The sequence below is a fragment of the Streptomyces sp. NPDC056835 genome, from assembly GCF_042789485.1.
Classification (GTDB): Bacteria; Actinomycetota; Actinomycetes; order Streptomycetales; family Streptomycetaceae; genus Streptomyces.
In genome coordinates this window covers 1-55,918 of sequence record NZ_JBHUBB010000016.1, presented here as the reverse complement: position 1 = coordinate 55,918, position 55,918 = coordinate 1, and the positions used below count along the sequence as shown (strand labels likewise).

At 66.0% G+C, this 55,918-nt stretch carries 56 protein-coding genes and 1 pseudogene (1 of these 57 cut by a window edge); 24 read left to right on the top strand and 33 right to left on the bottom strand.

Annotated features, from left to right (window positions below; all coding sequences use genetic code 11):
* On the top strand, positions 1–1,341 hold the 3' portion of the coding sequence (locus ACFRMN_RS19890) for a glycosyltransferase (RefSeq protein ID WP_383021189.1). 654 nt of this gene lie to the left of the window's left edge; 1,341 of the gene's 1,995 nt are visible here — the last part of the coding sequence; its start codon lies off the left edge, out of view; the stop codon is at positions 1,339–1,341.
* The gene (locus ACFRMN_RS19885) at positions 1,338–3,290 is read left to right on the top strand and encodes a galactose oxidase-like domain-containing protein (protein WP_383021187.1); all 1,953 of its coding nucleotides are present in this window, start codon (positions 1,338–1,340) and stop codon (positions 3,288–3,290) included. Before ACFRMN_RS19890 ends, ACFRMN_RS19885 begins: the two co-directional genes overlap by 4 nt.
* An 81-nt stretch (positions 3,291–3,371) precedes the next feature.
* On the opposite strand, the gene ACFRMN_RS19880 is transcribed toward ACFRMN_RS19885, so the two are convergent.
* Entirely contained in the window at positions 3,372–3,710 is a 339-nt protein-coding gene (locus tag ACFRMN_RS19880; protein ID WP_383021184.1) for a DUF4291 family protein, read from the bottom strand.
* 202 nt (positions 3,711–3,912) lie between these two features.
* Here ACFRMN_RS19880 and ACFRMN_RS19875 point away from each other — a divergent pair, with 202 nt between their 5' ends.
* Positions 3,913–4,833 (top strand): phosphotransferase enzyme family protein, encoded by a 921-nt coding sequence (locus ACFRMN_RS19875; protein WP_383021182.1) that lies wholly within the window; start codon positions 3,913–3,915, stop codon positions 4,831–4,833.
* 6 nt (positions 4,834–4,839) lie between these two features.
* On the opposite strand, the gene ACFRMN_RS19870 is transcribed toward ACFRMN_RS19875, so the two are convergent.
* Positions 4,840–6,213: a sporulation protein gene (locus ACFRMN_RS19870; protein WP_383021180.1), complete on the bottom strand. Its 1,374-nt coding sequence runs from the start codon at positions 6,211–6,213 to the stop codon at positions 4,840–4,842.
* A 335-nt stretch (positions 6,214–6,548) separates the two neighbouring features.
* On the opposite strand from ACFRMN_RS19870, the gene ACFRMN_RS19865 reads away from it, so the two are divergent.
* From ACFRMN_RS19865 to ACFRMN_RS19855, 3 genes are read left to right on the top strand one after another with little or no spacing between them, the layout of a single operon-like run.
* Entirely contained in the window at positions 6,549–6,737 is a 189-nt protein-coding gene (locus ACFRMN_RS19865; protein WP_383021177.1) for a hypothetical protein, read from the top strand.
* Positions 6,734–7,093, top strand: coding sequence for a hypothetical protein (locus ACFRMN_RS19860; RefSeq protein WP_383021174.1), 360 nt, complete (start codon positions 6,734–6,736; stop codon positions 7,091–7,093). The genes ACFRMN_RS19865 and ACFRMN_RS19860 overlap by 4 nt, the downstream gene beginning before the upstream one ends.
* Positions 7,090–7,362, top strand: a complete 273-nt coding sequence (locus ACFRMN_RS19855; RefSeq protein ID WP_383021171.1) for a hypothetical protein — start codon at positions 7,090–7,092, stop codon at positions 7,360–7,362. Before ACFRMN_RS19860 ends, ACFRMN_RS19855 begins: the two co-directional genes overlap by 4 nt.
* Positions 7,363–8,352: 990 nt before the next feature.
* Here ACFRMN_RS19855 and ACFRMN_RS19850 read toward each other — a convergent pair.
* The 13 genes from ACFRMN_RS19850 to ACFRMN_RS19790 all read right to left on the bottom strand — a co-directional run bounded on the left by ACFRMN_RS19850 (position 8,353) and on the right by ACFRMN_RS19790 (position 21,357).
* Positions 8,353–9,417 (bottom strand): glycoside hydrolase family 6 protein, encoded by a 1,065-nt coding sequence (locus tag ACFRMN_RS19850; protein ID WP_383021168.1) that lies wholly within the window; start codon positions 9,415–9,417, stop codon positions 8,353–8,355.
* Positions 9,418–9,535: 118 nt separating this feature from the next.
* A complete protein-coding gene (locus ACFRMN_RS19845; RefSeq protein ID WP_383021166.1) occupies positions 9,536–10,213 on the bottom strand; it encodes a class F sortase in 678 nt (225 codons plus the stop codon).
* 1 nt (position 10,214) lies between these two features.
* Positions 10,215–10,907, bottom strand: coding sequence for a hypothetical protein (locus ACFRMN_RS19840; RefSeq protein WP_383021163.1), 693 nt, complete (start codon positions 10,905–10,907; stop codon positions 10,215–10,217).
* 161 nt (positions 10,908–11,068) lie between these two features.
* Entirely contained in the window at positions 11,069–11,848 is a 780-nt protein-coding gene (locus ACFRMN_RS19835) for an HAD-IIA family hydrolase (RefSeq protein ID WP_365972511.1), read from the bottom strand.
* A gap of 147 nt (positions 11,849–11,995) precedes the next feature.
* Positions 11,996–13,111 (bottom strand): 2-aminoethylphosphonate ABC transporter substrate-binding protein, encoded by a 1,116-nt coding sequence (locus ACFRMN_RS19830; protein ID WP_383021161.1) that lies wholly within the window; start codon positions 13,109–13,111, stop codon positions 11,996–11,998.
* A 14-nt stretch (positions 13,112–13,125) separates the two neighbouring features.
* Complete coding sequence (locus ACFRMN_RS19825; protein WP_383021158.1) at positions 13,126–13,923, bottom strand: ABC transporter permease; 798 nt, start codon at positions 13,921–13,923, stop codon at positions 13,126–13,128.
* Positions 13,910–14,827: a 2-aminoethylphosphonate ABC transporter permease subunit gene (locus ACFRMN_RS19820; RefSeq protein WP_383021156.1), complete on the bottom strand. Its 918-nt coding sequence runs from the start codon at positions 14,825–14,827 to the stop codon at positions 13,910–13,912. The genes ACFRMN_RS19825 and ACFRMN_RS19820 overlap by 14 nt, the downstream gene beginning before the upstream one ends.
* Positions 14,820–16,049 (bottom strand): ABC transporter ATP-binding protein, encoded by a 1,230-nt coding sequence (locus tag ACFRMN_RS19815; RefSeq protein WP_383021153.1) that lies wholly within the window; start codon positions 16,047–16,049, stop codon positions 14,820–14,822. Before ACFRMN_RS19815 ends, ACFRMN_RS19820 begins: the two co-directional genes overlap by 8 nt.
* Entirely contained in the window at positions 16,049–16,780 is a 732-nt protein-coding gene (locus ACFRMN_RS19810; RefSeq protein WP_383021424.1) for a phosphonatase-like hydrolase, read from the bottom strand. The genes ACFRMN_RS19815 and ACFRMN_RS19810 overlap by 1 nt, the downstream gene beginning before the upstream one ends.
* Positions 16,781–16,809: 29 nt before the next feature.
* Positions 16,810–17,931 carry a TIGR03364 family FAD-dependent oxidoreductase gene (locus ACFRMN_RS19805; RefSeq protein WP_383021150.1) on the bottom strand — a complete coding sequence of 374 codons (1,122 nt, stop codon included), beginning with the start codon at positions 17,929–17,931 and terminating at the stop codon, positions 16,810–16,812.
* 270 nt (positions 17,932–18,201) lie between these two features.
* Positions 18,202–18,969 carry a GntR family transcriptional regulator gene (locus ACFRMN_RS19800; protein WP_383021148.1) on the bottom strand — a complete coding sequence of 256 codons (768 nt, stop codon included), beginning with the start codon at positions 18,967–18,969 and terminating at the stop codon, positions 18,202–18,204.
* A gap of 37 nt (positions 18,970–19,006) precedes the next feature.
* Entirely contained in the window at positions 19,007–19,954 is a 948-nt protein-coding gene (locus tag ACFRMN_RS19795) for a hypothetical protein (RefSeq protein ID WP_383021145.1), read from the bottom strand.
* 206 nt (positions 19,955–20,160) lie between these two features.
* Positions 20,161–21,357 (bottom strand): ROK family protein, encoded by a 1,197-nt coding sequence (locus ACFRMN_RS19790; RefSeq protein WP_383021422.1) that lies wholly within the window; start codon positions 21,355–21,357, stop codon positions 20,161–20,163.
* Between the two features lie 200 nt (positions 21,358–21,557).
* Between ACFRMN_RS19790 and ACFRMN_RS19785 the strand changes: the two genes are divergently transcribed.
* Positions 21,558–22,649 (top strand): Gfo/Idh/MocA family oxidoreductase, encoded by a 1,092-nt coding sequence (locus tag ACFRMN_RS19785; RefSeq protein ID WP_383021143.1) that lies wholly within the window; start codon positions 21,558–21,560, stop codon positions 22,647–22,649.
* Positions 22,646–23,122, top strand: coding sequence for a heme-degrading domain-containing protein (locus tag ACFRMN_RS19780; protein ID WP_383021140.1), 477 nt, complete (start codon positions 22,646–22,648; stop codon positions 23,120–23,122). The genes ACFRMN_RS19785 and ACFRMN_RS19780 overlap by 4 nt, the downstream gene beginning before the upstream one ends.
* Before the next feature lie 141 nt (positions 23,123–23,263).
* On the opposite strand, the gene ACFRMN_RS19775 is transcribed toward ACFRMN_RS19780, so the two are convergent.
* From ACFRMN_RS19775 to ACFRMN_RS19755, 5 genes are all read right to left on the bottom strand, one after another.
* Positions 23,264–24,124, bottom strand: coding sequence for a fumarylacetoacetate hydrolase family protein (locus tag ACFRMN_RS19775; RefSeq protein ID WP_383021137.1), 861 nt, complete (start codon positions 24,122–24,124; stop codon positions 23,264–23,266).
* A 128-nt stretch (positions 24,125–24,252) separates the two neighbouring features.
* Positions 24,253–25,011: a YidC/Oxa1 family membrane protein insertase gene (locus ACFRMN_RS19770; protein ID WP_383021135.1), complete on the bottom strand. Its 759-nt coding sequence runs from the start codon at positions 25,009–25,011 to the stop codon at positions 24,253–24,255.
* A gap of 132 nt (positions 25,012–25,143) precedes the next feature.
* Positions 25,144–25,461, bottom strand: a complete 318-nt coding sequence (locus tag ACFRMN_RS19765) for a DUF6412 domain-containing protein (RefSeq protein ID WP_383021132.1) — start codon at positions 25,459–25,461, stop codon at positions 25,144–25,146.
* A gap of 179 nt (positions 25,462–25,640) precedes the next feature.
* A complete protein-coding gene (locus ACFRMN_RS19760) occupies positions 25,641–27,233 on the bottom strand; it encodes a sodium:solute symporter (protein ID WP_383021129.1) in 1,593 nt (530 codons plus the stop codon).
* Positions 27,230–27,442 carry a DUF3311 domain-containing protein gene (locus ACFRMN_RS19755; protein WP_383021126.1) on the bottom strand — a complete coding sequence of 71 codons (213 nt, stop codon included), beginning with the start codon at positions 27,440–27,442 and terminating at the stop codon, positions 27,230–27,232. The genes ACFRMN_RS19760 and ACFRMN_RS19755 overlap by 4 nt, the downstream gene beginning before the upstream one ends.
* A 73-nt stretch (positions 27,443–27,515) precedes the next feature.
* Between ACFRMN_RS19755 and ACFRMN_RS19750 the strand changes: the two genes are divergently transcribed.
* Both ACFRMN_RS19750 and ACFRMN_RS19745 read left to right on the top strand, forming a co-directional pair.
* Positions 27,516–28,520 (top strand): SEC-C metal-binding domain-containing protein, encoded by a 1,005-nt coding sequence (locus ACFRMN_RS19750; RefSeq protein ID WP_383021124.1) that lies wholly within the window; start codon positions 27,516–27,518, stop codon positions 28,518–28,520.
* A gap of 174 nt (positions 28,521–28,694) precedes the next feature.
* Positions 28,695–29,621 (top strand): YDG/SRA domain-containing protein, encoded by a 927-nt coding sequence (locus ACFRMN_RS19745; RefSeq protein ID WP_383021121.1) that lies wholly within the window; start codon positions 28,695–28,697, stop codon positions 29,619–29,621.
* Positions 29,622–29,688: 67 nt separating this feature from the next.
* On the opposite strand, the gene ACFRMN_RS19740 is transcribed toward ACFRMN_RS19745, so the two are convergent.
* Complete coding sequence (locus ACFRMN_RS19740) at positions 29,689–30,396, bottom strand: ATP-binding protein (protein ID WP_383021118.1); 708 nt, start codon at positions 30,394–30,396, stop codon at positions 29,689–29,691.
* Between the two features lie 154 nt (positions 30,397–30,550).
* Between ACFRMN_RS19740 and ACFRMN_RS19735 the strand changes: the two genes are divergently transcribed.
* Both ACFRMN_RS19735 and ACFRMN_RS19730 read left to right on the top strand, forming a co-directional pair.
* Positions 30,551–31,396: a helix-turn-helix domain-containing protein gene (locus ACFRMN_RS19735; RefSeq protein WP_383021116.1), complete on the top strand. Its 846-nt coding sequence runs from the start codon at positions 30,551–30,553 to the stop codon at positions 31,394–31,396.
* On the top strand, positions 31,396–31,593 hold the full coding sequence (locus ACFRMN_RS19730; protein WP_383021113.1) for a DUF397 domain-containing protein: 198 nt from the start codon (positions 31,396–31,398) through the stop codon (positions 31,591–31,593). The genes ACFRMN_RS19735 and ACFRMN_RS19730 overlap by 1 nt, the downstream gene beginning before the upstream one ends.
* Here the strand turns inward: ACFRMN_RS19730 and ACFRMN_RS19725 are convergent.
* The 3 genes from ACFRMN_RS19725 to ACFRMN_RS19715 form a co-directional block, all read right to left on the bottom strand.
* Positions 31,590–32,039: a hypothetical protein gene (locus tag ACFRMN_RS19725; protein WP_383021111.1), complete on the bottom strand. Its 450-nt coding sequence runs from the start codon at positions 32,037–32,039 to the stop codon at positions 31,590–31,592. The genes ACFRMN_RS19730 and ACFRMN_RS19725 overlap by 4 nt on opposite strands.
* 87 nt (positions 32,040–32,126) lie before the next feature.
* On the bottom strand, positions 32,127–32,990 hold the full coding sequence (locus tag ACFRMN_RS19720; protein ID WP_383021109.1) for an alpha/beta fold hydrolase: 864 nt from the start codon (positions 32,988–32,990) through the stop codon (positions 32,127–32,129).
* A 157-nt stretch (positions 32,991–33,147) separates the two neighbouring features.
* Positions 33,148–34,638: a DUF445 domain-containing protein gene (locus tag ACFRMN_RS19715; protein ID WP_383021106.1), complete on the bottom strand. Its 1,491-nt coding sequence runs from the start codon at positions 34,636–34,638 to the stop codon at positions 33,148–33,150.
* A 222-nt stretch (positions 34,639–34,860) separates the two neighbouring features.
* Here ACFRMN_RS19715 and ACFRMN_RS19710 point away from each other — a divergent pair, with 222 nt between their 5' ends.
* Complete coding sequence (locus tag ACFRMN_RS19710; protein WP_383021104.1) at positions 34,861–36,192, top strand: SGNH/GDSL hydrolase family protein; 1,332 nt, start codon at positions 34,861–34,863, stop codon at positions 36,190–36,192.
* Positions 36,193–36,307: 115 nt separating this feature from the next.
* Here the strand turns inward: ACFRMN_RS19710 and ACFRMN_RS19705 are convergent, their stop codons facing one another.
* Complete coding sequence (locus tag ACFRMN_RS19705) at positions 36,308–37,078, bottom strand: DUF1707 domain-containing protein (RefSeq protein ID WP_383021101.1); 771 nt, start codon at positions 37,076–37,078, stop codon at positions 36,308–36,310.
* Positions 37,079–37,109: 31 nt separating this feature from the next.
* Positions 37,110–37,787: pseudogene (locus tag ACFRMN_RS19700) on the bottom strand (ATP-binding cassette domain-containing protein); the annotation flags it as partial.
* Positions 37,788–37,841: 54 nt separating this feature from the next.
* Between ACFRMN_RS19700 and ACFRMN_RS19695 the strand changes: the two are divergent.
* The 9 genes from ACFRMN_RS19695 to ACFRMN_RS19655 all read left to right on the top strand — a co-directional run bounded on the left by ACFRMN_RS19695 (position 37,842) and on the right by ACFRMN_RS19655 (position 47,827).
* Entirely contained in the window at positions 37,842–39,386 is a 1,545-nt protein-coding gene (locus ACFRMN_RS19695; protein WP_383021099.1) for a recombinase family protein, read from the top strand.
* Between the two features lie 305 nt (positions 39,387–39,691).
* Positions 39,692–40,024: a hypothetical protein gene (locus ACFRMN_RS19690; protein WP_383021096.1), complete on the top strand. Its 333-nt coding sequence runs from the start codon at positions 39,692–39,694 to the stop codon at positions 40,022–40,024.
* A 184-nt stretch (positions 40,025–40,208) separates the two neighbouring features.
* On the top strand, positions 40,209–40,697 hold the full coding sequence (locus ACFRMN_RS19685) for a hypothetical protein (protein WP_383021093.1): 489 nt from the start codon (positions 40,209–40,211) through the stop codon (positions 40,695–40,697).
* A gap of 707 nt (positions 40,698–41,404) precedes the next feature.
* The gene (locus ACFRMN_RS19680; RefSeq protein WP_383021090.1) at positions 41,405–41,674 is read left to right on the top strand and encodes a hypothetical protein; all 270 of its coding nucleotides are present in this window, start codon (positions 41,405–41,407) and stop codon (positions 41,672–41,674) included.
* A 658-nt stretch (positions 41,675–42,332) separates the two neighbouring features.
* Positions 42,333–44,555 carry a type IV secretory system conjugative DNA transfer family protein gene (locus tag ACFRMN_RS19675; protein WP_383021088.1) on the top strand — a complete coding sequence of 741 codons (2,223 nt, stop codon included), beginning with the start codon at positions 42,333–42,335 and terminating at the stop codon, positions 44,553–44,555.
* 118 nt (positions 44,556–44,673) lie between these two features.
* Positions 44,674–45,504 (top strand): replication-relaxation family protein, encoded by an 831-nt coding sequence (locus ACFRMN_RS19670; protein WP_383021085.1) that lies wholly within the window; start codon positions 44,674–44,676, stop codon positions 45,502–45,504.
* 84 nt (positions 45,505–45,588) lie between these two features.
* On the top strand, positions 45,589–45,816 hold the full coding sequence (locus ACFRMN_RS19665; protein ID WP_383021083.1) for a helix-turn-helix domain-containing protein: 228 nt from the start codon (positions 45,589–45,591) through the stop codon (positions 45,814–45,816).
* Entirely contained in the window at positions 45,816–47,258 is a 1,443-nt protein-coding gene (locus ACFRMN_RS19660; protein ID WP_383021081.1) for a tyrosine-type recombinase/integrase, read from the top strand. The genes ACFRMN_RS19665 and ACFRMN_RS19660 overlap by 1 nt, the downstream gene beginning before the upstream one ends.
* A 53-nt stretch (positions 47,259–47,311) precedes the next feature.
* Positions 47,312–47,827: a DUF1697 domain-containing protein gene (locus ACFRMN_RS19655; protein ID WP_383021078.1), complete on the top strand. Its 516-nt coding sequence runs from the start codon at positions 47,312–47,314 to the stop codon at positions 47,825–47,827.
* Between the two features lie 57 nt (positions 47,828–47,884).
* Here ACFRMN_RS19655 and ACFRMN_RS19650 read toward each other — a convergent pair whose 3' ends face one another.
* The 6 genes from ACFRMN_RS19650 to ACFRMN_RS19625 form a co-directional block, all read right to left on the bottom strand.
* Complete coding sequence (locus ACFRMN_RS19650; protein ID WP_383021076.1) at positions 47,885–48,211, bottom strand: hypothetical protein; 327 nt, start codon at positions 48,209–48,211, stop codon at positions 47,885–47,887.
* A 406-nt stretch (positions 48,212–48,617) separates the two neighbouring features.
* The gene (locus tag ACFRMN_RS19645) at positions 48,618–49,295 is read right to left on the bottom strand and encodes a replication-relaxation family protein (protein ID WP_383021074.1); all 678 of its coding nucleotides are present in this window, start codon (positions 49,293–49,295) and stop codon (positions 48,618–48,620) included.
* A gap of 118 nt (positions 49,296–49,413) precedes the next feature.
* Positions 49,414–51,609: a type IV secretory system conjugative DNA transfer family protein gene (locus ACFRMN_RS19640; protein ID WP_383021072.1), complete on the bottom strand. Its 2,196-nt coding sequence runs from the start codon at positions 51,607–51,609 to the stop codon at positions 49,414–49,416.
* Between the two features lie 15 nt (positions 51,610–51,624).
* Positions 51,625–51,783 carry a hypothetical protein gene (locus ACFRMN_RS19635; RefSeq protein ID WP_158960709.1) on the bottom strand — a complete coding sequence of 53 codons (159 nt, stop codon included), beginning with the start codon at positions 51,781–51,783 and terminating at the stop codon, positions 51,625–51,627.
* Positions 51,784–51,934: 151 nt separating this feature from the next.
* Positions 51,935–52,114 carry a hypothetical protein gene (locus ACFRMN_RS19630; RefSeq protein WP_383021070.1) on the bottom strand — a complete coding sequence of 60 codons (180 nt, stop codon included), beginning with the start codon at positions 52,112–52,114 and terminating at the stop codon, positions 51,935–51,937.
* A gap of 250 nt (positions 52,115–52,364) precedes the next feature.
* Positions 52,365–52,694 (bottom strand): hypothetical protein, encoded by a 330-nt coding sequence (locus ACFRMN_RS19625; RefSeq protein ID WP_383021067.1) that lies wholly within the window; start codon positions 52,692–52,694, stop codon positions 52,365–52,367.
* A 192-nt stretch (positions 52,695–52,886) separates the two neighbouring features.
* Between ACFRMN_RS19625 and ACFRMN_RS19620 the strand changes: the two genes are divergently transcribed.
* Both ACFRMN_RS19620 and ACFRMN_RS19615 read left to right on the top strand, forming a co-directional pair.
* Complete coding sequence (locus tag ACFRMN_RS19620; RefSeq protein WP_383021065.1) at positions 52,887–54,200, top strand: hypothetical protein; 1,314 nt, start codon at positions 52,887–52,889, stop codon at positions 54,198–54,200.
* Positions 54,201–54,387: 187 nt separating this feature from the next.
* The gene (locus ACFRMN_RS19615) at positions 54,388–55,101 is read left to right on the top strand and encodes a hypothetical protein (RefSeq protein WP_383021063.1); all 714 of its coding nucleotides are present in this window, start codon (positions 54,388–54,390) and stop codon (positions 55,099–55,101) included.
* A 140-nt stretch (positions 55,102–55,241) separates the two neighbouring features.
* Here the strand turns inward: ACFRMN_RS19615 and ACFRMN_RS19610 are convergent, their stop codons facing one another.
* Positions 55,242–55,715, bottom strand: coding sequence for a DUF1772 domain-containing protein (locus ACFRMN_RS19610; RefSeq protein ID WP_383021061.1), 474 nt, complete (start codon positions 55,713–55,715; stop codon positions 55,242–55,244).
* Positions 55,716–55,918 lie beyond the last annotated feature (203 nt).

The window sequence follows — 55,918 nt, the reverse complement described above, 5'->3', positions numbered from 1 at the left end:
CACTTCTCCCGCAAGGGCGTGGCGAAGTGGAACCAGGCCAAGGGCGCGCACCGCGCGAAGACCAAGCACGGCAACTACAACGCCTGGCTGGACGCGCACGGCGACGACTACGAGTTCTTCGCCTCCGTCGACACCGACCACGTACCGATGCCCAACTACCTGGAGCGGATGCTCGGTTACTTCCGCGACCCGGACGTCGGCTTCGTCATCGGCCCGCAGGTCTACGGCAACTACGACACCTTCGTCACCAAGGCCGCCGAGTCGCAGCAGTTCCTCTTCCACGCGCTCATCCAGCGCGCGGGCAACCGCTACGGCGCCCCCATGTTCGTCGGGACGAGCAACGCCGTCCGGATCAGGGCACTCAAGCAGATCGGCGGTCTGTACGACTCGATCACCGAGGACATGGCGACGGGCTTCGAGATGCACCGCGCCAGAAACCCGCGGACCGGCAAGAAGTGGCGCTCGGTCTACACCCCGGACGTGCTGGCCGTGGGCGAGGGCCCGACCGCCTGGACCGACTTCTTCACCCAGCAGCTGCGCTGGTCCCGGGGTACGTACGAGACGATCCTCAAGCAGTACTGGCGCGGGTACGGCACGCTGCCGCCCGGCAAGCTCTTCAACTACACGATGATGATCATCTTCTACCCGATGTCGGCGCTCAACTGGATCCTGGCGGCGCTGAGTTGCGCGCTGTTCCTGGGGATGGGCGCCTCGGGTGTACAGATCGACCCGGCGATCTGGATGATGCTGTACGGCAACGCCTCGGCCCTCCAGATCGGCCTCTACATCTGGAACCGCCGGCACAATGTCTCGCCGCACGAGCCCGAGGGCTCCGGCGGTCTGGCCGGTATGGCGATGTCCGCGATGTCCGCGCCGCTGTACGCCCGGTCCCTGATGGACGCGGTCCTGCGGCGCAAGAGCAGCTTCGTGGTGACGCCCAAGGGCGACTCGTCCAGCCCGGACACGCTCTTCGGCACGTTCCGGATCCATCTCTTCTTCATCCTGATCTTCGGCGGATCGCTGGTCACGTCCTTCTTCCTCGGACACGACCATCCGGCGATGATCACGTGGGCGACTCTGGCCATGCTGATCACGGCGGCGCCGATCATCGCCTGGCGCCTGGGGATGCGCGAGGAGAAGAAGAAGCGACGGGGCAAGCGGGGACAGCGGGGTACGCACCGGGGTGGCAGCGGGGGCGGTCACGCGCGGCCGGCGGGCGAGGCGCCACCGACCGTGCCGCAGCCGGCCGTTACGGACCACGCCGTTCCCGGCTCGGCGCTCCCGCAGGCCGCGGCCACCGATCAGACCGTACGGATTTCCCTTGGGGGACGTAAGAAATGAGCGCGATTCCCGTCCGGCACAACCACCGCAAGAACCGCGCCCGTCGCATAGCGATAGGCGCGGCGGTGGTCGTCGCGGTGGCCGGCTTCAATGGACCCGCGCTCTATCGGTTCGGCTCGGAGCAGTATCACGAGTACAAGATCAACCGCCCTGAGTACAAGGCGGAGAACGGCTACTGGGACTTCCTCGACATACCGGCCGACTTCAAGATCAACTCGATCCACGCCTCCCTGCTGCACACCGGCAAAGTGCTGCTGATAGCCGGCTCCGGGAACAACCAGAAGAACTTCGACGCGGGCAAGTTCGAGTCGGTGCTCTGGGACCCGGAGACCAACAAGTACAAGATGATCCCGACGCCCAAGGACATGTTCTGCTCCGGGCACACCCAATTGCCCGACGGGAACCTGCTGGTGGCGGGCGGCACGAAGCGGTACGAGAAGCTCAAGGGTGATGTCACCAAGGCCGGCGGCCTGATGATCGTCCACAACGAGGACCCGGACAAGCCGATCACTCTGCCCGCGGGCACGGTCTTCACCGGCAAGGGGAACGGCAAGACATTCGTCTCCAAGGACCCCGTCCTCGTCGAGAAGGCGACGAAGGTCTTCGACAAGGAGACGGGCGCGTTCCTGCGGACCGAGCCGGGTCTGGGCCGTATCTATGTCGAGGCGCGCGAGTCCGGGAAGAAGTACGAGACCGGCACCGAGGACAACTACCGGGTGCACGGCATGAAGGGCTCCGACGCCCGCAATGTCTACGGCATCGCGCAGAAGCTCGCGCTCGACAAGAAGGACTTCCAGGGCATCAGGGAGGCGTTCGAGTTCGATCCGGTCGCGGAGAAGTACATCAAGGTCGACCCGATGAACGAGGCCCGCTGGTACCCGACGCTGACCACGCTGAAGGACGGCAAGGTCCTGGCGATGTCCGGGCTGGACGAGATCGGCCAGATCGTCCCGGGCAAGGACGAGATCTACGACCCGAAGACCAGGAGCTGGGAGTACACCGGGATCATCCGGAAGTTCCCCACCTACCCGGCGGTCTTCCTGATGGACAACGGCAAGCTGTTCTACAGCGGGTCCAACGCGGGTTACGGGCCGGCCGACGTCGGCCGCGACCCGGGGATCTGGGATCTGGAGACGAACAAGTTCGACAAGATCCCGGGGCTGAGCGACCCGGACCGGATGGAGACCTCGGCGACGGTCATGCTGCCGCCCGCGCAGGACCAGAAGTTCATGGTCATCGGCGGTGGCGGGGTCGGTGAGTCCGACAAGTCCAGCGACAAGTCCCGGCTGGTCGATCTGAAGGACCCCGACCCCCGCTTCACGGACGGCCCGACGCTGGAGAAGGGCACCCGCTACCCGAGCGCCTCGCTGCTGCCCGACGACACCGTGCTGGTCACCGGCGGCTCGGAGGACTACCGGGGGCGCGGCGGCTCGGACGTCCTCCAGGCCCGGATGTACGACCCGAAGTCGTCCACGTACAAGCGGGTGGCCGACCCGGCGGTGGGCCGCAACTACCACTCGGGCTCGGTACTGCTGCCCGACGGCCGCGTCATGATCTTCGGCTCGGACGCGCTCTACGCCGACAAGGCCAACACCAAGCCGGGCGTGTTCGAGCAGCGGATCGAGATCTACACCCCGCCGTACCTCTTCCGCGACTCACGCCCCACGCTGTCGGGCGGCCCCAAGACCGTCGAGCGTGGCGGCACGGCGGCCTTCAGGACGAAGGACCCGGCGTCGGTCAAGACGGCGAAACTGATGCGACCGAGCGCGGTCACGCATGTCACCGACGTCGAACAGCGGTCGGTGGCACTGGACATGAAGAAGACGGCGGACGGCATCGAGGTCACGATCCCGAAGAACAGCGCGCTGGTACCACCGGGCTGGTACATGGTGTTCGTCACGGACGAGGAGGGAACGCCGTCGGAGGGCGTGTGGGTGGAGATCCCGTAGCGGCCATGCCTCTGGAGGGACGACTCGATCACGGACATGAGCCTGGAAGATCGGCAGAGGACATCCCGGCTGGTGCTCGGTTCACTCTCGCAGGTGAGCCGGGAGTCCGTCGTCCACGGGGTAGAGGCGTTCGCGGGAAAGCAAGTGCCGGGCGGCTTCCAACTCCCCCTCCCGCACTTGGGCGTGGATCGTGTGGGCGAGCGGGGTCCCCTGCACGCGCGCAGGAGAGCGCTTCAACTCGCGCTTCCAGAGCGCCGGTGCGAGGCGCGGTGGTAGTGCGACAAACAGGCATACGCCAGAGCCGACTCCTTCCCGTCCTGGGCGATCGACACGGCCAGCACGGACGTCTGATCCTCTTGGGTGCCTGCCCCAGCCGCAGTGGTGCATCATCCACAGGAAAGACGGCTTGATCCATGTCAAGCGTTATTCGTAGTCCTCTTCCACTCTGTCGCATACCAGCAGGCCAGAGGCCATGCCTCAGGGTCGAGTGATCCATGTCTCCGAGGATGGCCGATCGTCACGCCCCGGAATCGTCTGTCCTCGCTGCCCGTGGGTAGCGTCGCATAGACGTCTGTTGCCGGCCGCCGGTCGCCGCGGCGGTATCTAAGGGGTGGGTACGGGCATGCCGTCTGGTGCAGCGGAGAGTACGGGAAAGGGGTTCACGTCGACGAGCGCCACACGGGTGATGGCGGCGGCGTGCCGACGCGCGGGTCTCGACGGTGACGGCGCGCGTCTGGTCCGGCTGGGAGAGAACGCTCTGTTCCGCCTCGCCGCGCACCCCGTGGTGGTACGGATCGCACGATCGATGGAGTATCTGGACTCGGCGCGGGGTGAGGTTCAGGTGTCGCGCTGGCTGGCGGGTGAGGGGTTCCCGGTCACGCGGGTGGTCGATGATCTGGAACAGCCGGTGATCGTTGAGGGTCATCCCGTGACGTTCTGGCACCTGATCGAGGAGAGTGACCGGAAGCCGACGTACAGGGAGCTGGGCGCGGTTCTGCGTGACCTGCACTCGCTCAGCCTGCCGGACACGTTGACGCTGCCCCCGTACCCGGTCCTGGACCGGACGGACCGGCGGATCAACGCGGCGGTGGACATACCGGAGGACGATCGCGCGTTCCTGCGCAAGCGTGCGCGTGAGCTGCGGGATCGAGTGGGAGACCTTCGGTTCGAGTCCGAGAAGGGTCCCGTGCACGGGGATGCCCATGTGCAGAACCTCATGGTGGACAAGAACTGTCAGGTGATCCTGATTGATCTGGAGAGGTTCAGCTTCGACTTTCCCGAGTGGGATCTCATGGTCACGGCCACCGAGCATCACAGCCTGGGGTGGCAGACCCCGGAGGAGTACGGCGCCTTCGTCGGCGCGTACAGGCGGGATCTCCGTACCTGGTCCGGGTTCTCCACCCTGCGGGCAGTGCAGGAATTCAACATGACGACGTGGCTGATGCAGAACGTCTCCGAGAGTTCCGAGACAGCGGCGGAGTACGCCCGTCGGATCTCCTCGCTGCGGAACGACGACGCGCCGCGCGACTGGAACCCGGGCTGAGTCCGGCTACGCGTCGTCCAAGCGCTCCATCGCGTCCCGTACCTGCCCGTTGAACTGCTGGACGATCGGAAGCGTCCCGTGAACCGAAACCTCGCGTTGGAAGTCGCCCACGTACCGCTGGAACCGGGCGGACTGGAGGGCGTCTCCCGCTTCGACAGCGAGACCGGCCGTTGTCACGGCGGCGTCGAGATCCCCGTTGAGTAGCTGACTCTGTGCGAGAACCATGCGGCAGAACCCGAGCGTGCGCGCGTACTTGGGGTCGGTGAGTGCTACGGCGCGCTCGGCGAACCGGACGGCTTCGGGGCCTTGCCCCAAGTCCCGGAAGCAGTGGCAGAACTCGCCGATCAGTTCGGCCTCGTCCATGTAGGCGAGCCATTCGGGATCGTCAGCGCCGTCGGCTCGCTCGAAGAACTTCTCCGCGTCATTCATCGCGCGGGCGGCGCCCTTGTGGTCCTGAGATGTGGACAGCGCGCGGGCCTCGTGGGCGGAGAAGAGCGCCATAGCTCGTGGTGTCGAACTGCCCTTCCCTCCCTCCACCGATGCGCGGGCGAGCATGACGGCCCTGGGCACTCGGCCCAAGTAGTTCGCCTGATGGCTCATGTTGGTGAGGATGCGCGCACCCATCATGCGGTCCCCGGACACCTGGGTCAGACGCAGCGTCGACATCATGTAGCGGTCCGCAAGGGTGTGGTTTCCGCTGTCGTACGCGCTCCAGGCAAGGAGCTGCGACATCTCCGACGCTGCCGCGAAAAGTGCTTCTCCCACCTTGGCGCTGTAGCCGGCGCCGAGGAGAGGCAGGGCGTCTTCGCGGAAGTAGTGCCGGAACGCCTTGTGCGCGTGTCCGCCGCCGAACTGGAAGTCGAGCTGCATGAAGAAGCCGGCGGCGGTCCGGATGGCTGCGACGTCGCGCATGCCGACTCGACGCGTGGCGGAGGCGTCCGTAGGAACACCGTCCGGGCGGGACACCAGCCAGGCAAGGGCGGCGGAGTGGACATCGCTGTCAGGAAGGGGAGGGTCATCCTCCGGCCCGTCCTCCGGGCGCTGGTGCGTGAGGCTGTCCAGGGTGTTCAGCGTCTCGGCCAGGGAACCGGCGTACGGCATAACGACCGTGGAGGCGGGGGCCGGCGCTGCCCCGGGGAAACCGAGGTCTTTCGGGGTGATCCGCCGTCGTAACTTGTCGCTCAGTGCCTCGGCGACGAACGCGGCGGTCTGCCGCTGGATTCCGGCACCGTCCCTCCATCGTTGAACAGCGACGTGCGTGGTCCCCAAGCGCTCACCGTGCCGCTCCGCGACCTCACGAACCCGCTTGGCCAATCCCTTGTTCGAGGATCCTGCCTCCGCCATGACGGCGGCCAACTGATGATTCGGCTCTCTGCTCACGTTCTGCTGGCACCCCCGGCGTCACGCCAAGTGCTCATCCTGTCACAGCAGTTTCGAGTGAGGGGGTTCACCGTGAACCCCCGTACCCGAAATTCGTGAACCCTCGTGTGTACGTGAACCCCCATGTGAACGCTGCCGCATGGCCAAAGACGGTCGTTGACTGTCGAGACAAGACACCCCGGCGGTGCGTAGCGGCACCCCGGGGCATGGCCCACCTGAGAAAGCAGGTAGACATGCGGAACCCTATCGGCAGGATTTTCGAGTCGCTGCTGAGACTGCTATTTCCCGCCCCGGGCCATCATCGCGCGGCCAAAGCCAGCCCTGTCATTCGCTGTGTGGACACACCGACGATGAGCCTGCCACGCGTTCCCGACCCGTACATCTGGCGCGCGATCCGTGGCGAAGACGTCCGCCTCGTCCGCCCGTACGTCATCGCGCACGAGCGTCGCACTCGCCCCGGTCCGGCTTGCGGCTACCGCATGGGCCTGGTCTGCACCGCCCACTGGACGGGGGTGGCACAGTGAGCAAGAACCCCCGTCTCCTGCCGTGGCTCGGCCCGGCCGGACAACGCTCGTACCTCGTGACGGACGACGGTCGGAGCCATCTGTCCCGGCTCGCCGACCAGATGGAAGAGGTGCAGCTCCAAGCTGGTGACGTCCTCCTCGGCCACGCGGCCGGCATGCTCAAGGACGAGAACGTCAAAGCCTGGGAACTCCGCTACCTGAGCGCCCGGCTGTACGAAGCACTGAGCGACGCCCTGCGGGTGGCCGAGAGCCGCGGCGACCGACTCCCTGAACCCGACGACGACATCGAACCGATCGATGACGGCAACAACGGCCCGAACGACATCACGTCACCCTCCGAGGAGACGCCCGCATGAACCGGCCTACCCGCAAGACGCCTGAATGGCAGATTGGACCGGTAGCGGGCCAGTCACTCAGTCGCGACCAGAATGGCCAACTGACACTGCCGCTCCAGGTCGTCCACCTCGGTAAGCACGTCGCCACTTCATCGCTGCTGCTGACCGTGGCAGAGGCCGAGCAACTACACGCCTCGCTCTGCTATGCACTCGACGGCGAACCCATGCCCGACAATGCGCCGGACTGCCGCAAGCCCATCCAATATCCCGGCGGCCGACAACGATTCTGATCTCTCCCCGGCCTACGAGCTCCACCCACAAAACCGCTGACATAACACCGGACCACCCCTCAAACCCTGGCAGGCGCGGGGTGGTCCAGTTGGGGACCGGCACAAACGATCACGAACCCCGGTGCCGAAGGTACCGGGGCCTTCGTCGTGTCCTCCTACGGCGCGGCCCGGCAAGGTCAGTGTTCAGCCAGCCTGCGGGGAAAGGGACTTGAGAGAATTGACGGCATACGATACCTCTTACTCAAAGGGGAGGATGGCGCATGACGCTTCGCGAGTTCCTATACGTCGACACTGACAAGGTAAGGGCAATGCTGGCCCAACTGGACGGAGGGATTGCAGAAGAATCTAGGGAGACGGAACGTAAAGAAAAAAGGACAACTGTAGGCCCACGCGTCGCTGGGCAATATTTTATATCTGGACAGCGAGGCGGATATTCTGTTCGCTCGATACGGAACGGAGCGGCAGGAATGGACAATCGTTGGCAGTATCGGCAGTTACGGCACAGAGGAAACCGCTTTGCCTGACATGGATTTCTACAATCCGGACGGAAGTGTGAATAGGGCGGAGTTTGCAGAGAGCATGAACGCTCAGATGCGAAATCTGGGGCGCTTGGGCTTCATCGACCTTCCGCAGCATCCTGGCTTCTCGCTTATCCCGTTTGCCGTGTACCGATCCATCCCCCGGAGCGGTGCCGTGGCGCTTACCGAGTGACTCGACCGGACGAGGTGTTGAGCTTCCCGGTGTCAACTAGGGCGGCGTACCGAGGATGTGGCAAAGGCCGTGCAGCCCCCCAGCCACGGCATAGCCCCTTCTCTGGCATCCGACGGCTGATTGTTATGTGCGCGGTACGGGCACTGGCCGGACTGGAGCGGGGCGTCATCGGCGCAGCCGACGCGACGCAGGAGCGCCCTTGACGCCCGGCCCGGAACCGCGAAACTGAAGCCTGAGGGGCGGCCCCCACCCGCCATGACCGACTCCGGGTCACCCCGACTACCCCCCGCCGTTGCGCGCCAAGTCCAAGGCGTAGGCCGGGTACCAGTCCCCCGCCTTGGGGCCGCCCTTGCAGTCGCCGTCCGACTCTCCCGGGCGCTTGATCCAGAGGTATGCCTTGACCAGTGGGTCGCCGGTCTTCGTGGTCGGTTGTTCGCCGAGCGCCCGGCCGGGCGGGTTGCACCAGTTCTCGGCCGGATCGCCCTTCGTGTAGGGGCCGTTGCCGTTGCGGCTGGTGTCGATCACGAAGGGCTTGCCACCGACCTTCGCGGAGAGCCGTTTGCCGAAGTCCTTGCTCGCCGTGGTCGGGTAGAAGTTCGACACATTGACCGAGAAGCCGTCCGCGTCGGCGATGCCCGCCCGCTGGAGCGGTTCGAAGAGCGCGTCGGGTGTCTGCCAGCCGGCGTTGCCCGCGTCCAGGTAAACGGAGGTCGCGGGCTGCTGCTTGAGCCGCTGGATGGCACCCTTGAGCAGGTCGTACCGCTCCTCGTGGAACTCGCCGGGGGTGCAGCCGTCCACCAGGTGCAGTACGGCGTCGGGCTCCAGGATCACGGTCGTGCGGCGGTCGCCGATGCCCTTCGCGACCTGGTCGACCCACGCGCGGTACGCGTTGCCGTCCGAGGCGCCGCCCTTGGAGAACTGGCCGCAGTCGCGGTGCGGGATGTTGTAGAGGACGAGCAGCGCGTCGCGGTCGGCCTTCTTCGCCGCTTCCGTGAAGCCCTTGGTCTGTGCCTCGGGGTTGTCGGGCCCGATCCACTCGGCGACCGGCTGTTCGGCGATCTTCCGGATCAGCGCGGCGTTCTCGGTGGCGCCCGCGCTGTCGTACGCGGCGACCTGACGGGCCGCCCTGCCGTCGGGGTTGACCCAGTACGGTGCGTCCGCCTTGGGCCGCTGGCCGATCGGCGCCGCCTTCGTACCGCCGTCGCCGTCGCCGCCGCCGTCACCGTCGGACGAACAACCCGCGAGCAGCAGCACCGCCCCCGCCGCCGCCACACCGGCCCGTACGCGTCCGGCCCCGGCGCCACGGCCGCGACGGCGACCGCGACCGGAATAACTGCCGTACATTCACTCCCCCTTGGTGCACCGTCACTGTGTCCGGGGTCCGGGGCCGCCCTCCCCCGGCCGAGCCGGCCCGGTCGTCGCCAATCCTGGCATACGGGCCCCGGGCCGGGCCGCGTCCCCGTCAGCTGTCGCGCGGCTCGCTCACTCCCGTCAGATACGCCGAGACCACCACGTTCGCCGAGTAGGAGCGCGTCGCGCGGTCGAAGGTTCCGCCGCAGGTGATCAGCCGCAGCTCGGCACGGGACTTCTTGTGCGGCCCATAGACCTTGTTCGCGTCGAAGCGGTCCCTGCCGAAGACCCGCACATCGTCGATGGTGAACTCGGCGATCCTCCCGTCGGCCCTGGTCACCCGGATCTTCGCGCCGGGCCTGGCCGCGCTCAGCCCGTGGAACACGGCCGGTTTCGTCTCGGTGTCGGCATGGCCGACGAAGAGCGCGGCGCCCTCGGCGCCCGGCCGGGCCCCGCCGCCGTACCAGCCGACCGCGCGCGGTGTCGCGTACGGCGGCGGATCGATCGCCCCGGTGGCATCGAGCCCGCGGGCCACGACCGGCGCGTCGATCCCCATCGCCGGCACTTCCACCCGCCGCGGCTCCGCCGGCTCCAGCGCGGTACGGGCCGGTGGCAGCGCCACCCTCTGCGGGCGGCCGACCGCCGCCACATCGCCGGTGGTGAGCGCGGACCAGCCGCCGGGTCCTTCGCCGATGTCGCGGCCCCAGAGCCAGAGCCCCAGCAGCAGGACGGCCCAGGTCACCCCGGCCAGCAGTCTGCCGATGCCCGGGGCGGCGCTCCGGCCCGGCATATCAGTCCGAGTCCCGCTCGGAGTGGCGCGAGCGGCGTGCGCTCCTGAGGGCCACGGCGACCGCGGCGACGCCCGCCAGGACCAGGCCGATCACCGCGTGGGGCATACCGGGCCCGGTAGCCTCCGCGGCGGTCCGCGTGTCCGTATCCACGTCACGTACGTCCTGCACTTCATGTGCGTCACGTACGTCCCGCACGTCACGTGCGTCATGTGCGTCACGTGCATGTGCGTCAGGTGCGTCCGCGGCCAGGGGCGCCGCACCTCCGCCGCCCGCCCGGACCGGTGCGACGGGACTGGCGTGGTGAGCGGGCGAGTCCTGGCGCTCGTGCGATCCGGCGCCGGCGACGACATCGAAGCCGCCCGCGCCCGCGTGACCATGGCCGTCACAGCGCACGTCGACCTCGTATCTGCCCTCCTTGACGGAGGGGCCGATGACGGTGGATCCGGTCAACGCGCCGCCGGCGCCGCCTTTCAGTTCCGCCTCGGCGACGAAGACCCGCGCCCCGGCGGCACCCGAACCGCTCCCGCAGCCCTCGGCCCTGATCTCGATCTCACCGCCCGGGGCGACCGCGGACGGCGTGACCGTGACCCGTACGGAGTCATGGGCCCGCGCGGTGACGGCGCCGAGTGCGGGCGTGGCCACCAGTACGGCGACCGCCCCCGCGGCACGGAGAGCGAGCAACCCTGAACGCATCGTGAACCTCCTGGTACACGACAGACTCACGCGCGCCGCGGGATTTCGCATCCGCAGCGCGCGGTCACTCGCTCATACGCCGCACGGACACACTCCGACGCGGTCGATCAGACGCGGTCGATCAGACGCGCCGGTCAGAGGCGTCGCTCAGAGGCGGGCGATCAGACGCGGTCGACCAGATCGGCGATCGAGTCGACGATCTTCGACGGACGGAACGGATAGCGGTCCACATCCCCGGGGGTCGTCACGCCGGTCAGCACCAGGAAGGTCTCCATCCCGGCCTCCAGTCCCGCCAGCACATCGGTGTCCATCCGGTCACCGATCATCGCGCTGGTCTCGGAGTGCGCGCCGATGGCGTTGAGCCCGGTCCGCATCATCAGGGGGTTGGGCTTGCCCGCGAAGTACGGGGCCTTGCCCGTGGCCTTGGTGATCAGCGCGGCGACGGCGCCGGTCGCGGGCAGCGGGCCCTCGGTCGAAGGGCCGGTCTCGTCGGGGTTGGTGCAGATGAACCGCGCTCCGCCGTTGATCAGCCGGATCGCCCGGGTCAGCGCCTCGAAGCTGTACGTACGGGTCTCGCCGAGCACCACGTAGTCCGGCTCGTGGTCGGTGAGGATGTAGCCGATGTCGTGCAGGGCCGTGGTCATCCCGGCCTCGCCGATGACATAGGCCGTACCGCCGGGCCGCTGGTCCTCCAGGAACTTGGCTGTGGCGAGCGCCGAGGTCCAGATGTTGTCCACGGGCACATCGAGCCCCATCCGGGCCAGCCGGGCCTGGAGATCGCGCGGTGTGTAGATGGAGTTGTTGGTGAGGACGAGGAACGGCTTGCCCGACTCCCGCAGTCGCTTGATGAACTCGGCGGCGCCGGGGATCGGGACCCCCTCATGAATGAGGACGCCGTCCATGTCGGTGAGCCAGGACTCGATCGGCTTGCGCTCTGCCACTGGACTGTTCTCCGCTCTGCGGTGGCCAATAATGCACGGTCCGACACGCTCAGCCTAACCAGCGCGTGCGGTGGACGGCACGGGGTCCCGCCCACCGCGCGAGCGATCAAGGTGGAGGCCGGGAGGGAGGCCCGGCCGGGAGGTCCGTCAGCTGCCGGTGGCCGACTTCCAGGCGTCCACGTACGCGTCGAGGTTCTTCTCGATGTCGTTCCAGTCCGGCTCGAAGATCTCCACGCCGTCGATCAGCTTCGTGAGCGCGACGGCGTTCGCGTCGGTGGGCTTGATGTCCGTACGGGCCGGGAAGCCGCCGCCGATCTCGCTGACCTGCCGCTGTGCCCGCTCGGCCAGCATGAAGTCGAGGAGCTTCTTGCCGTTGGCGCTGTGCGGGGCCTTGCTGACCAGTCCGGCCGCGTACGGCAGGGCGAAGGTGGTGGGCTTGCCGCCGTCCTTCGCGGGGAACCAGATGCCCAGGTTCGGCATGGACCTGGCCTGCGCGAAGTTCATCTGGACGTCTCCGTTGGCCACCAGGATCTCGCCCTTGTCGACCTTGGGGGCGAGCTTGGAGGTGGAGGACGACGGACCGACGTTGTTGGCCTGGAGCTTCTTGAGATAGGCCATCGCCGGCTCCTTTCCGCCGAAGTCGTGCATGGCCTTGATGACCACGGCCGTGCCGTCGCCCGCGACGCCGGGCGTCGAGTACTGGAGCTTGTTCTCGTACGCCGGGTCGAGCAGGTCCTCCCAGGTCGTGGGCGCCTGCTTCAGCTCCTTGGTGTTCCGGATGAAGCCGAAGTAGTTGTTGACGACCGCGGTCCAGGTGGAGTCTGCGGACTTGCCGGCCGGGTCGAGATTCCCGGCGCCGCGCGGATCGTACGGCTGGAGCAGCCCCTTGGCGTCGGCCTGCTGGATGAACGGCGGGAGGGTGACGAGGACATCGGCCTGGGTGTTGGACTTCTCGCGGACGGCGCGCTGCACGACCTCGCCGGATCCGCCCTCGACGTAGTTGACCTTGATGCCGGTCTCCTTCTCGAAGTCCTTGAAGACCTGGTCGTACCAGCCGTCGCCGTTCTCGCCCTTGAGTCCGTCGGCGCTGTAGACGGTGACGGATTTCTCGTCCGAGGCGGTGGAGGAGCCGCCGCAGGCGGTGAGGGAGAGCGCGAGTACGAGACCGCCCGCGATCAAGGGCAGGGCGGGCTTCCGAGAGGCGAGGATCCGAGAGGCGGATATCTGCGGGGCGGGGATCGGCCGGCGAATGAAGGCGCGCATAACGTGGTCTTCTCCTAGCGGAAAGTGGCTTTGGTGCGGATACGGGAGAGGGCGAGCAGCACCAGCAGCGTCGTGCCCATCAGGACGACGGCGACGGCCGAGCCGGTGAAGAGGGAGCCGCGGTCGGTGGCGGTGAAGATCCGTACCGGCAGCGGCATCCAGTCGGGCGGATAGAGCATCATCGTGGCGCTCAACTCGCCCATGGACAGGGCGAAGCAGAGGCCGGCGGCCGCGTTGAGCGACGGCAGCAGGAGCGGGATCCGCACCCGCCACAGCACATACGAGGGGCGGGCACCGAGCGACGCCGCCGCCTGTTCGTACATCGGGTCGAGCCGCCGGACGGCCGCCGACACCGACTGATGGGCGAACGCCGTGACCAGCACGGTGTGCGCCAGGATGACGATCCAGCGCGTGCCGTTGAGCAGCAGCGGCGGTTGGCTGAACGCGACCAGTACGGCGAGCCCCACGACCACTGACGGCACGGCGACGGGCAGCATGAACAGCGCTTCGAGGGCGCGACGTCCGCGCCTTTCGAGCGCGGCTCCGGCCAGCGCGGCCCAGGTCCCTATGGTCAGCGCAAGCAGACTGGCGGTGACGGCCGTGATCAGGCTGGTCAGCAGGGCCTGGAGGGATTCCCCGCGTACGGCGGCGCTGTAGTGCCCGGCGGTCGGCCCGGAGGGCAGCGCGCCCGACCAGTTGGTGGAGAACGACGCGGCGACCACGACGAGCAGCGGCAGCGCGAAGAGCGGAAGGAAGAGGACGAGGAAGCCGCCCCAGGCGGCCCATCGTCCCGTACGGCTATGCACCAGCACGGCGAGCCACCATTCGGTAGACGGCGTACAGCCCGACGGAGAGCGCGACATTGACGACGGCGACCACGCAGGCGGCCGGATAGTCGGATTCGAGGATCGCCTTGCTGTAGATGAGCGTCGGCAGGGTCGTGACGCCCTTGGCGCCGGTGAAGAGCACGATGCCGAACTCGTTGAGGCAGAGGACGAGGACGAGACTGCCGCCGGCGGCCAGCGCGGGCAGCGCCTCGGGCAGGATCACCCGCCGCACGATCCTGGCCGGCCGGGCGCCCAGCGAGGACGCCACTTCGATCTGCGCGGTGTCGAGTTGGGAGAAGGCGGCGAGCAGCGGGCGCATCACGAAGGGCGTGAAGTACGTGATCTCCGCGAGGAGCACGCCCCAGGGAGTGGTCAGAAACCGCACCGGCCCGGACGCGGCGCCGGTGACGTCCGTCCAGGCGCCGTTGACCATGCCGACCGTGCCGTAGATGAACAGCAGCGCGAGCGTGATCAGGAAGGACGGGAAGGAGAGGAAGACATCGATGAAGCGGGCGACCGCCCGGCTGCCGGGGAACGGTACGAAGGCGATGACGAGGGCGAGTGCGAAGCCGAGGACCAGACATCCGGCGGTCGAACCGACCGCCAGCCAGACCGTGGTGGTGAGCGCTTCGCGGAAGGCCGCGGAGGCGAAGACCTCGGTGTACGGCTCGATCGAGGTGCCGCCCGTGTCGGGTGAGAAGGACTGCCGCACGACCAGGGCGAGCGGATAGAGGAAGAAGACAGCGAGGGCGGCGACGGGAGGCAGGGCCCAGAGAAGCCTCCGGTCGCGCCGGGCCCCACGGGTCTCCCGCGTTTCGGGGTCCTTCCCCGTCCCGGGTGGCCGTACGGACCGCCGCTCCGCCACCTCACCGGACACGGCACTAGACATCGGGGCCACCGATCCCCGCGCCCGCGGGCAGCAGCACCGCGTCCTCGGGCGCGAAGTGCACGGTCACCTCGTCGCCGAGGGCCGGGGGCTCGCGCAGTTCCCGTACGTCCGCCTTGAGCCGGTGGCCCGCCACCTCCACGTACAACCTGTGGGTGGAGCCGCGCCACTGCACCTCGGCGACCGTGCCGCGCAGGGCGTTGGGCCCGGCGCCGAGACCGACGAGATGCGGGCGTACGCAGAGGGTCGCCGTGGCACCCCGCGCCGCGTCGCCGGTCGCGACCTCGATCTCCGTACCCGCGAAGCCGACCCCGGCCGCACCGACCGTGACGGGCAGCAGATTCGCGTTGCCGACGAACGACGCCGTGAACTCGGAACGGGGGCTGCGGTACAGCTCGCGCGGGGTGCCGCAGTCCGTCAGCCGGGCCCGGTCCATGACGGCGATCCGGTCCGCCAGAGTAAGCGCCTCGACCTGGTCATGGGTGACGTACAGGACGGAGACATCCGGCAACTCGCGGTGCAGCCGGGCCAGTTCGGTGAGCATTCCGGAACGCAGCCGCGCGTCGAGCGCGGAAAGCGGCTCGTCGAGGAGCAGCACCCGGGGGCGGATGGCGAGCGCGCGGGCGATGGCGACGCGCTGCTGCTGACCGCCGGAGAGTTCACGCGGGTAGCGCCGGGCGTACGCGGCCATACCGGTCAGCCCGAGCGCCTCGGCGACCCGGCCGGGGATCTCGCTCCTGGGGACCTTCGGGTCCCGCCGCGCCTTGAGTCCGAAGGCGACGTTCTCCTCGACCCGCAGATGCGGGAAGAGCGCGTACTGCTGGACGACCATCCCGATGCCGCGTCGGTACGGCGGCAGGTCGGTGACGTCCCGGCCGCCGATGAACACCCGCCCGGCGGCCGGCCGGACGAATCCGGCGACGGCGCGCAGCGCGGTCGTCTTGCCGGAGCCGGAGGGGCCGAGGAGCGCCATGAACTCCCCCGGCTCGACGGTCAGATCGAGGGAGTCGAGGACGGTCGTCCCGCCGTACGCGACCGACACGCCGTCGAAGCGGATGCCACTGCGTTGGGGCGAGTGCGAGGTGCCGGGGTGGAGGGTGTCGGGGTGCGAGCTCCCAGGGTGCGAGGCGTCGGGGTGGGAGGTGTCGGGGTGCGAGCTCCCAGGATGCGAGGTGCCAGGGGTGTCGGCGCCGGGAGTGGCGTCCCTGACCACGCGGCCGGTCATCACTCCGCCTCCGCCGCGGCGAGGGCGGCCGGCAGACCGGCGACCGACGTCAGGACATGCGTCGCGCCGTTCGCCTCCAGCGCGTCCCGGTCATGGGCGCCGGTGAGCACCCCCGCGACGACCCGCGCGCCGGACCGTACCCCGCTGAGCATGTCGTACGACGTGTCCCCCACGACCGCGATCTCCCGGACCCCGTCGGCAGCGCGGGTACGCAGGAAGGCCGCGAGCACCATGTCCGGGTACGGACGCCCGCGCCCGCCCGCGTCGGCCGGGCAGAGGGTGAGCTCCACCAGGTCCCGCCAGCCCAGGGCGTCGAGGATCGCGTCCTGGGTGACGCGGGCGAAGCCCGTGGTCAGCACTACCGTCCGGCCCTGGGCGCGCAGCTCCTCGATGGCGTCGCGCGCACCGGGTACGGGCGCGATGTGCCCGGCGGCGACCAGCTCCCCGTACGCCGCCTCGAAGGCGGTGTTCGCCTGCTGGGCCTTCGTCTCGTCCCCGAAGAGATGCCGGAAGACGGAGATCTTGGACTCGCCCATGGTGGCGCGCACATGAGCGAGCATGGACTCCGGCTCGGCGCCCATCCGGCGCACCGCGACCGCGAAGGCGCGCTCGACGAGTCCGCCGTCGGCGACCGTGGTGCCCGCCATGTCCAGCACGACCAGCTTGATCGCGTCGATCGCGCCCTTGGTGCCGTCGGCCGGCTTTCCCGTCCCGTTCGGCTTGTTCGGCATGTTCACCTTGCTCGCCTCATTCACCTTGCTCACCAGTCCAGTTCGTTCGCGGTCGTCTCGGCGATGGCGGGCGAGCAGGTCATCCCGCGCCCGCCCGGCCCCGTCACCAGCCACACCCCGTCCCGCACCCGCTCCCGGTGCACGACCCGCCTGGTGTCGACGCACTGCGCGTACACCCCGGCCCAGCGGCGCCTGATCCTCGGCAGCGGCCGGCCGAGGAACGACTCGACGAGGGCCGAGAGATGCGCGTACGGGTCGTCCAGCAGGTCGAAGGCGAAGGGGTGCGCGTACTCATGGGTGTCGCCGATGGTCAGCCCACCGTCCACGCGCTGCACCATGAGCAGTTGCATCCGGTGCTCGGCGGCGACGGGGTCCTGTGCCTGGCCCGCGTTGAGCGCGTCGAGCGCCGCGCTCGCGTAGGCCGGGTAGTAGCGGAAGCTGTCGGCGTCCGCGACGGAGGTGGTGAGATCCTCGCCGAGGGGATCGGTCTGCATCATCTGCAGGCGCACACGGCGCACGGGCAGATCGGGCACCAGCTCGCGGACGAGCCCGCTCAGCGCGGCGCCCGTACAGAGGATGACGGCGTCGCCGGTGTGCGTCTCGCCGTGGTCGTCGCGGACTGCGTGCTCACCGACGACCTCGCGGACCTCGCGCCCGCCGAGGTAGGTGTACCGCCCGGAGGCCAGCAGCTCCCGCTTGAGGGCGAGTTGGGCCGTACGCGGCTCGACGGCCGCGTCCCGCTCGCACCACAGAGCGGCCGTGAAGTCGCCCCGGAGCGCCGGGTTGACCGTCCGCGCCTCGGCGGGGGTGAGCAGGCGGTAGCCGCGGGCGGCGGCGTCGGGGCGGGAGGCCGCCGCCTCGGCGACAGCGAGCTCCAGCTCGGTACGTACCGGTGTCAGCGAACCGTTGGCCCGGAAGCCGAGGTCAGGGACGCGGCGGCCGATGTCCTCCCACAGCTCGCGGGCCCGCAGCGCCGTCTCCAGCTCCTCGCCGCCCGCGCGGCCACTGACCCAAATCTGCCCGAAATTACGGAGAGAGGCCCCTCGCGCCTCGGTCTCGCGCTCGATCTGTACGACCTCGTGGCCGCGGTTCACTGCGTGCCAGGCGTGCATGGTTCCCACCACGCCGGCTCCTACGACGATGACTCTCACGGCGGTAACGCTCCTCGCGGCTGGTGGACCGGAGCCGTCCAGTCGGCGACCGAACGGTGAACGGGCCCTCAAGTTTGGACCAGACCCGTTATCTTCCCGTGATCGAACGAGATAGTCCTGACCGCCCTGGCGTCTGGTCGCCAGTCGTGATCCCGGCTGTCGCGAACCGTCAGTCGCGAGTCCGACGTCGCGGACCCGACGTCGCGGACCCGACGTCGCGAGTCCGTCAGTCGCGAGTCCGTCAGTCGCGAGTCCGTCAGTCGCGAAGCGTCAGTCGCGAACCGTGCCCAGGTGAGTGGTGAAGCTGAAGCGGTCCCCTCGGAAGAGGGTGCGTACGCGCTCCAGCGGGGTGCCCTCCGTATCGCGCGAGACGCGGTGGATCAGCAGCATGGGCAGGGCCGGCGGAGTGCCGATCAGCAGCGCCTCGCGCGGAGTGGCGAGCACCGTCTCGATGCGTTCGTCCGCGTCTCCGAAGGAGATGCCGAGCCCGTCACGGAGGTAGGCGTAGAAGGACGAGTCGGGGTCGAACTCCGTGTCCAGGGAAGGCGCTCGGGCGACGGAGACATAGGTGCTCTCCAGCCCGACCCGCTCGTCGTCGGCCAGCAGCACCCGCTCCATGTGCCAGACCGGCTCGCCGCGCGCCACCCCCGTCTCGGCGGCCAGCGCGGGCGGGCAGGGGAAGCGGTCGAGGGAGATGAGGCTGCGGCCCGGCCGGCGGCCCTGCCTGCGTACGCCCTCGGTATAGCTGGCGAGCGAGAGCGGCTGCTCCAGCTTGGGGCCCGCGACGACCGTTCCCCGGCCCTGTCTGCGCAGCCGGCCCTCCAGCAGGAGTTCGCGCAGGGCTTGGCGCACGGTCTCGCGGGAGACCTCGTACCGTACGGCGAGATCGCGCTCGGTGGGCAGCAGCCCCCCTTCGCCCAGCTCCTCGATCAGGGCGGCGACCCGCGCCTTCACCGCGTAGTACTTGGGGATGCGGCCGTGCTCCGGGATGCCGGAGCGGACGGGGGCGCCTGGTGCCTGGTCGTTCGGGTAGTCCACTGGGGGATGTTCGCACGGTGCGCGCGGACCCGGCCGGTCAGGGGCGCCCGGTCCGCAGCCGCCGTACGCCGACGACCAGCACGATTCCGGCCGTGAGCAGGGTCAGGGAGGCGGCGATACGGGCGATGGGGTCGTTGCCGGCTCCGGCGCGGGCGAGTTCGGGCGGCGCCTCTGCCTTCTTCTCCTTGTGGCCCTTCTCCTTCTGGCCCTTCTCCTTGTCGTCGCCGATCACCTTTTCGCCGTTCACCTTGTCGCCGTTCACCCCGCCCGCGCCGACGGCGAAGCCGTACACGTTGGACTCCCCCACCCAGTCACTGTCACCACCACGGCGCTGCACGGTCGCGGCGCTCATCACGACCCTGTTCGGGCGCGTGCCCGCGGCGAAGGCGAGCCGCGCGCTGACGGTCACGGTCCGGCCCCCCGGGACGACGAAGCCCGGAAAGCCATCGGCGAGGACACCGACGATCTCGTCCTCGTCGGTCTTCTCCAGCGACAGCGTGCGCCACCGCCCTCCGTCGCCGGACGTCGCCGGCCTGAACTGGAGCGTGACCTGGGAGACGGCCAGTGTCCGGTCCCGGTCGGCGAGGACGACCACGGGATGGATGTACCGGCAGTCCGCGTCCGTGGTGTTGGTCAGATCGAGGAACCAGGCCCCCGGGCCGCCACCGGGCCGGAAACCGGCGGGCCCGCCATGGATACGGGCCTCGATCGGGAAGTCACGATCGGAGACATCGCCGCAGCTGGGCTCACGCATCGGCCCGCGCGACGTCTCACGCGGGGACTCACGCGTCGACCGCGGGGACTCACGCGCACCGGCGAAGGCCGTCCGGGCAGCCGTCGCCTGCTCGGCCCGTGCTTCCTGGGTGAACGCGGGCAGCACGGGCGCCGCGATCGGCGCGATCGCGGTGGCCGCGGTGACCCCGAGGGCGAGGGTGCGCCGGAGCCTCGCGGGAGGCTTGCGGAGAGGGGACGGCTTGGGTCGCATAAACGGCTTGGGTCGCATGAGTCGCACGGCCTTTGCTGATCGCGTGACGGTCGGGGCAACTGCCCGGCCGGTCGGCCCGGTCGGCCCGGTCGGCGGCCCCTGGACGAACGAGTCCGGGCCCCGCATCCCTGACGCTGCCATGCGCCGGAGGTCCGGCCCGAACGCTGTACCCCCAAATGGCTGACGCATCGAACAAATGAACTAGATCAACCCAGTTCCGCACTCCGGCGGTGCCGGAACACCGGCGCCAGGACCAGCTGCGCGGCGCCCTCCGCGACCGGGTGCGCTCCTCCTTGGGCCGCCGCTACGGGGATGCCCGCGCACCGGGAGCGTTCGGCGACGGCGGCGGCCACTCCCCGTACGAAGCGCTCCTCGTGCGCGGCGATCGTCCGGCCGCCGAGCAGTACGCGGTCGATGTCGAGCAGCCCGACGAGGTTCGCCGCTCCGGCGCCGAGCACCCGCGCGGCCTCCGCCAGATCGCCGCGGGCCACCGCCGCCAGACAGAGCGCCTCGATACAGCCGCGGTTTCCGCACTCGCACAAGGGCCCGTCGAGCTGGATGACCTGGTGGCCGAACTCGCCCGCGCCGGTGCGTACGCCGCGGTGGAGCGTGCCGCCGAGGACGAGCCCGGCCCCCAGCCCCGTACCGAGATGGAGATACGCGAACGAGTCGCCGGGCCCGCGCAGCGCGAGTCCGAGGGCGGCGGCGTTGGTGTCCTTGTCGAGGACGACGGGGAGTTGGAGGCGGGCGGCGAGGGCGTCGCGCAGCGGGAAACCGTCCCACTGCGGAAAGCCGGTGACGCGCCGGGGTACGCCGGTGGCGTGATCGAGCGGCCCGGGCATCGCGACGCCGACACCGAGCAGATCCCCGACACCGAGCGGATCCGCGACACGGAGCGGATCCGTGACGCCGAGCGGTTCCCCGACGCCGAGTCCTGCGCCGGGCCCCGCGCCGCCCCCGGCGCGCCCGGCCCCGACGCGCTCGCCCCCGACTCGTCCGGCCCCGACGCGCCCGGCCTCCGCCCGTACCGCGTCCACCTGTACCGCCGCCGCCTCGATCACCCGCTCCGCCCCCGCCCCGAGGTCGAGCGGGGCCCTGCGTACCGCCACCGGTGTGCCGGCCAGGTCGACCAGGACCGCCGTCAGTTCGTCGCGGTCCAGATGCAGGCCCACGGCGTACGCGGCCGAGGGGACGAGCCGCAGTACGGTCCGCGGCTTGCCGCCCGTGGAGGCGCGGCGCCCGGCCTCCGCCGCCATGCCCTCCGCACGCAGCCGCGCCGTGATCTTGCTGACCGCCTGCGGGGTGAGGCCGGTGCGCTCGGCCAGTTCCAGCCGGCTGATCCCGCCCTCGCCCGCCGTACGCAGCAGGTCGAGCACCAGCGCCGCGTTGTGGCCGCGCAGCATCGGCAGATTGGCGCCCGCGCTCTCTCTGCCGCTCCCGCTCCCGCTCCCGTTCACGGTCCCGGCCCCGGCCCCGTTCCCGCTCCCGTTCCCGTTCCCTCCACCGTGACCGTTCCCTCTGCCGTGCCCTCTGTTCACATCCGTCACATCTGCCATTGTCACTCCTGCTTGCACTTTGGAAACACCGTTGCTTAAGTGGACGCATGACTGGTACCGGCACCCCTCTGCGCGTCGGACTCGTGGGCTACGGCCTCGCGGGCTCCGTCTTCCACGCCCCGCTGATCGCCGCCACCGACGGGCTCGTACTCGACACGGTCGTCACCTCCAGCCAGGAGCGCCGCGAGCAGGCGCGCGCCGAATTCCCCGGCGTACGGTTCGCGGCCTCGCCGGACGAGCTGTGGCAGCGGGCGGACAGCCTCGACCTCATCGTCATCGCCTCCCCCAACAAGACCCATGTCCCGATCGCGACAGCCGCGCTCAAGGCCGGTCTGCCGGTCGTCGTGGACAAGCCGATAGCGGGCAGCGCGGCCGAGGCACGTGAGCTGGCCGCGCTCGCCGAGGAGCGCGGACTGCTGCTCTCCGTCTTCCAGAACCGCCGCTGGGACAATGACTTCCTCACCCTCAGCCGTCTCGTCGCGGCCGGCGAGCTGGGCGCCGTACAGCGCTTCGAGTCCCGCTTCGAGCGGTGGCGCCCGCAGCTCAAGGGCGGCTGGCGCGAGTCGGGCGCGGCGGAGGAGATCGGAGGTCTGCTGTACGACCTCGGGAGCCATGTCGTCGACCAGGCGCTGGTGCTGTTCGGACCGGCGGTACGGGTGTACGCGGAGGCGGACGTACGCCGCCCCGGCGCCGAGGCCGACGACGACACCTTTATCGCGATCACGCACGCGAACGGCGTGCGCTCCCACCTCTACGCCAGTGCCACCACCGCCCAACTGGGCCCGCGCTTCCGGGTGCTCGGCTCGGAGGCCGGCTATGTGAAGTACGGACTCGACCCCCAGGAGGCGGATCTCCGCGAGGGCAGGCGGCCCGGCAGAGGGCCGGGCTGGGGCACGGAGCCCGAGTCGCTGTGGGGCCGGATCGGGGCCGGGGAGTCGCCGCTGACGGGCGGGGGCCACCCTGTGGAGACCGAGCCGGGCGACTATCCGGCGTACTACGCGGGGATCGCCACCGCGCTGCGCGAGGGCACCGCGCCGCCGGTGACGGCGCACGAGGCGGCGGCGGCGCTCGACGTACTGGAAGCGGCGCGGCGCTCGGCCCGCGAGGGCATCGTGGTCGCGCTGGAGGTCCGGTCATGAGTGACGCCGTCCCCACGGCCCCCACCGTGGCCGAACTCGAAGCGCAGGAAGCCCGGCTGATCCTGCGTCACTTCACCTACGACGACGCGTGGGCGCTGGGCGGGCTGCTGGTCGAGCTGGCGCGCGAGCGGAGCGCGCCGGTGGCGATCGACATCCGCCGGGGCGCGCAGCAGCTGTTCCACTGCGCCCTGCCGGGCTCGACGGCGGACAACGACGCGTGGATCGACCGCAAGCGCCGGGTCGTGGAGCGGTACGGCGCCAGCTCGTTCCTCGTGGGCGCGCGCTTCCGCGCCAAGGGCACCACTTTCGAGGAGTCCTCCCGCCTCGACCCGGATCTGTACGCGGCGCACGGCGGCTCGTTCCCGATCGCGGTGGAGGGGGCGGGCGTCATCGGTACGGTCACGGTCTCGGGCCTGCCGCAGGCCGAGGACCACGCCATGGTGGTGCGGGCACTGGAGCGACTGCGCGGCTGAGGAGTGGGAGCGGGAGTGGGTGCGCGCGGCTGAGGAGCGGGAGCGGGTGCGCGCGGCTGAGGAGCGGGTGTGCGTGGGCGCGCGTGGGAGTGGGTACGGAACGGGCGAGCCGTTCCCGTTCCGTACCCCGGCCGCCTCGCGTCACGCGTCCTTGAACTCCTGGCGCTGCCGCCCCAGTCCCTCGATCTCCAGCTCCACCACATCACCCGCGCGCAGATACGGCTTGGGCTCCGGCTTGCCCAACGCCACCCCGGCGGGCGTCCCGGTGTTGATGACATCGCCCGGGTACAGCGTCATGAACTGGCTGACGTACCGCACGACTTCGCCCACCCCGAAGATCTGCTCGGCGGTCGTACCGTCCTGCTTCAGCTCGCCGTTGACGCGGAGCCTGAGCGACAGGGCCTGCGGGTCGGGCACCTCGTCGGCGGTCACCAGCCAGGGGCCCAGCGGGTTGAACGTCTCGCAGTTCTTGCCCTTGTCCCAGGTGCCGCCGCGCTCGATCTGGAACTCGCGCTCGGAGACGTCGTTCGAGATGGCGTACCCGGCGACATGCGCCAGCCCCTCCTCCACGGAGTCCAGATAGCGGGCGGTACGGCCGATGACGACCGCGAGTTCCACCTCCCAGTCGGTCTTGACGCTGCCCCGGGGCACGAGGACGGTGTCGTCGGGGCCGACCACGGTGTCCGGAGCCTTGAAGAAGATGATCGGCTCGGCCGGAATCTCCGCTCCGGTCTCCGCCGCGTGGTCGTGGTAGTTCAGCCCGATGCACACGATTTTGCCGATCCGGGCGAGCGGCGGTCCGACGCGCGGCCCGGGTCCGTCGAGTACGGGCAGTTCGCCCGACGCGGCGGCCGCCCGGATCCGGTCCAGCGCGGCGTCATCGGCGAGCAGCGCGCCGTCGATGTCCGTGACCAGCCCGGACAGGTCCCTGAGGGTCGTCCCGTCCTGGTCAAGCAGCGCGGGGCGCTCGGCCCCCGCCGTACCGACACGCAGCAGCTTCATGTCTGTCTCCTCTGGTCGAACATGACCCGGCCGATGGATGCGGCCATCGGAGGGGATTGGCCGATCCTCCAAGACATCCGATCACTCTGCAAGACCCAGTTCACACCCTGGACCGCCCGACCGCCATGTCAGGGGGTGGCGGCGGCCAGTGCGCCGCCCGCCGGATACATGTCCCGGTAGAGGAAGTAGCGTTCGGCCGCCGTCCACGTCGTACTCGTCACCACGTACAGCGCGGCGGCCAGCGGCACCACGGCGACGGTGAAGAGCGTCGCGAAGGACAGCAGGGGCATCATCTTCGTCATCGCGCCCATGCCCGGCATCTGCTGCCCGTCGGGCCCCGCCGGCATCGCGGGAGCGTGCGCCATCTGGATCTTCGTCCGGCGGAAGTTGAAGGTGGCGACCCCGGCGACGATCGCGAAGAGGCCCAGGTACACCAGCCCCGCGCCGCCCAGCACGCCGCCGTGCGCGAGCGCGTCCGTCCAGCGGTCACCGAGCGGCGCGGCGAAGAGGGAGTGGCCGAGCAGTTCGTTCCGCTCGCCGCCGATCGTGCTGTTGGAGAAGAGGTGGTACATGAGGAAGAACGCGGGCATCTGGAGCAGGCTCGGCAGGCAGCCCGAGAGCGGTGAGACCTTCTCCTTGGCGTGCAGTTCCATGAGCGCCTTCTGCATGCGCTCGGGGTTCTTGCCGTGCTTCTTGCGCAGTTCGGCGATCTGCGGGGCGAGTTTGGTACGCGCCTTCTGGCCGCGGGCCGCCGCTCGGGAGAGGGGATGGATCGCCAGCCGTACGCAAGCGGTGAACAGGATGATCGCCGCCGCGGCGGCGCCCGCGCTGAAGAGCGGCTGGAGCAGATTGGCGAGATGTCCGACCAGATTGGCGAAAACGGACATGGTGAGCCCTCCGTGGGTCTCGTCGTGCCGGATGAGATGCAGCTCGGCATGACGACCCGCGCGGGGGTGTGGAGAGGGTGACCGTCCCGTGTGTCCCGGTCTCTGTCCCTGTCCCTGCTCTGCGTACCCCTGCTACGCGGCCGTCGGAAGAAGACGGCCGGGTGCTCGGGGCCGGGTGCGGCCCGAGGCGTCGGGGTCCCGCTGGGACAGGAAGGCGGTACGTTGCTCGCGGTCGCGGATGGCCGTACGTACCCGGTGTCGGGGGTGAGCGGGTACGGAGCGCGCGCTGATCAGGGCGCAGACGACGAGGGCGGAGCCCGCGGCGGCCGTGGCGGTGGCGGCGAGCGCGACGGCGGCGGAGAGGCCGCCGGCGTCGAGGAGCAGGACTTCGGTGACGAGGAAGAGCAGCAGCCCGGCGGGGCGCAGCAGCCGCAGCGCTCTGTGGACCATGGCCTGCCCCCTTCTCGTTCTCGTTCCGGGTTGTCGGAGCGTTCTTGGTTCTTGGTGTTCGTGGCGTTCTTGGTGTCTTGGCGTTCTTGCGACAAACGCCGCTTCAGCCGTTATACACGATCGGTCTCCAGTGGCCGAAGGAGCCGGCGGGGCCGGAGCAGGGCCCCAGGCCCGGCGGCTCACGGTGCCGGCGCCGCGGGAGCGCCGCCGGAAGGCGCAGGCATGGCATCGCCCCCATGGGACCCATCGACGGAATCGACGGAATCGACGGAATCGACGGAATCGACGGAATCAAGCGAATCATGCGCGAGCACATCCACGTCCGGCCGAGGGTCGGCGTCGGCCCTCCCCACGTACGTCACCACCAGGGCGACGACAAGACTCGCGGCGAGCGCGACGATCCCCGCGTTCACCCCCCACACCGGGTCGTGGCCGGTGAAGACCAGCGCGCACACCGTCCCCACCCCCACCGCGAGGCCGCTCAGCCCGCCCGCCAGAGTCAGCCGCCGCCACACCAGCCCCAGCAGCACCATGGGGAGCAGCTGCGCCATCCCCTCGTACGAGATGAGGGAAAGCCGTACGAGCGTGTTGGGCGCGGCGTACGTCAGCACCAGCGCGCCCGCGCCCGCCGCCACGACGACCACCTGCGCGGCGCCCTTCTGCCTGGCCCGCCAGCGCGGTACGAGCGAGAGCACGCTGCGCCCCCACATCGTCCCGATCACCAGCATGAACACGGCCATGGGCACGATGGAGGAAAGGGCCGCGGCCACTCCGATGATCCCGACCGCCCAGGCGGGCAGCGAGTCGACGACGAGCCGGAAGAGCGCGAGGTTGGAGTCGGCGCCGGTCAGCCCGGGGACGACGAAGAGCGCGGCCATGCCGAGCAGCATCGGGATGAAGAGCAGCACGTTGTAGGCGGGCAGCCAGATCGCGTTGCGGCGCAGCGCGTCGGCGCTGCGGGCGCCCAGATAGCCCGCGACGGTGGTGGGGAAAATCACGACGGTGAGCGCGTTGAGCAGGGAGGTGGTGATGAACCAGGCGGTGCCCAGCCCGCTGCCGCCCGCCCCGCCACCGCCGTGTCCCGGCAGGGTCAGCCACTCCTCCTTCCGCGCCACCAGCCGGTCGAGGAGCGGCCCGTAGCCGTCGAAGTAGTGCAGCGGCACATAGACGGCGAGGAACCCCAAGGTGCCGATCACCAGTACGTCCTTGAGCACCGAGACCCAGGCGCTCCCCCGCAGCCCGCTCACCACCACAAATCCGGTGGTCACCGCGAAGGCAATGAAATAGCCCCAGTTGAGGCTTATCGCCCCGTACGAGATGGTCGAGACGACCACTCCCATCCCGGTGATCTGGAGCTGGATGTACGGCAGCAGGAAAACGGTCGCGAGGACGGCCGTCAGGGCGCCGAGCCAGGGCCGTCCGAAGCGGTGGGCGAGTATGTCCGTGATCCCCACAAGATCATGGCGGCGCGCATAGCCCCACAACATGGGGCCGACCACATAGCCGACCGCGTAGCCGCAGGACATATAGGCGACCACATAGAGGACAGGGGCTCCGTAGTTGTAGCCCCAGCCCGCGGCGCCGAGATAGCTGAAACTCGTATAGCTCTCACCGGCCATCAGCACCCAGATGAAGACGGCGCCGAGACTGCGTCCCCCGACGGACCACTCGGCGATCCCGCCGCCCGTACGCCGGCGGACGGCGAGCAGCCCGAGACCGACCGTCCCGACCATGAAGACGGCGAAGATCGTGGTGGCGACAGTGGCGTTCACTCCGCTCCCTCCCGGCGCCGCAGCCGCTGATCCCCGCGCCAGGCCAGCGCGACGGCGACGGGCGTCAGCACCGTCGCGCCGAGCAGCCACAAGGACAGGAACGGCAGCCCGAGGATCACGGGCTCCACCCGGTTCACCCAGGGCAGCACCACCAGGAACAGCACGAAGGGAACCAGCAGCCAGAGCAGATGAGGACGGTGTCGGAGCACGTCAGGACCTTAGACGAGGCACGACCGGCCACCGCCCTCCGCTCCCGCCCCGCACGGCAGTACGGTGTCCGTCATGCGCCCCGACATGCCTGCCGACCACACCACGGAAGCCGAGCGCCTGCTGCGCACCGCTGCCCAGTACCCCGAGGATCACGAGCCCCTGCTCCTCCGTGCCGCGGCCCATCTGGAACTGGCCGGCGACCGCGACCGCGCGACCGGCCTCTACGACACCCTCCTCGCGGCCTCCCCCGACCACCCCCATCTGGTGAAGGCGCTCCAGGCCGCCAACCTCTGGGAGTACGGCCACGAGGCGGAGGCCCGCGCGATCATCGACGGCCTGCGCACCGCGGCCCCGCTGGACCCGGGCCCCTGGGAGATCGTCGCCGAGACCCTGGAGTCCCACGACGAACTCGAAGCGGCCCACGACACCTTCACGTCGGCGCTCAACACGCTGCTCACCCCCGGCGAAGAGGTCCCCTACCCGGTCCACAACCTGCTGATCGGCCGCCACCGCGTCCGCCGCCTGCTGGCCCTGGACCACGACGACTGGGACGGCCTGGCGGACCGCGTCAACCCCGCCTCGGTCACCCTCGACGAACTCCACGACCCCAAACGCCTCTGGTCCCTGGGCTCCGACAACCCCGCCGAACTCCAGGCCGAGATCACCCGCCTCCGCGCCGAACTCGGCTCGTACCGCACGGCCCTGTCCCGCCCCTTCCCGGTGGCGATGCTCCACTGGCCGGCCCCGGAACTGGCCGAACTCCTCACCGCGTACCCGACCCTGGCCACCGAGTACCCCTCGCACGAGACCCACCTGTCCCACCTCGAAGCCTCCCTCCGCGACCTCGCCGCCACCGGCACCCCCAACCTGGGCATCGTCACGGCGACGGTCCCGTCGTACGAGGCGTTCGCGGCCTCGGAACAGTCGTCCCCCTCCAACACGGACCTGCTCCCCCAGTACGCCACCACGCTCGCAGCCCGAGGCCGAGCCACCCCCTGGCCCCCAGCCCGCAACGCCCCCTGCTGGTGCGGATCGACAAGGCCCTACAGGAACTGCCACGGCGGGCCCTCAGCCTGATCTGTGCAGTGCAAGCCATCGAGCGCGTCCCGCCCCGCGGGCGCGAACAGGGCATGCCCGGGAGTACCTCGCCATGCCCATCACTTGGTGCGTTCCACCTCGTTGGAGCGCTGGGTGACCGCGCATCTACGTCAAACCGCCCCAATAGGACTGACAGTTTGAGATCATCTCCCCATGCCGAGTGAGTCGAAGCAGGTCATGTTTGGCACCCCCGACGGTGTCGTTGAAGGAGCTTGGTTCAAGGGACACCACGAGCTTCACGCCAATAACTTGCACCGTTTTAGTGGTCGTGGAATATCTGGAACCGCGAAGACAGGCGCTGACTCAATCGTCCTATCTGGCGGATATATAGATGACGTCGACGCGGGTGATGAGATTAGGTATACCGGCGAGGGTGGACGCGATCGAGAAACCGGCCGAATGGTCGCAGATCAGTCGCTCACCGACGAAGGTAACGCCGCGCTGGTCGTTTCCCAAGCTCTCGGTCACCCTGTACGAGTGATTGAGGGCCTAAATATTAAAGGAACGACGCGGAAACGGGCCACCGGAGGCTACCGCTACCGCGGCCTCTACCGCGTCGCAGATCACTGGATTACCTTCGGGCAGGAAGGTTTCCGCATCTGCCAGTTCCAGCTCCTCAAGATCACCCCTGGCGAGATAGTTCCACGTCAGCGGATCGACCCTGCCGCTGGCAAGAGTACGGATATCGAGGAACAAGCACGACGGTACATCACTCAAAACCGCCTCGCGCGTGACTCAAAAGTGGCACGAAAAATCAAGGACCTTCACGACAATACGTGCCAGATATGCGCCCTACGGCTAGTCGTTTCACCGACTGGCGAGGCGTACAGCGAGGCCGCACACATACAGGCACTGGGAAAGCCTCATTTCGGGAGGGACATCACTCAAAATGTCCTATGCCTCTGCCCGAACTGCCATGCCCGCTTCGACCGTGGAGCTCTTCACATAAATGATTCATTTGAGGTTATTGATAGCCTCAAGCAAGAGTTCGTCACGAAGCTGAGGCGCATCAATTCCCATGAAATAGGCGTCGAATTCCTTAGGAAGCATCGGGAGCGCTGGAGCGACCGCCGCACGTAAGGGGCTCGGGACACCGAGGACCACGGTGGGGTTGCTCCACGATCTGCCGGGACATCTGAACGGGGGCTCAGCTTGCTTCGTCAAGTTCTGCCTCGTAGTGGACCTGGGCTCGATCCAGGGCCTCGTCCGGGTCGCGGCCGTGGGCGCGGAGCCAGTGGAGGAGGTCGACGATCAGGCCGATCGCCGCCTCCTCCGCAACTGCCACGCTCAGGCGTTCGTGCTGCTGCGGCATGAGGGCGTCCCGGGAGCCATAGAGCGTCAGGAGGGCTTCCGCCTTGACGACTTGAGGTCCGTCTACGTGGTCGGAGCCCGAGCGGAGGCCCGTGTTCAGCTCGCACCAGGTGACCTTGGAGTCTCCGCGCAGGATGACGCCCCAGCGGTCCGTGACGGCGTTCACGAGTGCCATGCCTCTGCCCGACTCCTCCTCAGTCGTCACAGAGATGAGCGTAGGAAGCGCGCGAGTGTCCGGGTCACGCACTTCGAGCCGGAGGTGTTGGCCGTTCATGGATACGGCCAGGGTGGTGGGCGTCCCCGGGCCGACGTGCGTGATGACGTTGGTGACCAACTCAGTCACACACAGCTGTGCGGTGTCGACCAGCCCTGGCAGACCCCACAGGTTCAGATGCACTCGCATGACGCGCCGTAGCCCAGCCAACTCCTCGGCTTCCGCCAGGAAGGGCAGATCCCATCCCTTCCTGGCGATGCCGAATCGGCACTCACTCACATCAACCACCTCTGCCACGTCGCTCGTTGACCACCTTGCGCGGCCGTTCACGTCTTTAGAGTGGCACTGGAACTCTCAATATGGAACTCTCAGCTAGGCCTTCTGAGAGCACGACGGTTGCCGCACGCCCCCGGCGCACGCTGTGTTGCCTGCGGTGCACGGCACCGTGCACGCTCTAGGAGATCAGACGAGAAGGGCCACATCCATGGCAGTCGGACCGACAACACGGAGGCGCCAACTTGGCGCCGACCTCCGTCGACTACGGGAGAGGAAGGGCCTCACTCTGGAGGAGGCGGGAGCCGTGGTGGGCATTTCCAAAGCGACCTTGAGCAGGTACGAGACCAAGGAAGGATCAGTCAAATGGCCTGCTGTGGAAGCTCTCTGTCGTGAGTACGGAGCTTCCGAAGAAGAGCGACTGACGCTTGTCGAGTTGGCCAAGGGGGCCAAGATCCGCGGATGGTGGCGTTCGTTGGCGGATCCCATTCCCGAGTCGATGAACCTCATGCTGACCCTTGAGGACGAGGTTGTTCGAGAGGATCACTACGCCTGTATGTACGTCCCTGGACTGCTTCAGACCCGCGCGTACGCGGAGGCGGTTCACCGGGCTTCGGAGATGCGCTGCACCGACCAGGAGATCAACCACATGGTCGACATTCGCATGAAGAGGCAAGAGCTGCTGGAGAGAGACGAACCCCCACACATCTGGGCAGTCATCGACGAGGCTGTGGTGCGGCGGGCGGTCGGCGGACGCGATGTCATGCGCGGACAGTTGCGTCATCTGCTCGCGCGGGCTCACGAGCCTCACATCACCTTCCAGATACTGCCGTTCGAGGCCGGTGCCCATGCCGCCGCTGTCGGCAGCTTCGTCATCCTCGGTGGAGCGAAGCCCGAACTCGACGTGGTGTACGTGGACATTCTGAGCGGCGGCCTCTTCATGGAGAAGCCTCAGGAACTCGCGCGCTATAAATTGGCGTTCGAATACCTGCGCGCTCAGGCGTTGGACATCGAAGCGTCCGTCGCGCTCCTGAATCGGGTCTGCAAGGAGCTGTAATGGATCGCGAAAACCTCTGTTGGATCAAGTCGTCGTACAGCGGCGGGAGCGGCACAGAGTGCGTCGAGGTCGCGGAACTGGTTGATGGTTCGGCCGTGCGGGACTCGAAGGATCCCGGTGGGGGCAGGATCGTCTTTCGTGGGGTGGCTTGGGGGCGGTTTGTTCTGGGGGTGAGGGAAGGGGAATTGGGGGGCTAGAGGTAGGGGCGGATGATGATGTTCGGGCGGTCCGGGCAGGAGTTGGCCAGGCGGAGTTTGGTGCGGATCGCCGCTACCAGTTCTTCGGGGTGGTCGCGGATCAGGGCCGGGGCCGCGCTGGTGACGTCGATGCCGTGGGACTCCATGAGCAGGCGGCGGCGGAGGGTGGCGCGGTATTGGGCCGCGCCCAGGTGGTATTCCTCCGAGTCGACTTCCAGAGCCACCCCCGCGAAGGGCCAGTAGGCGTCGGGCTTGGCCAGGAAGGTGCCCTTCGAGGTGAGGAGGGTTGGGTTCCAGAGGGCGTCCGGGAGGCCGGCGGTGCGGAGGGTGTCCCGGGCCTGGGCCTCGGCGATGGAGCGGATGCCGGCGCGGAGTTCTTCCAGGGCGGTGCGTACCGCCGGGTTGCGGAGGGCGTGGGAGGCGTCGGCGGCGGTGGTTCGGGGCATGGGGGTTCCGTGCCCACGCCGGGCCCGGAGTGGACACGCGTCGGCGGACTGTGACGATCTCTTGCGTCCTCCGTAGCGTTCAAGCGTTCAAGGCATATCGTCACACTGGTCGTCACACCGGCCCAGAAACGCCTCGATCGCCTCGTGCAGCGCCCCCGGCTGGTCCAGATGGACATCGTGAGCCGCGGAGGGGACGACTCGTACCTCCGTCCCCGGACGGCGAACCCCCATCTCCGTGGCTTCCGCCTCCGGCATCGAGCCCGACTCGCCGCGCACGACGAGCGTCGGGCAGCGCACCCTCGACCACTCCTCCCAGAACGAGCGGCGGGCGTTCTCCGCGACGCAGGCGACCATCACCTCCCGGTCGACACGCGGACGCAGGCCGTCCGGGTGTTCCGCCAGGCCCGCCGCCCACGCGCGGCCGGCCGGACCGCCGCCGAAGAACGCGGTCGCCGCGTCGGTGGACGTGAACGGCACCGGCCACGAATCCAGCCAGCCGCCGATCAGCGCGGGCAGCTCAGGGTTGGGGCCCTTGGGTCCCGCCTCGATCAGTACCAGGGCGCTGAACAGGTCCGGGTGAGCGGCGGCGGCGAGCATGGCCGTATGACCGCCCAGGGACTGGCCCACGAGGACAGGCCGGTCCAGCGCGTGGTGTTCGGTCACCGCCAGCACGTCCCGTACGTGCGCCGCGCGCGAGACGTCCGCCGGGCGGCGTTCGCTCGCGCCGTGGCCGCGCGCGTCGTACGCGACCACGCGGTGCGCGGGCCGGAGCAGCCGTACGAGCGGGTCCCATTCGGCGGCGTGGCCCGCCAAGCCGTGGAGCAGGAGTACCGGCCGCCCCGGGCCCGCCCCATCGTCACCGCCGTGGTTCCTTCCGTGGTCATCGCCGTGGTCGACACACGTCAGCCGTACGCCGTCGTCACTCCGCACCGTTCTCGTCGTATGCGCCATGGCGTCGAAGGTCCCATGGAGACGCTTTCCGGTTCCGTTGAACGGTCCCACCCCGCCCTCCGTACTCAACGGCAACTCCCCCATGGTGGCTGGGCGCGTGAACGGACGACAGGGTCCGGATCACGCGCCCAGCGCCCTTCCCGTGCCCAGCGCTTCGTCACGCCCCCAGCAGGTGGGACACCGTATAGATCAGCAGGCCCGCCAGCGCGCCCACCACCGTGCCGTTGATGCGGATGAACTGAAGGTCGCGGCCGATATGCGCCTCGATCTTCTTGGAGGTGTCGGCGGCGTCCCAGCTCGCGACCGTGTCCGAGATCAGGGACGTGATCTCGCCGCGGTACGTGGAGACGACATACGCCGCCGCGTCCTCGATCCAGCCGTCCAGCTTCCCCTGGAGCCGGGCGTCCGTCGCCAGTCGCGAGCCCAGGGAGAGCAGCGAGGCCCGCGCCCGCAGGCGCAGTTCGCTCCGGTCGTCCTCAGCCGCCGACATGATCATGGCCCGTACGGAGGCCCAGGCCGAGGCGATGATGTCCTGCACCTCGGGGCGGGCAAGCAGCTCCGACTTCAGCCGCTCGACCCGGGCGCGGGTGTCCGTGTCCGATTGGAGGTCCGCGGCGAAGTCCCGCAGGAAGCGGTCGATGGCGCCGCGCGCCGGGTGGTCCGGCATGTCGCGCATCTCGGTGATGAAGCGCAGCAGTTCCTTGTAGACGCGGTCGCCGATCCTCCGGTCCACGAAGCGCGGCGTCCAGCCCGGCGCCCCGCCCTGGACCGCGTCCATGACCGAGTCCCCGTGCTCCACCAGCCAGTCGTGGGCGCGGGCGCAGATCAGATCGACCGCACGGTGGTGGGCGCCGTCGGCGACGACCGTGTCCAGGGTCTTGCCGAGCCCCGGCGCGATCTCCACCGCGTCCGCGCGCCGGGTGATCGCCTCGCCGACGACCGCCTGGACGTCCGAGTCCCGCAGGACGGTCAGCGCGCCGCGCAGCGCCGTGGACAGCTCGGCGGTGACCCGGTCCGCGTGGTCGGGCTCCGCGAGCCAGGTGCCGAGCCGGCGGCCGATACCGAGAGCTCTCAGCCGGTTCCGTACGACCTCGGCCGAGAGGAAGTTCTCCCCGACGAACGCGCCGAGCGACGTGCCCAGCTGGTCCTTCTTGTTCGGGATGATCGCGGTGTGCGGGATGGGCAGACCGAGCGGGTGCCGGAAGAGTGCCGTCACCGCGAACCAGTCGGCCAGCGCGCCCACCATGCCCGCCTCGGCCGCCGCGGCGACGAAGCCGGCCCAGCCGCCCAGGCCGGAGTTCTTCGCCCAGGTGGCGAGCACATAGACCAGGGCAACCAGCAGCAGCAGACCGGTGGCGGTGGTCTTCATCCGGCGGACGCCGCGCAGCTTCTCCGCGTCGGCGGCCGTATAGGCGAAGGCGGGGAGCGCCGAACGCTTTCCGGTCCCGGACGGCCGAGGGGCGCCGGACCCGCCAGGCCCACCGGACCCACCCGACGTCCCGGATCCCCCCGCCCCGCCGGCCCCGCCAGGAAGGCCCGCGCCGCCACCGCTACCGCCATCGCCGCTGACGCCACCGCTACCGCCGACGCCGTCACCGCTGACGCCGCCGCTGCCCTCCACCGCTCTCTCCGGATCTGTACGTTCCATCCGCTCCACCCGATCCACCCGTCCGCGTAAGCGCCGTGCTCAACGCACTCCGCTCAACGCTCCATGCTCCCGTTCTCGTGCCCCGCGCACGGCCCCTACCGCATTGTCCCTGCCTGACGTACTCCCGGGGCGCACGTCGAGTTCCCGCGCGATGTCGGATGATGTGTCCTGTACGTAGTTCTGTACGTGGTGATGAGGGAGACACGGGGGGACTCGGGGGCTATGACCGGACATCGTGGATTTGCCCTGCTCGGGGCGCTGGTCGCGGTGGTGGCGCTGGTGTGCGGCGTCATCATCACCGGGTACGGACTGCTGGACAGCGGCTCGCGCGCGGACGCGGGCGGCCCGGCCGATGGCTCCGGGGATCCCCGTACGCGCGGGCGCGCCTCCGTGGGGACGGCCGCGCCCGCCTTCGCCGACAACTGGACCGGTACCTGGGCCGCCGCTCCGGCGGGCGCCGAGCCGGGGGCGCCGGTCGGTTATCCCGGGCGCTCCATCCGTAACGTCGTACACACCAGCATCGGCGGCACCAAGGTCCGGATCACCCTCTCCAACCTCTACAGCCCCACCCCGCTGCTGATAGGTACCGCCTCGGTCGCGGTCGGCGAGGGCGGGGGCGCCCCCGAGGCGGTCGCCGGGACCATGCGGCAGCTGACCTTCGGCCGCCGGGCCGCCGTGACCGTACCGCCCGGCGGGCAGATCGTCAGCGATCCCGTGGCGCTACGGGTGCCGTACGACAGCGATCTGCTGGTCACGCTCCATACCCCGCGCGCCGGCGGGCCCGTCACGTATCACCGGCACGCGCTCCAGACCTCGTATCTCGCCGACGGCGACCGTACGCGCGACCTCGACGCGACCGCGTACGCCCCGTCGCGCAGGGTCTGGCGCTATCTCACCGCCGTCGATGTCCTCAACCGCGAGACGCGGGGGGCGGTCGTCGCCTTCGGTGACTCGATCACCGACGGGGTCGGCTCCGGCTACGACGCGAACCGCCGCTGGCCCGATGTGCTCGCCGCGCGCCTGCGCGACCAGCACATCGGCGTACTCAACGCGGGCATCGGCGGAAACCGCGTCCTGAGTGACGCGTCGGCGCTGCGCAACGGCGCGAGCGGGCTCGCCCGCTTCCAGCGCGACGTACTCGGCCGGGCCGGTGCCAAGGTCGTCGTCATCGACCTCGGCATCAATGACATCCTGCGGGGCCGCGAGACCGACCCCGCCAGGATCACCGCCGGGCTGCGCGAACTCGCCCAGCGGGCGAAGGCGCGCGGGCTGCGCGTGATCGGGTCGACGCTGACACCGTTCGGCGCGCACGGCGGGTACAACGCCACCACCGAGTCCGTACGCGACCGGGTCAACGAGGAGATCCGCTCGGGCCGGGTCTTCGACGAGGTCGTGGACTTCGACAAGGCGGTACGCGATCCGTACGCGCCCGACCGGATCAGGCCGGTGTACGACTCGGGCGACGGGCTGCACCCGAGCGACGCCGGGTACCGGGTGATGGGCCGTTACCTGAGCCCCTTGCTACTGGAGGACCGGGCCCCGGCCCAGCTGTGACAGCGCCCCGGCGCCCCGCCGCCCCGCCGTGGCGATGCGGTCCGCGGGCGCTAAAGGCGATACGCGCCGGCGAAAGCCGTCACCACGCCCTTGCCGTCAGTCCAGTTCCCCGCGGTCAGTCCAGTTCCTTGCGGTCCGCCTTCTTCTCCAGCTTCTGGCGCTTGCGCTCCTCCTTGAGCCGGCGCTTCTCCGACTCCCGCACCTTGCGCTCCACCCCGACCCCGCCCATCAGCGCGAAGCCCGTGACGATCACCCGCGGCGACCCCGGGCTCGCCGCGCCCTCGCCCACCTCGCCGAAGCCGCCCATCAGCCCGAAGCCCCTGACCTGGACGTCCATGTCCGGCGGTACGGTCACGTGCACCCCGCCCATGATCGTGACGCAGCGGATCACCACATCGCGGTCCTCGAACCGCGCCTCGCGCAGATCGACCTCGCCGCCCGCCTGGAAGACGACGGCCGTGAACTTACGGCCCACCGTCCACGTCCCCTTACGGCGGAATCCGCCCCAGAACGCGAAGGCGCCCTTCGAAGTGGCCGTCTCCCGGCCGATCCGGCTCTGCCAGGTGCTCATGTCGCCCGCGCCGGCCGCGCCGCTCACGCCGCGCCCGGCCACGGACGTGTCGGGTGCGAGCGCCACGTCCGTCGTCGTCCCCGGCGCGGGGAGGTCCCGTACCAGTGGCGCCAACTCGCCATGGGTGCGCGCCTTGAAGGCCGCCTCCAGGCGCTCGTCGAACTCCTCCATATCGAGCCGGCCCTCGGCCACGGCCTCGCGCAGCCGCTCCGCGACCCGCTCCCGCTCGGCGTCGGAGGCGCGCGTATCGGCACCCGTATCGGCGCGCGCATCAGGGCGCGGGTAGGTCGGCGGGTCAGGCCGGTCACTCGTCATACGAGCAGACTAGTCAACGGTGCTACTCACGTCACACAGCTGATCGGTCGGCATACATCTTGGCGATCACCGCCTCGATATCCGGCTCTCGCACCGACAGGTCCACCAGCGGATACTCCGCCGCGATCCGCGCGAGGAGCGGCGCCGCGGACTCGGCGGCGGGGAAAGCCAGCCACTGCCGAGGCCCCTCCACCCGCACCACCCGCGCCCCGGGCACCTCGACCGGCGGAAGCTCGCGCTCCAGGTCGACGACGAGTGTCCGCTCGCTCTCCCCCACCTCGTGCAGTCCGGCCAGCCCGCCGTCGTACAGCAGCCGGCCGTGGTCGATGACCATCACCCGCTTGCAGAGCTGCTCGATATCGGTCAGATCGTGGGTGGTCAGCAGGACCGTCGTGCCGCGCTCCGCGTTCAGATCCCGCAGGAACTCCCTGACCTTGGCCTTGGAGATCACATCGAGGCCGATCGTCGGCTCGTCCAGATACAGGACCTCCGGGTCGTGCAGCAGCGCCGCCGCGATATCGCCGCGCATCCGCTGGCCGAGCGAGAGCTGCCGTACGGGTACGTCCAGCAGCTCGGCCAGATCGAGGAGTTCGACACAGCGCTCCAGATTCACCCGGAACCGCGCGTCCGGCACCCGGTACATCCGGTGCATCAGCCGGTACGAGTCGATCAGCGGCAGATCCCACCACAGCGTGGTCCGCTGCCCGCAGCAGTATTGCAAACGATGTGATCATTGTTACAATAAGTAACAGGAGATCACGCAGTGCAGTCACAACAGAACATCATCGAACGCGTTCACCGGGGCGACCTGAGCGGCCTCAACTTCGCCGGATTGGTTCGGCTCTCCTTCGAAACCCGTTCTGACCACGAAGTCTCCAGCATCGCCATGAGCGGCGGGGACATCAACAACCGGGACGAGCAAGAAGAACACTGCCAGCAGTACGTCACCGGTCGCAGTGGTGAGTACGTCTACACCTACGACGAGCCGCACACCTCGGCGTGGAAAAAGAAGCGGGTCAAGCAGCCTGACGGTAGCTACCTGTACCGCGTGATCCGGCCCGTCTTCGAGGGCGCACTCAAGGACTTGAAGAACGGGTTCACCCCGGACGGCCGGCGGCTGGATGGTCTCGTCGTTTATGACATCGACCGCCTCACCCGCGATCACCGCCACCTAGAGGACGCAATCGAGGTGGTGCAGTACCACTTTCGACCCATCCTCGACATCCGTGGTTCGCTCGATCTACTGACCGACAACGGTCGATCTGCGGCGCGCTACGTCCTGAACGCCCGCGCCAGTGCATCCACCGACACATCACGTCGTCTCCGCGACAGCCACAAGTCACGCGCAGTCCGTGGCATACCCGTTGGCGGCAACCGCGCCTTCGGGTGGGCGGAAGATAAGCGCACCATCGTTCCGCGCGAAGCCTGGCAAGTCCGCGCGGCGGCGCGACTACTCCTAGCTGGGGTGAAGGCATCCACCATCATCCGCAAGTGGAACAAGGCTGGAAGACTCACCACCAAGGGCAATCCGTGGAGCCGTAGGACGTTTGTCCTCATGATGACATCGCCCCGAATGGTTGGGTACCGCGTCTACGGCCCGATGGATCAGCCACACCACACACGCTTTCTCGCCGACGACCAAGGAAATCCGGTCAAGGGTCAATACGACGCCATCCTGGATGAGCACACCTGGCACTCAGTTGTAGCGCTCCTCACAGGCCCCGACCGTCCGGAAGGACACGCGGACATCGGGAAGTTGAAGTACATGCTGTCGCGCATCATCAGGTGCGGGAACTGCGGGAACAAAATCTCAGGCAACGCCAAGCCAAACAACCGCTTCGACTATGCATGCAAGGCCAACGATGGTGGATGCGGCAAGGCGTGCGGTTCTGGTATCGCCATTGATGCCATCGTCACCAAGCTCATCCTTGCTCGGCTGAAAGAACAACACATCGAAGTAGAGCCGCAGCCGTGGCCGAAGACGGAAGAACTCGCCGCTCTCAACACGGCAAAGGCAAGCCTGTTGGCTCAGTTCAAAGAGAACCCCGACATGGGTCCTCACATCTGGCCAGAAGTACGAAAGAAGGAAGCGGCCATTGCCGTGCTCGTTAAAGAGCGAGCCGCCTACGTCAAGAAGAACGCAAAACCCAAGTCAGCGAATATGGCCGAGACGTGGTCAGACTTGGAAGTCGAGCAGAAAAACGCCATCGCTGCGGGGATGTTCGAAGCAATCATCCTGGCGCCAGCCACCAAAGGTAGCAATCGGTTTAATCCCGAGCGTCTACAGATGGTGTGGCACCAAGGATAGTAGCAATACGTTCTAGTTGAGTGGGTCGAAGTTCAGGGGCATTTTGCAACTGAGCTTCGACCCATTTTTGTTCCGCAATCTCAGATGCCGGTTGCGGTTTCACTTTTGTCGATGCGTTGGGTTGCCGTACTTCCATGAATCATTTCTCCGCTTACTTTCTCATTGTACCTCATTACCCATTATCCACGTTCGTATCGGTGTTGTAGTTCGGTCAAACTCTATAGAACTACCCCTATGGAAATGCGTAAATGGGTGTAGGGCCAGGAACAATCCGGCCCGGAACCTACAAAACCAGTGGAGCAGAAATGGCAATCGTGAGTCAGAAGGTCTCTGACCTTTCCGGTGAGCAGGGTGACGACAAGCAGTTTGCTGCGGTCGTCGTCCGACAGCACCCGGACATTGACCAGCCGAAGGCCCTGGACGTGCTCGTGCCGGAACTCAAGCAGTTCAACGACATCAGCGCGGACCTGGTGATCCTGGAGGTCACCATGCCCAACGGCACCAGGCAGGACGTGTACGTGCCCCTGGAGGAGTTCAACAAGGCTGCGCCCAACATGGGCGAGGTTCTCAAGAACGCTCGGGGCACGCGAGGCCGCGTTCCTGGTACCCGTGTCGGAAACGGCAACGGTAACGGGTAACCCCGACTCCGCCTCCCGCCACCGCTCCCGGCGGTTGAGGCGGAACACCCCCGTTCTGGTGACCCGCAAGGGACATCGGAACGGGGGCTCTCTCATGTTGAGAGGGCAAATCGTGAGCTGCCCACCGGGGCGCAACCCTGCGCCCCGGTGAATCAGTCCCACGATCGAGAGAGTACGTGGTCGCATGATTACTGGCATTTTGCTTCCTTCCGACGAGGACACCCCTATCTCGAAAATCGAGGTGGATACGGAAGACACAGAAGCCGTGGAAGACATCGTTCTCGGCGGCTACGAGGTTCTCAACTTCAACGCCCCGCCGGCCTCCCTCCTTGGAAACGAGGGACTTACGCTCTGGGATCTGCAACACAATCACCGCGCGACCATTCTCCTGTGGCTGCACGCACCGGACTACCGCTACAACACCCACGTTCCCGGCCCCGCCATCATCACCGGCAGGCCAGATGGAACGGGGAAACTTACCTCCGTTCCGAGTGAGCTGGTAACACTCCTCCTCGAAACGGAGTCGTACCGCGTCGAGGTCCTGATGGACAAGTACGGCCCGTGGGTCACGGAAAGTCTCGTCTTCGCTACCTGGATGGAGGCGTATAAATTCGCGCTCCTCGCGGCGCAGATGCACTACGAGATCACGGACGTGCGAGTCATCGCAGCGTGATGGCCACGGTCAGACCGCGGGATTCCCGCCACCGAAAGGTGGCGGGCTTTCCCATACTTAACCTGATCCATTCCGCACATGCTTGCAATTAGATCTAATATGTCTCATAATCCGTCGGCAGTGAGAGCAGGCGCAGATCCTATAGGCCGCGCCTGTAATGCATGACTCGTTCCGATCAGATATCGAAACAATGAGTTTGCGTGAATCTCAACAAATCCGCTCCCTCCGCGTGGTGACACGCAGAAACGGATGGCAACTATGCCGAGTGCTCACGGCTATGAGCCGGGGTGTCTTTGCAAGTTCTGCAAGAACGGGCCTCCCAAGGCTCGTGGCGGCAGAAGTCGAGGTGGCCGTCGAAATGGCGGCGGTCGTAGGAGTGGCTGGTCTGCCCCTGCGGGCGGCGGCGATTCTGCCGGTAACCCCCTCACGGTCTCATTCGGAGAGGGTTCTCGCGATGGCGAGACGCTCCTCGGTGACGGTGACCAGAGTGAGGAGAACTTCCTCGATTCCGACAACCACGACCACTACGGTTCCGGCAACGGACCAAACAACAACGGCACGCGCCGAGGCCGTTACACCGGCTCCGGAAGCTGAGCCTCTGTCTTGAGCAAGACATAAAACTGCTCCATCTTGGGCATAGATGTAAACTATGCCTGCAAGTCCCTGACTTACAGAAATCATTCATAAAGCAATAGACGTTATTTATCATGAAACTCTCACGAAAAGAACAGATTGAATTCACAAAAGAGATTCTTGCTCTGATAGAGCTAAGCACAAAGAATCCAGAGCAGCTACAACACCTAAGTAAGTTGGCATCCCTTTTAGTGTCGTGGGCTGGTAGTGATAACGGGGTGGCTGTGAATTTAAGCGAGTACGTTGGCGAGTTGACCGCCATTACAAGCGGTAGCGAAGACGACGGATGGAAAGATGAATTCAAGAAGACGTTATACGAAGAGATTGACTTGCCCAATAAGTGATTTGATCGACGCATGAAAAACGTACTCCGAATAATCATCGGTATCATCTTCATCGCCTGCGGATTGCTGGTATGCGGTTTGAGTCTCCGTCTGGCAATCCCATTAAACTGGGGCACTTTCCTGCTAGCCTTTGCCCCTGCATTTCTTGCGGGCATCGCTTTAGTGGCTGCTGGGTGGGGAATTCTAAGCGGTATGAGCTGGCGAGAACTCATTGAGAATCTCTCCTACTTGTGGCACAACTAACAGCGAAGCCGTAGCCCTTTCCGAGCCGAAGTCAAAAGAGCTCCCATCACGGGAGTTCTCTTGATACATAGATACTTCCAAATCTCAATACTTGAACCTCTCAACTATTTCATGGCACCATTAAAGAGGGGTTTTGGTGTGTAGAGCATACGCATGTTTGGTTGCCCTCCTTCTTCGTAGGGGTTATTCGCTTCGGCGTTGTAGTTACCGCCAAAGTCGTTGAACCGTCTCTTTCGGTTCCCCATAGTGGAATGTAGGAGCACTGCCGACCAGCCAAACAGGCTGGCGACCGCCGCTCCGCTTCTGCGCCAAACCGCAGTCGGATCTAAATTTAGGACCCACGGTAAATCCGTGAGCCCTATTTTATGCTGCCTAAATTTTGGACGCAGGAGAGTAACGCCGAAAGGAGGGTTCTATGCCCAAGCAAGACATCAACCCTAAAGCACGAGGAACCCCGCGACCTGCGGGCCTGCACTGGTTCGAAGTGCATTTCCCTCATAGCCTCACTCCGGACGATGTTGTCAGAGCACTTCAACCGCTGGCCTACCGGCCGCAGTTGGGGTGGCGCAGGAAAACACCTGTCGTTGTCTTTGAACTGCGAGCCCACGCCGACAGTATTCGTTGGTTGGTCGGTGTCGATCCACGCATCAGCAACGAGCTGCCCGCCCAGCTCCAAGCGCAACTTCCCGGTCTCGTGCTCTCGCCCGAACTCAAGAGTTCTCGGCCGCTTCCCGCTCTCGCGTCCTCGGTCCGTCCTTCGAGCCTTACGCAGCCGCTCCGCGTCGAGATGGGCGCGGCAGTCACGGCGGGCCTGTTGGAGGTCTTGAACGGCTTGTCCAAGCGAGAGTCAGCCGTAGTGCAGTGGGTCATCGGACCGACGCAGCAGCGGCGCGTACGTCCGGCCGCGTTGAGCGTGCCGCGTGCCCTCGGCTTGGTCCCGGCCTCCCAAGAGACAGCCGATGACAAGCGACAGTGGCGAAAGAAGGCCGCCGAGCCCCTGTTAGCGGTGCGGGGCCGGATTGCGGCCCGCTCCGCTAACCATGAAGCGGCGAGCGCCATCGTGCGCACGCTGGGTGAAGCGCTCCATCTGGTCAGCGCTCATCAGGCAGACCTTCAAATCGCACGACCAACGGTGCGCACGGTGCGTCAGCTCGACCACATCACCAACGCGCAGTGGTCGGGCGTCTTGAACGTAGCCGAGTTGGCCGCCGTCGTCGGCTGGCCGGTAGAAGGCACTGGTTCACTCCATGCCCCGCGGGGCCGTCAGTACCCGGCACCTACGGAACTGCTCGTGCCGGTAGGTGCGAAGGTTCCAGCGTCCGAGCGGGTGCTCGGCGCCGGCCTGCACCCAAGTCAGCCGGATCAACTGGTCACGCTGCCAACGGAAAGTGCCCTGCACCATCTGCACGTCGTCGGTCCGACAGGCAGCGGGAAATCAACGCTCCTCGGCCAGCTCATCACCGCCGACATGCAGGCGGGTAAGAGCGTGCTCGTCATCGAGCCCCGCGGGGACCTCGTAGAAGATGTGCTTCAACGCGTCCCGCCGGCGCGGCGTGAGGACATCGTCGTCATCGAGCCGGGCCAGGGCGACGAGGTCGTCGGGTTCAACCCGCTCCGCGGCCGACAGGAAGACGCCGAGCAACGAGCCGACACCCTGCTGCATCTGTTCCACGAGCTGTACGGCCGCAGCATCGGCCCGCGAAGTAGTGACGTGCTTCTGCACGCCTTCATCGCGCTGGCTCGCAGCGACCACGGCACCCTCGCTGACGTTCCGGTCCTGCTGACCAACGCGGCGTTCCGTCGCCGTACCCTCGCCGCTGTCAGTGACCCGCTGGTGATCGCGCCGTTCTTCGCCTGGTACGACGCGCTCTCAGAAGCCGAGCGTCAACAGGTGGTGGCACCGGTCCTCAACAAAACGCGGGCCTTCCTGACGCGGACGCCGATTAGAAGGCTCATCGGCCAGGCCGCTCCGCGGTTCGACATGAACGAGCTGTTCCAACGTCCCCGCATCGTCCTGGTGAACCTGAACGTCGGCGTCATCGGGGAGGAGACGGCCGACCTGATCGGCGCGCTCCTGGTGACGCAGTTCTACGGTGCGATGCAGCGCCAGGCGATGATCCCGGCGACCAAGCGACGCCCAGTCATGGCCGTGATCGACGAGGTACAGAACTACCTCCGGCTACCGGTGGACCTTGGCGACATGTTCGCCCAGGCGCGCGGCCTTGGCGTCGGCCTCACCGTGGCTCATCAACACCTTGGACAGCTCCCGCCCAAGATGAAGGCCGGTCTTCTCGCCAACGCCCGCAACCGCGTGGTCTTCCGTCCCAGCGTCGAAGACGGCGCACCATTGGCGGCCGTGCTCGGTGGCGACCTGAGCGCACAGGATCTCGCGCTGCTCCAGGCGCACGAGGCGTACGCACAAGTCCTCGTCACCCACGCGCCCCGCCGGCCGTTCCTGGTCCGCACCCTTCTACCGCCCACCCGCGCACTCAGTAGCTCGCCCGACTTACGACGCGACAGCGCGGCACGGTTCGGCGTGGACGGCCAGGCCCTCGACAACGAGCTTCGTAAGCGCTGGCAGGGACGCTCTTCTACGCCCGACGCTCCCATAGGGCAGGTGCCACGGGGGCAGGCATGACAGCTCCTCGTACTGGTTCGCTCCGGCCTTCATATCGCGTTGGTTGCGGTGGTCGCTCCCTCCCTGTTGCTGCGCAGCAGGTACCAGGGAAACTCTCACCGTTACGAGGTACCTCACGATGAGGTCGTCACGTTCAAGCGGCGGCCAGGTCGAGCGACTGCGGCGGCGACTCAGCGAGCGGGACGTATCCCTTCTCGGCGCACTTCATCGAGTGCGGCTGCTGAATCTGAGACAAGTACAACGGCTGCTCGTCGTGGATGGATCGCCCGCCGCCCGGACGCGGCGCACACAACTTTGGATGGCCCGACTTACCAAGCTCGGCGTCGTCGTCAGGTTTTCCCGAACCATCGGCGGTATCCGCGCTGGATCGTCCGGCTACATCTACGGTCTGAGTGGCTTGGGGCAATCCGTCCTCGACGTGCGCGGCCCGGCCGGTGGCAGGCGTCGCCGCGTCTGGGAGACGAAACCGTACTTCCAGGACCACATGCTTGCGGTCGCGGAACTCTACGTTCAAACCGTCGAGCAACACCGCGAAGGCGGTGCCGATCTTCTCGCCTTCGATGCGGAACCCTCAGCCTGGCGACACTTCACCGGCAGCGGTGGCGAGCTGGTGCTCGTCAAGCCCGACGCCTACGTACGACTCGGTACGAACGCCATTGAACGCAGTGCGTTCGTAGAAGTCGATCTGACCACCGAAGGGCTGCCGACCATCCAGAAGAAGAACGCCCGCTACGTCGATTACTGGCGCTCGGGTGTCGAGCAACAACGGCATGGCGTCTTTCCCAAGGTGGTGTGGCTCGTCCAGAACGAGCGCCGACAAGAACACATCACGGGTCTGGTAAAGAAGCTCGCCACCGAGGTGCAGGCCCTTTTCGCTGTCGGGCTCCTGACCGTAGGCGCTCAACTCCTCAGTGGAAAAACTTCCGAGAAGGGAGAGTGCACCGCATGATGACGAAACCACAATGTCGCAGCCCACCACAACCATTCACAAACAACGACGATTGCGTTACAACTAAATAAGGAGGAAAGATTCATGACAGAGACAACTCAACCTAACGAACAAAACGACGCTTCAACCAGCGTGCCCGAGCTACTTACCGTACGCGAGGCCGCCGAAAAGCTACGTATTAGTAAGTGGAAGCTGTACGAGTTAATCCGCTCACGCAAGTTAGATACCATCCAGATCGGACGACGACGCCTAGTACCGGCAAAGGCCATTGAAAAGCTCCTCGATCAGCTTACTCGCGAGACCAATGTTTGATGGGCCGCCGTAATGCCATCGGCGAAGGAACTCTCTACCACCGTAAAGACGGACGGTGGGAAGGTGCTGTTTATGTCCTTGCAACCAACGGAACACGAAAGCGGGTGCGCGTCTACGGCGCCACCCGCGCCGAGGCGCACACCAAACTCACGGACGCCAAAGCGAAGAGCAATCGGGGAATACCGACGGCGGATAAGACTTGGCTTCTGGGTGACTACCTAGATTACTGGCTCGAAGAGGTCGTTAGACCCAACCGGCGCCCTACCACATACGAGTCGTATGAGATAAACGTTCGCCTTTACATCAAACCCTCTCTCGGCAACTTACCCCTTTCTCGACTTACTGTTCCCGTCTTGCAACGATTCCTAAATCAACATCTTGCAGAGGGCAAGTCGGTACGCAAAGTTCAGATGATACGTGAGAGCTTAAGCCCGGCTCTTAGTCGCGCCGTCCGCGAAGAACTACTGACTCGCAACGTAGCGCAACTCGTAGAATTGCCCGGCCGTCAGGATAAAGACATTGAGCCATGGACTCCCCAAGAAGTCATCGACTTCGTTACGGCGGCCCAGGATCACAAGTGGTTCCCGGCATTTTTGCTTGTGTCGCTATATGGACTCCGTCGCGGAGAGGCTATCGGCCTGCGATGGCAGGACATCGACTTTGCCAACAAGGTAATACATGTCCGTCAACAAGTCTTTCGCGCTAACGGCGAAGTTCAGCAGGGGCCGGTAAAAACACGTGCGGGGCGGCGAGATCTGCCGTTGCTAGATGCTATCTCCTGGAGATTAGCTGAACACTATGAGAAGTACGGCCATCTGTCATCAGACACAGGTCTTGTCTTCACTACGTCGACTGGACGAATGATAGAGCCGTACAACTTTACACGCGCCTTCCAGCTCATCTGCGCTCGCAACGGTATTCGGCGCATTAAGTTACACCATGTACGACACACGGCGGCGACGATCCTTAAAAACCTCGGCGTGCCTGCCCGAGACGTACAGCTTATTCTCGGCCACAGCAACATAGCTATCACTCAGCAAATCTACCAACATGACAGCATGGGATCTCGTCGTGATGCTTTGGAACTAATGGAAGGGGTAATAGTAACGACCCCCACCAACGACCAAAGCGAAGGTTCGGGAACGGGATTGGGTGCGTCTGACGGCAGCAATGGCCGCGAACTTAGCCGTCAAAACAAAAAACCGGCCGCTCTAAGCGACCAGTTTTCCAACCAAACAAATAAGGCACCGAGGTTACGCGGTGCCTTATCTTGGCTGGGATGGAGGGATTCGAACCCCCGAATGCTGGAACCAGAACTAGAAACGTCCGTTTTTACACGCGCCCTAACGAACCGTATATCGGAGGTAGATGCCCTCTTCGCCGTGCGTCGCCGACAGGTAAAAATGGGTATGCTAGCCGTCACCTTAGCCGTCAGAGAATAGCTCTACAAAGCCATACGATTTATTATTCAAGTGCTATCTAGTACAATACCCGTATGCAATATGTAATGTTCTTACGAGGGATAAATGTTGGGGGCATAAGAGTGCCCATGGGCGAACTGAGAGTATGTCTCGCACAGTTAGGTCTCACGGACATTAAAACATACCTGCAAACAGGTAACGTCACTTTTAGCTCTTCCCTGCCCGCAGCGGAAATAAAGAGTTCCGTCGAGAAAACCTTGGGTGAAGAGTTTCACTACGAAGCCTTCATACTGCTCTTCCCGGCTGCGATCATTGAAAAAGTCATAACGCAGTACCCGTTTGCGGCGGATGACCAAACACATCGGTACGCCATATTTTGCGGCTCGCAAGACATCATCAACGAGTTGGCCGCCTATAGCAGTGAACTGATCGATACAGTCGAAGCTATTGCGCCTGGCGAAAATGTCCTCTACTGGCGTGCACCGAAAGGTAGCTCTACGGACACTTTCTTTAGCAAGATACTATCCAAGTCCAAATACAAAGCTACGACGACGAACCGCAATCTCAACACGCTGGAAAAGATGATCTAGGACAGTTGATTCCGCCCTTCTCGATCGCCGCCGGCCGCGACCCTAGAACGCAGCCCTTCAGTCAGGCTTGCGTGCGGCCAAATCCTTAACGCCTGCCCGCCGCTCACTGACGTAGTCAATGAGATGTGAGATCACGTCGTTCTCGTCGCACGGCTCCCCGCTACTGATCTCGTCCAGGAGCTGCGCGAGTACGGCCTGAAAGAGCCGCAGTTCTTCGAGGCGAGCCGTGACGATAAGCTGCGCAGTTTCCTCGTGGGGCAAATAGTTGGCCTCGACGTGCCCTGTCGTCTCCTTCACGATGCGTCGTAGAACAACCGGGTCAATGGAACCTGCCACTTCGACAAGAAGGCGCTTAATTCCCGCGTGAGCCTTCGGTACGTCCATCGTGTGTCCGTTTCCTCCGAGTGATTGACCTTCCTCGATGGAGCATAATTCCGGCTAGCGTCTATTGCCAGGCGCGCCGAATTTTGGCAGGTGACGACACTGTCGCTAAATGGCGACAATCTAAAGCCAGGTCGTCACGGCAAGATAGGTAGTAAGGGCAGTACCCAAAACGGCAGCAAGCATGAGGTCTTCCAGCGGGTGAGAGCGGGCTCGTACACGGCGTACGCTCACGCCGCCACGACGGGCAGGTTTCTGCGGTCCCCATACGAGTGCTTCAATGAGTGGTTGTTTTCGTGTCCGTCGAGCCATGAATTTATCTCCTGTATTACTACTTCTATTATAGAGAACCGACCCCTGTTAATCAATGTTATTCACCCCTGTTAGCGATGTAGAATGCACATCGGCCCTAAAGCTGCATCAGAGCGGGTATCAGCTCACCAAGAAGGAAGACGCGAACCATCTCTTGACGCTCCTCGGGAAGTCGCTTAGATATCCGTGCAAGCTCCTGCTTGCGGCCTGGATGGATAACAACGAACACCACGTACGGGAAGTAGTCCTCTTCACTCGCGCCTGCGGCCTGCCAGTAACCTTCTAGTTTTTCCACAATCCGCTGTGGCCGTTCGGTGGCGAGGTCGGCTTCGAGGAAATACCCGCCGCTTCGACGTTGACTCGGAAAGTCGAGTGACACGAACAGATCTGCTCGCACCGGAGGAATGGAGAGTTCAACTTCCCACCGTTTTACCGTTAGAACACCCGACCGCTCAGCCTGCCGCAGTGACACGTAAGTATCTGCGATCAGGAGCGCGTGATTACTGACGTTGGCAGAAGGGCGACTCTCTATGTCGAGAAGAACGCGCCCATATCTGCCGAGCTGGTAGACGTAGGCGCCGGCACCGCCTTGGTCGCCACTATTTCGACGCCCGACCCTTGCCAGATAACCGAGACGAACCAGCCTACTGAGCACGCGATCTGGAATGCTGTGAGAGCGGTCAGCGAAGACCAGCTCGCTGATGTGGACAGATGAGAGCTGCGAGAACTGCTGGACAAGGCGCACTACATTGAGGTCTCGGCTGTTGAGTTGCAAGATTCTGTCCTCCTCGGGTCATCATGCGGTGATAGGTACCGACGTTCTTCCTGGTCAGCCGCCGCGCAGGTGTAGGTGTACGCCTAGGGCTGACCTACGGGGTTCGCCTACGTCTGCATTACTCGTTCCAGGCCCTTCCCCCGAACCTGCGCTTCGCCTTGGCGGCCGGTTTCGGGGTAGTGAGGCGTCGCCTTGAAATCTCTGCTTCAACATCCGCGACGGGGCGACCGTAGCTTTCCCTGGAGGCTTCGAGCGCGAGGGCACCGAAGCCTGTTTCATCTACCGGCGGGAGTGTGACCGTAGTAAGCGGCGAACTGACGCCGGAGTGTGTAGCGAGCTTTGCGATCACCTCGAAGCGACCCAGGTTAATGAGGTCGTCTTCGGTCACAGTGCCACCGAACCCGCGAGCCAGGTTTCTTGCCTCGTCGCCAGACGATTGAAACGCAATCTTCGAGCGGGCGTTAGCGTCAGTTGCTTCTTGGAGTTCACGGCCGAGCTGCCCGAGATACTGGTGAGCGACAGTCATGGCCAGTCCGAGAGAACGGGCCTGAGCGAACATGTCGGCCGGAGCAATGGGCAGGGCGAGAAAGTCTTGAAACTCGTCCAGGTACAACATGGTTGGCCGCTTTGGGTTGGCGGCTCCACCCTGCACGGTGCTCCACACCGAATTGAGCAGCAAGCTACCGAGCAGCCCGGCCGTGTCCTTGCCTTCAACACCTCGGCCGAGGTTCACAAGAAGAATCTTTTCCTTGCGGATGATGGTCCGCAGATCCACCGTGCTCATGCTCTGCCCGATGATGTTCCGCAGCGACCGCCGAGAGGTAAGCTGCCAGGTCCGGTCCATGAGGGGCTTAAAGTAGAACTCTCGCTTCTGCCTCGGCATCGTTTTGATGTCGTCCCACCACGAGGCCAGTTCCTCGACCTGTGAAACCCCTCGAAGCAACTGATCCGAGAACTCCTGCTGTGCGACGGTCGGCACGGCAAGCGGTTGGATATCCGCGAATGTCAGCTTCTCCGTAGAGCCCGTGCTCATCATGAGCGTGAGCACCAGGTGATAGAAACCCTGCCGAACACGGACGCCGCGTGCGTCCTGCGGATAGAGATGGTCGAACAGCCGTTGAATGTCGGCGGCCACTACGTAGGGGCTGCCCTGCAAGATGTTGAAGCCGACCGGGTGTTTGGTGTCGGTCACGTCCAGCAGGACGACATCTTGAACCCTGTTCTCGGGGACACGGGCCAACGCTTCCGCGAACAAGTCACCCTTGCTTTCAATCAGGATGACACCTCGGCCTGCTTCCATGTCCTGAGCTATCAGGTTGGCGAGTAGCACGGTTTTGCCGCTGCCGGTTGGTCCGACAACATGCAGGTGCTTGGCCGACTCCACGTAATCGAGCGCGACCAAGCGCTCAGCTCCGGGGAAGTTGGATCGCCCGATCACACGCCCTCGACGCGGAATTGATCCGGCCGCGACCAAATGACGCGTCCGCCGTGGCGGAAGTCCGGCAACATGCGGCGTCCCGATCGGCCACGCCAGCAGGGCGGCCAGTTCGGACGCAGCGAGCTGCATAGGAAACAGCGTCGGCGTTTCCGCCACCGTGACGCGCCGGATCACCTGACTTTGGCGGACAAGCCGTTTCTTAAGTCGGTTGGATGCACCGCCAACGCTGGCAAGACTGGCCCGAATACGGCCTAGCAACCGCTCGTCCTGGTCGTCACTGCCAGACTTCACGGCGACCCGCAGCAACCCGAGGAAGTTGGGTTCACTCAGCTTCGCCCTGCGGTCGGTGATTTCGTCCCACCTTCCGCCGCCCTCCATGAGCATCTGAATGCCGCGAACTCGCTGCCGTGGCAATGCCGGTGGACGCTCCCGAAGCGCAGGCGATACCACCCACTGAAGAAGAACGGCTTCACCGCGTCCGAGCCCTTGCAGGTTCGCCAGGATGCTTGCCGACAAACCTTCGGCATTCACCGCGCCGAGGCTGCGTCGAGAGTCGGTCTGTCCCAGCTCCACCGCGGCCGTCCAGTGGTCGAGCGGTTCATCCGTCCCCGCCGGCGTGACCGTAGAACCCGGTATGAGGGTACGCAGCTGCGGCACCAGGAAGTCGGCCGCTTCACGGGGTGCACGGAGCCGGTACGTGATGCCGAACTCATCCGCGTGCACCTCGAACACAAGACTCGGGACGCCAAGCAGGCGCCGCGGTCCGGTTTGAAGCGTGCCGCTCACCGAGCGGAGCCACGTCGAGATGACGTCGGCTTCCAGGTTGACCGGGAAGCTCAGATGAAAGCTGGATCGGTCGGCGGGCCGCGGGGCCATGTTGATTCCTCTCCTTTACCAGCGGGTCATGCGGTAGTAGATGAAGCCAAGCACCAGCACAATCGCGGTCGCGCTGACGAGGTACGGCACGAGCGGTGAAACCGCCCACCACAACACCCGAATCGTCAGGGCGGCGAGTAGCAGCGTCAGGAGCAAGCTCCGCGCCTTCTTCACGACGAGCCCCTTCTCGTTGATGCCGCCGACCCAGACTCCTGGCCGGCGGGGAGTTGAAAGGGGACGTATCAACGACACGTCCCCTTCCGCATGGGTGGGGTGGCTCTGGCCCTACGGCTGCCTTCCCCGAAGTGCCGTACTCCTGGACGGGTCAGCCTGCGACGCAGAACGTCCTGATCCACTGAGCGCCGCCGCGTCCGTAACGAACGCCGATCCGAGCGTTCCGACTCGGCTGCCACTGCTGGTTGAACCACCAGAAGAGAGGCGTTCTCAGCGCCCGGAGCCCGAAGACGAAGAACAGGCCCACCCACCGGTCCGTGGTCTGATTCATGAAGGCCATCCCCTTCGGTCACGCTGTCGAGAAGTCGGGTTGTGGTGGTCACGGACAACGGCTCGCATCTGCCGCATGGCGTCGTTCTTGCGGGCTCGGCGCAGTGCATAGAGGTCCATCTCGCTGAGCCCCGGCGGTCGTCTCGGCGTGCGCCGCTTCTCCCTGCGCGACGGGGTACAGAGAGCCCGTACGCACAGGAAGATGACGACGAGCGAGATGATGAGCCCGGCCTGATTGGCACCGGCGTCCATCAGCGACCACGGCCCCGGCCGAAGTCCCGGATGTCTCGCGCGGTGCTGCGGGCGAACTCCTGGGCGATCGGCACCAGAAGCGAGGCGACGAACTGATCCGTGCCCGCCAGTTCCTCGGCCAACTTGCCTACGTCGCTGATGTCCTGCATACCGTCCTCGGTCAGCCGCTTGCGCAGCATGGCCTTGACCTCTTCCTGGCGCCCGCTCGCTACGAGCTGGAACAGCTCCACTTCCGCACGCCCCTGAGCGGCACGCTGTGCACGGGACTGACGCCGAATCAGCGCCCCGCGCTGCTCCTCGCCACCAAACAGATTGAGTTCGCCACCCATGACCGTCGCCTCCTTCTTGTCTGAGCGGCCCCGGTTGGTTCCGCTCCTTCAAGGTGCGCCGGCCTCTGGTGCAAGGTCACTGCGGTAGTACTGCGGCCTTCTAATCTGCACTGCTGTTGCAGCGGTGCGGGCATACTCTGGTCAGGGATCGGACGAGGTCAGCAGGGGGTCTAAGTGCCTACGCGCGACGAAGTGACCGCCAGCATCAAGGCTGTGCGGGTGTCGTCTCCTGGTCTGACCGAGGACACTCTTGGAGCCGAACAAGCGCTCATGGAGGTCTTGGGTACCGACGATCCCGCCGAGGGGGTCGCGCTACTGAGTGCGTACGTGAACCGACTCACGGAGGTCAAACACAAGAAGAAGGCCGAGGACGCTCAAGCCCTGCGAGCTGCCCTTGGTATCGGACTCCACCTCCATGCCAACGTGAGCGGGCGTCGTCGTACGGCCATCAAAGAAGGTCTCTTTTACGGCGCTTGGCGCACACAGTTCTACGCCGAAGAACGTGCGATCAAAGAGCTGGTTGACTTCCTCATCGAGGAAGCAGACAAGCAAGAACCCACCGAGGAAAAGGTCAACCCCTTCCAGAGCGCCGAGCCCGTTGTCCTGGATGATCCCGACCTCGACGCTTCCGCAGAGCCGGATGAACCTGACGACCAACCGTCCCCGCCGGCTGGCCCCGAGGAGCCGAGCTTCCTCCAGACGCTCCGCTCCACCTTGGCCGGAGAGACCAAGCCGGTCGCGGTAGCCCGTGAGTACGCCCGGCAACTCGGCGTCGTAGCTGCTGGAGTGGTCGCGCTTGCCGTGGTGGTCGTCCTCGACGTCACCGGCAACCTCGCAGAGAAGCCAGACGCCACCCCTCCGCCGGACAAGGTGGTAAGCGCGACCGTCCCGAGCGGCGTCACCGTCAAGGGGTCGGCTGCCCCGAAGCTGGACAACTCTCGGGGATGGGGACCGGCCCGAAAGACCTACACCTGGAAGCACCCGGCATCATTCCCCGTGTTCAACAGCATCACGGATAACCCGTACTGGGGAGACGAGCGTAACTTCCTCCAGTGCAAGGACACCGCGAAGGACGGTCAGTCCTGGGGTGACGAGTTGGTGGCGAAGGACGGCCACACTTACGAGTGCTCGCTCTACATCGGAAACGACGTGGATGCCAACCTCGACACCAACATGGCGGCCCGGCTCCAGAACGCGCGGGTACGTCTCTCCCTCCCAGATGAACGCATGCTCAACCCCGGATTCACCGGCGTTCTGTCAGCCGACAACGCGCAACAGGTCTGGGACTCCTGCAACTTCGTTGCGGCCCGACCGGTGACGCTGCTCTACGTCCGGGGCTCCGCCCGGCTGCACACTAACGGCACCCCGAAGGAAGGCGTGTCGCTTCCAGGTACGGAAGACACCATCATTCACGACAACGGCGCACTTCTCGGTGACGCGGGAGACGGCATCATCGGGCAGAACGCGGGATACCTGTCATTTCAAATATCGGTAGTGCTGGGGTAAAACGCTCACTTCTTCACAGAGGTGACATTCCAGTAAGCATTGATCTTTTACATGAATTATGTTATAAATAAAAGCAATCGCATTTAGCGATAGCACCTGCGCTTCAACTCTTCGGATGCGGCACCCTGCCTACCTAATCGGCTAGTGGCGTGCCCCACCCGAATCGAGTCAACGAGGCGCATCACATATGTCGAAAGCCACTCAGTTCAAGGGCCTCCTCGTCCGTCTACATGAGGCGCTGGCCTCAGCGCTCGACGGCGGCGCCGTAACGCCCGCCGAGTCAGCTCGCGCTGCAAATGACGCAGCGTTCGCCGATCTTCGCAAGAAGCTCGCCGCATGGATGGGTGTTGACCTCGAAAAGGTCAATGCTCTTACTCGCCGCGATCTCTGGCGTATCCAGCAGCTCGCCCGCAACTATCCCGAGCAACTGGGCACAACGTCTCAGTGGGCACGTGTCCGCATCGGTAACGCACGGGATAAGGAGGAAGGATTCGAAGCTGGCGAGCCAGTGTTCACCTTCTCTCCCCAGTTCAACAAGCGGCAATTCCTGGACGCCCTCACGGCCCCCTACCACAAGGCCCAAATTCTCTGGATCGAACCCATCGAGGGACTTCGATTCGAGATCGTTATCGAGGCCGCTCGTAAGATGTCGGACCCGCTCGGTCACCACGAGTGGGACGGAGAAGTTCGGGACTACCCGAGCTGGTGCGTGGAGGGCCGTATCTTGCGGTCTACGGACCCCGACCAGGACGAAGAAGGCCGGATGAGGATGTACCTGTCGGTAAGCAGTGACGGTACCTTCTCCGGCTTCAGCTTCCAGCGAGTTCCGTCTCGGCCCAACCCTGAGGCACCTGTGTGTCTCATCAGCGGTCAGTACTATCGCCGGAACGACCTGAACTGACTTCCGACATTCACCACCCCACCCCGCAGCGAAGAACACCCCGTGTCCGCTGTGGATGTGGGGTGTTCTTCGTTTCCGAAGACTTCCTTTAGAAGCGGCCAATCAAACTCGTGCCGGCCGAGGCCCCAAAATCGCTCTCTTTAAAGAAGGCATGCGCTAAAGACAAGAGCGAGGGCAATTACCGAAGCGATCGTTCGTATTTCGTGGAGTAGGTTCCACGGCTTCTCGAAGGCGGCACGTGCCTTCGCTAGCTCGGTGTCGTCCATGTGCTCACTGTCTACCTTGGCAAGCTTGTCATTCAACGGCACGTTACCGAATACGGTCAAGCCGAACGAGCCGACGATGTAGATAACGCTCGCAGCGATGAGGTCTAAGAACTGACCCGACCCAACGCCGTGCAGGAACGCAACCAACGGCAGCAGAATGATAGGTCCCATGAAGGCTAGGAAGAATAAGGGGTTCTGAATCACCACGTTGATAGATTGCATCGCGCGGATATACTCCCCATCTTTCAGACGGTGAAGCCCTCCGTTAACCGATACGGAGTAGGCGAAGAAGATACCCGCGGTCAAAGCGGTCAGTAGTCCAGCGATAAGAAGAAGGGTGTCGAGCATGTATTTTTGTTCCATTTAAATGTTTACTCATTCCAGTTTATAACAGGTGGCACTAATCGAGAATCCCCTTACGGGCATTGATATATTACGTTAATTCTGTTATTTAGTTCTAGTGTCTTGTGATTCTGTTTGTGGAACCTGAGGCGTCCGTGGTCGTTGAGTCGGGTATGGATCTTTCCTCTGAACAGATGGCTGAGCTGCGG

Bases quoted from the DNA above. Each gene is read 5' to 3' on its own strand.
- ACFRMN_RS19885 (WP_383021187.1), top strand. From the start codon at position 1,338: ATGAGCGCGATTCCCGTCCGGCACAACCACCGCAAGAACCGCGCCCGT.
- ACFRMN_RS19875 (WP_383021182.1), top strand. From the start codon at position 3,913: ATGCCGTCTGGTGCAGCGGAGAGTACGGGAAAGGGGTTCACGTCGACG.
- ACFRMN_RS19855 (WP_383021171.1), top strand. From the start codon at position 7,090: ATGAACCGGCCTACCCGCAAGACGCCTGAATGGCAGATTGGACCGGTA.
- ACFRMN_RS19850 (WP_383021168.1), bottom strand. From the start codon at position 9,417: ATGTACGGCAGTTATTCCGGTCGCGGTCGCCGTCGCGGCCGTGGCGCC.
- ACFRMN_RS19845 (WP_383021166.1), bottom strand. From the start codon at position 10,213: ATGCCGGGCCGGAGCGCCGCCCCGGGCATCGGCAGACTGCTGGCCGGG.
- ACFRMN_RS19840 (WP_383021163.1), bottom strand. From the start codon at position 10,907: ATGCGTTCAGGGTTGCTCGCTCTCCGTGCCGCGGGGGCGGTCGCCGTA.
- ACFRMN_RS19830 (WP_383021161.1), bottom strand. From the start codon at position 13,111: ATGCGCGCCTTCATTCGCCGGCCGATCCCCGCCCCGCAGATATCCGCC.
- ACFRMN_RS19820 (WP_383021156.1), bottom strand. From the start codon at position 14,827: ATGTCTAGTGCCGTGTCCGGTGAGGTGGCGGAGCGGCGGTCCGTACGG.
- ACFRMN_RS19815 (WP_383021153.1), bottom strand. From the start codon at position 16,049: ATGACCGGCCGCGTGGTCAGGGACGCCACTCCCGGCGCCGACACCCCT.
- ACFRMN_RS19810 (WP_383021424.1), bottom strand. From the start codon at position 16,780: ATGCCGAACAAGCCGAACGGGACGGGAAAGCCGGCCGACGGCACCAAG.
- ACFRMN_RS19795 (WP_383021145.1), bottom strand. From the start codon at position 19,954: ATGCGACCCAAGCCGTCCCCTCTCCGCAAGCCTCCCGCGAGGCTCCGG.
- ACFRMN_RS19790 (WP_383021422.1), bottom strand. From the start codon at position 21,357: ATGCTGCGCGGCCACAACGCGGCGCTGGTGCTCGACCTGCTGCGTACG.
- ACFRMN_RS19785 (WP_383021143.1), top strand. From the start codon at position 21,558: ATGACTGGTACCGGCACCCCTCTGCGCGTCGGACTCGTGGGCTACGGC.
- ACFRMN_RS19780 (WP_383021140.1), top strand. From the start codon at position 22,646: ATGAGTGACGCCGTCCCCACGGCCCCCACCGTGGCCGAACTCGAAGCG.
- ACFRMN_RS19775 (WP_383021137.1), bottom strand. From the start codon at position 24,124: ATGAAGCTGCTGCGTGTCGGTACGGCGGGGGCCGAGCGCCCCGCGCTG.
- ACFRMN_RS19770 (WP_383021135.1), bottom strand. From the start codon at position 25,011: ATGTCCGTTTTCGCCAATCTGGTCGGACATCTCGCCAATCTGCTCCAG.
- ACFRMN_RS19765 (WP_383021132.1), bottom strand. From the start codon at position 25,461: ATGGTCCACAGAGCGCTGCGGCTGCTGCGCCCCGCCGGGCTGCTGCTC.
- ACFRMN_RS19750 (WP_383021124.1), top strand. From the start codon at position 27,516: ATGCGCCCCGACATGCCTGCCGACCACACCACGGAAGCCGAGCGCCTG.
- ACFRMN_RS19745 (WP_383021121.1), top strand. From the start codon at position 28,695: ATGCCGAGTGAGTCGAAGCAGGTCATGTTTGGCACCCCCGACGGTGTC.
- ACFRMN_RS19735 (WP_383021116.1), top strand. From the start codon at position 30,551: ATGGCAGTCGGACCGACAACACGGAGGCGCCAACTTGGCGCCGACCTC.
- ACFRMN_RS19730 (WP_383021113.1), top strand. From the start codon at position 31,396: ATGGATCGCGAAAACCTCTGTTGGATCAAGTCGTCGTACAGCGGCGGG.
- ACFRMN_RS19725 (WP_383021111.1), bottom strand. From the start codon at position 32,039: ATGCCCCGAACCACCGCCGCCGACGCCTCCCACGCCCTCCGCAACCCG.
- ACFRMN_RS19720 (WP_383021109.1), bottom strand. From the start codon at position 32,990: ATGGCGCATACGACGAGAACGGTGCGGAGTGACGACGGCGTACGGCTG.
- ACFRMN_RS19715 (WP_383021106.1), bottom strand. From the start codon at position 34,638: ATGGAACGTACAGATCCGGAGAGAGCGGTGGAGGGCAGCGGCGGCGTC.
- ACFRMN_RS19710 (WP_383021104.1), top strand. From the start codon at position 34,861: ATGACCGGACATCGTGGATTTGCCCTGCTCGGGGCGCTGGTCGCGGTG.
- ACFRMN_RS19705 (WP_383021101.1), bottom strand. From the start codon at position 37,078: ATGACGAGTGACCGGCCTGACCCGCCGACCTACCCGCGCCCTGATGCG.
- ACFRMN_RS19690 (WP_383021096.1), top strand. From the start codon at position 39,692: ATGGCAATCGTGAGTCAGAAGGTCTCTGACCTTTCCGGTGAGCAGGGT.
- ACFRMN_RS19685 (WP_383021093.1), top strand. From the start codon at position 40,209: ATGATTACTGGCATTTTGCTTCCTTCCGACGAGGACACCCCTATCTCG.
- ACFRMN_RS19680 (WP_383021090.1), top strand. From the start codon at position 41,405: ATGAAACTCTCACGAAAAGAACAGATTGAATTCACAAAAGAGATTCTT.
- ACFRMN_RS19675 (WP_383021088.1), top strand. From the start codon at position 42,333: ATGCCCAAGCAAGACATCAACCCTAAAGCACGAGGAACCCCGCGACCT.
- ACFRMN_RS19670 (WP_383021085.1), top strand. From the start codon at position 44,674: ATGAGGTCGTCACGTTCAAGCGGCGGCCAGGTCGAGCGACTGCGGCGG.
- ACFRMN_RS19665 (WP_383021083.1), top strand. From the start codon at position 45,589: ATGACAGAGACAACTCAACCTAACGAACAAAACGACGCTTCAACCAGC.
- ACFRMN_RS19660 (WP_383021081.1), top strand. From the start codon at position 45,816: ATGGGCCGCCGTAATGCCATCGGCGAAGGAACTCTCTACCACCGTAAA.
- ACFRMN_RS19655 (WP_383021078.1), top strand. From the start codon at position 47,312: ATGCAATATGTAATGTTCTTACGAGGGATAAATGTTGGGGGCATAAGA.
- ACFRMN_RS19650 (WP_383021076.1), bottom strand. From the start codon at position 48,211: ATGGACGTACCGAAGGCTCACGCGGGAATTAAGCGCCTTCTTGTCGAA.
- ACFRMN_RS19640 (WP_383021072.1), bottom strand. From the start codon at position 51,609: ATGGCCCCGCGGCCCGCCGACCGATCCAGCTTTCATCTGAGCTTCCCG.
- ACFRMN_RS19630 (WP_383021070.1), bottom strand. From the start codon at position 52,114: ATGAATCAGACCACGGACCGGTGGGTGGGCCTGTTCTTCGTCTTCGGG.
- ACFRMN_RS19625 (WP_383021067.1), bottom strand. From the start codon at position 52,694: ATGGGTGGCGAACTCAATCTGTTTGGTGGCGAGGAGCAGCGCGGGGCG.
- ACFRMN_RS19615 (WP_383021063.1), top strand. From the start codon at position 54,388: ATGTCGAAAGCCACTCAGTTCAAGGGCCTCCTCGTCCGTCTACATGAG.
- ACFRMN_RS19610 (WP_383021061.1), bottom strand. From the start codon at position 55,715: ATGCTCGACACCCTTCTTCTTATCGCTGGACTACTGACCGCTTTGACC.